The organism is Frondihabitans sucicola (assembly GCF_030296615.1).
GTDB lineage: Bacteria > Actinomycetota > Actinomycetes > Actinomycetales > Microbacteriaceae > Frondihabitans > Frondihabitans sucicola.
Map to the genome: position 1 here is coordinate 3400505 of NZ_AP027732.1, position 56753 is coordinate 3457257.

The following is a 56753-nucleotide window of genomic DNA, read 5'->3' on the forward strand; positions in this document are numbered from 1 at the left end:
TCGTCAGGATCGACGTGACGGCCTTCGACGAGTCGGTCAACTGCGACGACAGATTCGTGTACGACGGGAACGTGTGCGACACGATGCTGGTCGCCGCCGTTCCCGTGGCGTCCAGAGTCACCTTCTTGATCTCCTGGCGGTCGATGGAACGCTGGATCGCCTGTCGAACGGGCAACTGGGCGAGCAGCGGGTTCGTCACGTTCGGATAGAGCGTGTAGACGACTCCGGCGGAGGCCGCCGTGAACACGTTCGACGACGACGACACCTCGGAGATGTTGTTCGACGACGGGTAGGCGATCGCATCGACCTGGCCGCTCTGGAGGGCGCCGATTCGCGCGGCCGCCTCGGGGATCACGAGGAAGGTGATCTTCGTGAGATACGCCTCGCCCGTATTGCCGCGGACGGTCGATCCCCAGTCGTAACCGGCTCTGCGGACCAGGACGATCTTCTGATCCTGCACCACCTGCTTGATGACGAACGGACCGGTGCCGATGACGCCGTCGTTGCGCTGGGTCGCGGTCTCCTCGTGGTCGTCGGCGAGACGATGCCGAGCGGCGCTTCGGTCAGGGCCTGGAGGAAACCGGCCTTGGGCGTCGAGAAGGTGACGACGAGATGCGACGCGTCCACGACCCTGGTGCCGGTGTAACCCTGGAGGTACGCCGAGGACTGGAAGGCGTTGCCCTGCTTGCCGAGCTGGATGATCGAGTCGAAGTTCTCCTTGACGGCCGTGGCGTCGAACTTCTCGCCGTTGCTGAAGGTCACTCCCGTGCGGAGCGCGAAGCTGTACTGCTTGAGGTCTTTCGAGATCTTCCAGGAGGTCGCGAGCCACGGGACGACCTTGCCCGTCTTCGGATCCTGATCGACGAGGTTGTCAGTGACCTGCATGTTCGAGAAGGTGCAGCCGGAGGTCTGCTGCTTGTCGTAGGCCCCGCACCAGTCGTCGATGCCGACGGTGATGCTGCCGCCCTTCTGGACGGCGGTGGTCGCGGTGTCGCTGCCCGCCTTGGTCGAGCCGGCGGAACAGCCGGTCAGGACGAGGGCGACCGCTAGCGCGATGCCGACGCCGGCGATGAACTTCTTCACTGTGCGGTGCCTTTCGTGGTGGTGGTGGTGGTGGTGGTGGGGAGGAGGAGGGGACGCCGAAGGGTGGATCCGGTGCCCGGAATCGCCGCGAGGAGCTCGCGCGTGTAGTCGGTCTCCGGGGCTTCGAAGACGCGCTCGACGGCACCCTGCTCGACGAGGCGGCCGTGCTGCAGGACGCCGACGGTGTCGGCGACGAGACGAACGACGGCGAGATCGTGGGAGATGAACAGGTACGCCACGCCGAGGCGCTCCCGGAGTTCGGCGAGGAGGTCGAGCACCTCGCGTTGCACGACCACGTCGAGGGCCGACACGGCTTCGTCGAGGATGACGAGTTCCGGCTCGATCGCCAGGGCCCGCGCGATGGCCACTCGCTGGCGCTGGCCGCCGGACAGTTCGGCCGGACGGCGACGCGCAAGGTCGGCCGACAGGCCGACGGCCGCGAGCAGCTCGACGGCACGCTCCTTCCGATCGGAGGGGGTACCGACCCGGAAGGAGCGCAGCGGCTCCGCGACGATGTCCTCGACCCGGAAGGACGGGTCGAGAGAGGCGAACGGGTTCTGGTGGACGAACTGGACTCGCGACCGGAACGTCCGGCGACCAGCCGCGCCCAGGTCGGAGACGATCTCGCCGTCGACGGAGACGGTTCCCCACGTCGGCTTCTCGAACCCGGCGACGATCCTGGCCGTGGTCGACTTGCCCGACCCGGATTCCCCCACGAGGGCGAAGGTGCCGCCGGCCGGAATCCTGAAATCGACGCCGTCGACGGCGAGGAGCCGCTGCTTGGGGCCGAAGGCGCTGCTGAGCGTGAACTCCTTCCGCAGATCGCGGACGGCGATCAGCGGCGGGCGATCGTGAGCCTCCGCAGCGACGGAGTTCCGCGACGGCCGGTCCTCGACCCGGTCCGCGGCCGACCGCACCGCGAGGGAGGGAGCCGAGTCGAAGAGGCGTCTCGTCACGGCGTGCTGCGGATTGCGGACGACCTCCGGCGTTGCCCCCGCCTCGACGATGCGCCCGTGGTCCAGCACCAGGATCGCGTCGGAGCGATCCGCCGCTACGCCCAGGTCGTGGGTGATCAGGACCACGGCAGTCCCCTGCTCGGCCGCCAGCGTCTCCAGCTGGTCGAGGACACGCTTCTGAACCGTCACGTCGAGACCCGACGTCGCCTCGTCGGCGATGACGAGCTGAGGCTCGCAGGCGGTCGCGATGCCGATGAGGACCCTCTGCCGCTGCCCGCCGGAGAGCTCGTGCGGGTACTGCCCGAAACGGACGGCGGGCTGGTCGATCCCGACGCGCTCCAGGATCCGGACCGCCTCCGCCCTCGCGACGCGTCGATGCTGACGGCCGTGGACGATGAGCGCCTCGACGATCTGCCGTCCGACGGTCTGCACCGGGTCGAGGGACACGGTCGGATCCTGCGGGACGAGGCCGACGACGGAGCCTCGGATGCGCGCCAAGCGCCGCTCCGAGAGACGCAGCACCTCGTGACCAGCCACGGTGATCCGACCGCTCGTCACGACGGCGTTCTCGGGGAGGAGCCCCACGATCGCGTGCGCCGTCGACGACTTGCCGGAGCCGGACCCACCCACGACGGCCAGCGTCTGCCCCGCTTGCAGGCGGAACGAGACGTCGCTGACGGCCTCGGTGAGGCCGCGCTCGGTGCGATACGAGATCGAAAGTCCCTCGACCTCGACGACGGCGGTCACCGGCGTACCCCGATGGCGCGGCTGATGTGGTTGGTGGAGATGACGACGGCCACGATCACGAGGCCGGGGATGGTCGTGATCCACCACGCGGTCGCGAGGTAGTTGCGGCCGTCGGCGACGAGGCCGCCCCACTCCGGCGCCGGCGGCTGCGCGCCGTAACCCAGGAAGTTGAGCGACGCGATCGCCAGGATGGCGCTGCCGAACTCGAGCGCGACGAGGCCCAGGATCGGGGTCGCCGCGTGCGGTAGGACGTGGCGCAGCAGGACATCCCACCAGCGGGCACCGGCACCTTCCGCGGCCTCGACGTACTGCGCGGTTCTCACCCGAAGCACCTCGGAACGTAGGACGCGCGAGAAGGCGGCGACCGAGCCGACGCCCACGGCGATGGCGACGTTCGTGGTTCCGAAGCCGAGCGCCGTCACCAGCAGGAGCGAGACGAGCAGGCTGGGAACGGCCAGCAGCACGTCGACGATGCGCATCAGGACCTCGTCGAGCCAGCCGCCGACGAAACCCGCGACGAGGCCGATGACCGTGCTCGCGACGAACGCGACGGCGATCGCGATGACGGTCGCCTGCAACGACGCGCGGGTTCCGTAGACGACTCGCGAGAGCAGGTCGCGCCCGATCGCGTCGGTTCCGAACGGGTGCGCGAGGCTCGGAGCGGACTGAGCGACCGCACCGTCGCCGACGATCGGGTCGAACGGCGTGAACAGGTGCGGCACGATGGCCCAGGCCGCGACGATCGCGAGGACGGCGACCGCGAGGACGAGCCCGGGTCGGAGCGTGGTCTTCGAGCGGAGGCCGCGAAGCGGGCGGCGCTGGGCCAGGGATCCCGCGGTGAGGGGTGAGATTGTCTCGGTCATGGTGCTCCTAGTGGGCGGGCCGCGCTATGCGCGGATCGACGAGCGGGTAGACGAGGTCGACGACGAGGTTGACGATCGCGAAGGCGACGGCCGACACGAGCACCAGCATCTGGACGACGGGGATGTCCTGCGTGTTGACCGAGGCCTGCAGCAGACGCCCGAGGCCCTGCCGCGAGAACACCGTCTCCGTGACCACCGCCCCGGCGAAGATGCCGCCGACGGTGAGGCCCACGAGCGTCAGAGCGGGGATCGTGGCGTTCCGGAGCGCGTGGCCGAGGTGCACCCGCGCCCGCTGCGCGCCCTTCGCTCGGACGACGTCGATGAACGGCTCCCGGAGGGTCTTCTCGATGCCGCGACCGAGAACCTGCGCGTACGCCGCCGCCCCCGGGATCGCGAGCGCGAGCGCCGGCAGGACCACGGAGGCGAAGCCGCCGTTGCCCACGGCGGGGAACCAGCCGAGGCGGAACGAGAAGACCTGGAGCAGGACCAGCCCCACCCAGAAGGTCGGGAAGGAAGCGGTCAGGGGCGGGAGCGAGAAGAGCAGCCCGCGGAGGAACGCGTTGCGCGTGAAGTTGGCCCCGACGGCGATGGCCACGCCGATCACGAGCGCGAAGAGGAGCCCGAGGCTCGAGATCGCGAGGGTCGACGGCAACGCCTCCGCTATCAGCTGCGCGACCGGGACGTGCGACTGGACGGATTGTCCGAAGTCGCCGTGGAACGCGCGGACCAGCAGGACGAAGTACTGGACGACGGCCGGCTTGTCGAAGCCGTACTCGTGTGCCAGGTGGGCCTTCTGAGCGGCGGACGCGTTGGCGGCGACCTCGCCGCCTGCGCCGCCGAGCATGATCGAGACGGGGTCGCTCGGGAGCTGATAAAGCAGCAGGAACGTGACGGTGTAAGCCGCCCAGACGACGAAGACGGCGTAGACGACTCGACGCGAGATGTAGCGAAGCACGACGGTTCTCCTCGGTGAACGGCGCCCCGGTGGAGGCCGTGCGAGAGACCCTACGGAACCGACGGCGGTCGTTCTCGACCGGTGACGCGGGATTACCCGGTGGTCCGTTTGTGACGGAATGTGTGCACCTCGGGTCACGCCCCGGGGAGCTGCAAAGAGCCGAGGCGGAGCCGGTGGTTCAGGAGACGGACGCCGCGTGCTCCACGTCGAGTTCTACCCGGTCGGCGGCGAAGCGCGTCACGTTGTACAGCAGTGGGGTGCCGTCGGGCAGCGTGTTGAGAGCCTTCACGACGAGCAGCATCGAGCCGGTCGGCAGGGCGAGGTCTTCGGCCTCGTTCGTCGTGGCGGTCCGGCCCGAGACGGTCGTGGAGACGCGGACGTAGTCGTCGATGCCAGTGGCCCTCAGCGCCGCGGTGATCGAGCCGTCGCGGCCGAAGTGGTCGGCCAACCCCGGCACGCGCTCGTCGTCGAGCCACGCGGTGCCCCGAGCGATCGGAAGACCGTCGACGGAGCGGACGATCTCGAGCCGGAGGGCGGCCCGACCGGCGAGTTGGAGCCGTTCGGCGACCTCGCGCGGCGGATCCGCTTCGACGGCCGACTCGAGGAGGCGACCGGATGCGGCGCCGCCCCGCGGTCCGAGGCTGTCGGTCAGGCGTGTGCGCAGGCCGATGCGGTGGACGAGGACGGTGTGCTCGGCGACGAACGTCCCGCTGCCGCGCCTGGCGACGACCAGGTGGTCGGCGGCCAGGGATGCGACCGCCTGCCGGACCGTGTGCCGGTGCACGTCGAACCGGGCGGCGAGCTCGCTCTCCGACGGAAGCTTGGACCCGGGCGCCACGACGCCACCGACGATGTCGCCGCGGAGGGCGTCGGCGATCAGCCGCCAGGCCGAATACCCGCTCGGGGATCTGCTCTGTGTAGTCATGCTTTCGGCACTCTACTGTGCCTCGCTCCGGGCCCGTTCTCCGAAAGTTCACCCGGTGTGAGCCTCCGTGTCGCCGAGCGGGGATGTGCTGGGCTCGAATCTCCGGTACGGTCAAGTTATCTAGATCAATAGACAACTTGACGGAGGACACGGTGGCGCCAGACTCACCCTCGACCAGCACGGTCGCACCCCGGATCACCGAGAGGCAGGCGTGGATGCGAACTCTCGCCGGCGCGGAACGCGCCGATCTCGCGGCCGCGTGGGCCGGATGGCAGCCGAAGCCCGTCGTCCATGCGATCCGCGGTCCGGAGGCCGGCCTCGTCATGGTGCGAGGTCGGATCGACGCCGGGGGCGCGAAGTTCAACCTCGGCGAGGCCACCGTCACCCGAGCCACCGTCCGCCTGCAGGGCGCGACGCTCGCCGCCGACACTCTCGGCAGCTCGTACGTGCTCGGCGGCGACCTCGAGCACGCGCGGCTCGCCGCCGTCTTCGACGGCCTCCTCCTCGACGGCGGATTGCGCGAGCGCGTCCTCGACGAGGTCGTCGCTCCCCTGGCGCAGCGCCAGTCGGCTCGCGACGAGAATCGCTATGTCGAGGGCCGGAGCACACTGGTCGACTTCTTCACCGTCGCCAGGGAGCACCAGTGATCGGGCAGGCGAACGGAAGCACGGCGATCCCCGCGGCCGGATTCGCCGATCCGACCCGCGATGCGCAGCGCGCGTTCCGAGCCGTGCTCGACGCGCTCTCGCACCCGTCGCTCGCCTACCACGTGGGCGGCGCGCCGGAGGCTCCCGAGCTCCTCGGATCCGGCCTCGGCGCCGTCGCCCTGACCCTCCTCGACGAGGAGTCGAGCGTCTGGTTGGGCGGACCGGTGGGCGACGACGAAGCCGTGTCGTCCTGGCTGTCGTTCCACACGGGGGCTCGCCGGGTGGCGGAGATCGCAGCGGCCGACTTCGTGCTGACCCCGTTCTCCGACATGCCGGATCTCGCCACTCTGGCGCTCGGCACCGAAGAGGCGCCGCACCGGTCGGCGACCGTCCTGGTCGACGTCCGTGGCGCTTCCGGTCCCGCGCGCTTCCTCGCCGAGGGCCCCGGCATCGACGGTCGGGTCGAATTCGACGCCCCGTGGGCCGATGGCTCCTTCGCCGACCGGTGGAGCGAAAACAACCGCCTCTTCCCTCGCGGCGTCGACCTCGTGCTGGTCGACGCGACGACGGTCTCGGCGCTCCCCCGAACCACCCGCCTCAGCGTCATCGACACCACCCCAGGGAAGGCCTGACATGTACGTCGCAGTCAAAGGCGGCGAGCGCGCGATCGCCAACGCGCACGCGCTCCTCGCCAAGGAAGGCCGCGGTGACGCCGAGCTGCCCGAGCTGAGCACCGAGCAGGTGGCCGGACAGTTCGGCGTCCTCGTCTCGCGCGTCATGACCGAGGGATCGCTCTACGATCCCGAACTGGCGGCCAGAGCGCTGTCGCAGGCGCAGGGAGATGCCCTCGAAGCCGTCACCCTGCTGCGCTCCTACCGCACGACCCTGCCACGTTTCGGCTACTCCGAGGCGCTCGACACGACCGGTCTGCCGCCGCAGCGGCGCATCTCGGCCACCTTCAAAGACCTGCCCGGGGGCCAGCAGCTCGGTGCAACCTTCGACTACACGCACCGCCTGTTCGCCGAAGCCCCAACCGAGGGGCCCGAGCTCGCGGACCACACCGACGGCGACCGCGTCTCGATGCCTCGCGTCTCCGATCTCCTGGGGGCCAACGCGCTGATCGAGCCCGACGCGCACCCCGACCAGGACGCGACGGAACCCGGGGACCTCACGCGCGAACCCACCGTGTTCCCGATGACCCGCGCGGAGCGGCTCCAGGCGCTGGCGCGAGGCGACGAGGGTTTCCTGCTCGGGCTGGCGTACTCGAGCCAGCGCGGGTTCGGCAGCACGCACCCCTTCGCGGGAGAGATCCGCGTCGGCGAGGTGGAGGTCGAGTTCGATGCGCCGGAGCTCGGGTTCCCGGTGCCGCTCGGCCGGATCGAGATCACAGAGTGCCAGATGGTCAACCAGTTCACCGGGAGCGCTGACAGCCCGGCCATGTTCACGCGCGGCTACGGTCTCGCCTTCGGTCGGAGCGAGCGGAAGGCCATGTCGATGTCGATCGTCGACAGGGCACTTCGCGCCGACGAGTTCGACGAGCGAATCGAGTCGCCCGTCCAGGACGAGGAGTTCGTCATCAGCCACAGCGACAACGTGCAGGCGACCGGGTTCGTCGAGCACCTCAAGCTGCCCCACTACGTCGACTTCCAGGCCGAGCTCGTGCTCGTGCGCCGGCTGAACCGTGAATTCCACGAGCGGCAGGATCACGCCGAACCCGTCCCGTCCGACCTCGTGCCGACCGTGGAGGAGGTGCTCGCGTGAGCCAGGAGCTGATCGACTACAACATCGGCTACCTCGACGAGCAGACCAAACGGATGATCCGACGGGCCCTCCTGAAGGCCGTCGCGATCCCGGGCTTCCAGGTCCCCTTCGCCAGCCGCGAAGTGCCGATGCCCCGCGGGTGGGGAACGGGCGGCGTCCAGGTCACGGCCGCCATCATCGGCGAGGACGACGTGCTCAAGGTCATCGACCAGGGTGCCGACGACACGACCAACGCCGTCTCCATCCGGGGCTTCTTCGCCCGTGTCGCACACGTCGGCACCACGACCCGCACCGACGAGGCGACGATCATCCAGACCCGTCACCGGATTCCCGAGACGCCGCTCTCCGAAGGCCAGGTCATCGTCTACCAGGTGCCGCAGCCCGAGCCGCTCCGGCTTCTCGAGCCCCGCGAGACCGAGACCCGCCGCCTCCACGCGCTCGAGGAGTACGGCCTCATGTACGTCAAGCTCTACGAGGACATCGCCCGCTTCGGTCACGTGGCCAAGACCTACGATTACCCGGTACTCGTGGGCGAGCGATACCTGATGGCCCCGTCGCCGATCCCGAGCTTCGACAACCCCAAGATGGACGGCAATCCCGCGCTGCAGCTGTTCGGCGCCGGGCGCGAGAAGCGCATCTACGCGGTCCCTCCGTTCACGCGCGTCGAGAGCCTCGGCTTCGAGGACTTCCCCTTCGAGCCACAGCGGTTCGACGACCCGTGCGCCCTCTGCGGGTCGACCGGTGTCTACCTCGACGAGGTCATCATCGACGACGCGGGCGCTTCGATGTTCGTCTGCTCCGACACCGACCACTGCGAGCGCACGGTCGCCGAGAACGAAGAGGTCTTCGCATGACGCACGATCAGCCCCTGCTCGAGGTGCGAGGCGCCGGTCACCGCTACGGCGACCGATTCGGCTGCCGCGACGTCGACTTCGACCTCTGGCCGGGTGAGGTGCTCGCCGTCGTCGGTGAGTCGGGATCGGGCAAGTCCACCCTGCTCGGAACGCTGTCGCAGCGGCTCGCCCTGACTGAGGGATCGATCCGGTACCGCCTGTCCGACGGCCAGGTCGCCTCGCTGGCCGACCTGAGCGAGAGCGCCGTCCGACGCCTCTGGCGAAGCGAGTGGGGGTTCGTGCACCAGAACCCCGCCGACGGTCTGCGGATGCACGTCAGCGCGGGCGGCAACGTCGGGGAACCGTTGATGACCAACGGCTGGCGGCACTACGGGAAGGTCCGCGCCGCGGCCGCCGAGTGGCTCGAGCGGGTGGAGATCCCGGTGGATCGCATCGACGATCACCCGTCGACGTTCTCGGGTGGAATGCGGCAGCGACTGCAGATCGCGCGAAACCTGGTCGTGTCGCCGAGGCTGGTCTTCATGGACGAACCCACGAGCGGCCTCGACGTGTCGGTGCAGGCGCGCCTGCTCGACCTCCTCCGCGGTCTGGTGTCCGACCTCGGACTCGCGGTGGTCATCGTCACGCACGACCTCGCGGTCGCTCGCCTGATCTCGCACCGCACGCTCGTCATGAAAGACGGCCGGGTCATCGAGTCCGGCCTCACGGACCGCGTGCTGGACGACCCGCACGCCGCCTACACCCAACTCCTCGTCTCCTCGATCCTGCAAGGATGATCCGCCCATGAGCTCGACCCGCCCGACCGCGAACCGTCCGACGTCGACCCCCGCGACCGCGCCTCCCGCGCACGCACTGCCCGCGCACGCACTGCCCGCGCACGACAACGGTTCGAGGGGCCCGGTGCCGATCCTGACCGTCTCCGGGCTCGGCAAGACCTTCACCATGCATCTGCAGGGCGGCCAGCGGCTCGCCGTGCTCGACGCACTCCGGTTCGAGGTTCGACCCGGCGAGTGCGTCGTCCTCGGCGGAAGCTCGGGTGCTGGCAAGAGCACGATCCTGAAGCTCGTCTACGGCAACTACGGCACCGACGAGGGGCACATCGTGCTGCGGTCGGCGACCGGCGAGGTCGATCTCGCCACAGCGGACGCGCGAGCCGTGCTGGCCGCCCGCCGCGACACGATGGGCTACGTCAGCCAGTTCCTCCGCTGTGTTCCGCGCGTGGCAGCGCTGCAGGTCGTCGCGGAGCCGCTCGTCGAGCGGGGCGTGCCCCAGGGACAGGCGGAGGAGCGCGCCGCCGACATGCTGACGCGCCTGTCCATCCCCGAGCGACTGTGGTCGCTTCCGCCGGCGACGTTCTCGGGCGGCGAGCAACAGCGGGTCAACATCGCTCGAGGATTCCTTCCTCGCCTGCCGCTGCTCCTCCTCGACGAGCCGACGGCGTCGCTCGACACGCGCAACCGCGACGCCGTCGTCGAGCTGATTCGCGAGAAGCGCGCCGAGGGGGTCGGCATGCTCGGCATCTTCCACGACGTGGATGTCCGCGACCGGGTCGCCGACCGCACCGTCGACGTCGAGGCGTTCTCACCGCGTCCGGTGGTGGCGGCATGACCGGTCGGGTCGCGATCTACGCTGCGCCGGGAACGGCTTCCGAGGATCCTGCGGCCCTGTTGGTGAAGGAGCGCGCGGAGTCATGGCTCGGGCGAGCGGTCGACGGTAAGGCGCCCGACGCCGTCCTCCCCGACGGATGGAGCCGCGACGCCGTCGACGACATCACCGTCGACGCGCGTCGGTACGGGTTCCACGGAACGCTGAAGGCTCCCTTCCGGCTGGCGGCGGGTCGCACCCTCGCCGAGCTCGACTCCGCCGTCGCGCGCTTCGCCGACGAGACGGCGCCGGTCGTGATCCCCGACCTCGCGCTCGCCCGCATGGGCGGCTTCTTCGCGCTCGTGCCGGGCGACCACCCGGCTCGCCTGCACGAGCTCGCCGACGAGGTCCTCAGGCGCTTCGACGACTACCGCGCACCTGCCTCCGAGGCCGATGTCGCGCGACGCGATCCCGACGCCCTGTCCTCCCGCCAGCGCGAACTGCTCGAACGCTGGGGGTACCCGTTCGTGCTCGACGAGTTCCGATTCCACCTGACCGTGACCGACCGCATCCCGCAGGATCGCCAGCGGGTGGTCCGCGAGACGCTCACGGAGTGGTTCGCGGGCGGCCTCGGCCGCCCCGTGGCCGTCGATGCCCTCGCGCTCTTCACGGAGGCGGAACCCGGCGCCCCGTTCCGGCTGCACTCCGTCCACTCGCTCCGCTCCCCCGCACGCACCCGCCGCACCTCCGGCACGCTCGACCACGAAGGAACCCGATGAGTCGCGAAACCGTCCTCACCAACGCCCGCATCGTCCTCCACGACGAGATCCTGCACGGTTCCGTGCTCCTTCGGGACGGCAGGATCGCCGACATCTCGTCCGACCCCTCCGCTGCGGGAGACGATCTCGACGGCGATCTCCTGCTGCCGGGTCTCGTCGAGCTGCACACCGACCACCTCGAGTCGCACGCGCAGCCGCGTCCGGGCACGCACTGGGACGCGGTGCCGGCCGTCCTCGCCCACGACGCGCAGCTGAGCGGAGCCGGCGTCACCACCGTGTTCGACGCGATCCGCATCGGCACGCAGGAGGGACGCAACGACTCGACCGATCTCGCCCGCTCCCTGGCGGACGCCATCGAGCACGCCGACAAGGCCGGGATCACACGCGCTCAGCACTTCATCCACCTGCGCTGCGAGGTGGCGGCACCGGCGACGATCGCCGAGTTCCAGGCGTTCGACGACGTGGCTTCCCTGCGCCTCGCCTCGCTCATGGACCACACGCCCGGGCAGCGCCAGTACGCCGACGTCGAGGCCTTCCGCCGCTACATGGTCGGGAAGGGGCGCGTTTCAGCCGCGGGCATCGAACCGCTCATGCTCGAGTTGAAGGAGGTCGCCGAGCACTACTCGGTCCCGAATCGCAAGGCCATCGCCGCCCTGGCGTCCGCGCGCGGGGTCGCGCTCGCCGCTCACGACGACGCGACGGTCGAACACGTCGACGAGTCGGCGGCGTTCGGCGTGATGATCTCGGAGTTCCCCACCACCGAGATCGCGGCGCGCGCGGCCCGCGAGCACGGCCAGCTGATCGTCATGGGCGCGCCGAACATCGTGCGCGGCGGCAGCCAGTCGGGAAACGTCGCCGCAGCCGATCTGCTCTCCCTCGGCCTGCTCGACATCCTGTCGTCCGACTACGTGCCGGCCAGCCCGCTGCAAGCCATCGTGCAACTCGACGCCGACGGCGAATACCCGCTCGTCGACGGCGCGAAGCTCGTCAGCGGAAACCCGGCACAGGCCGTGGGCCTCGACGATCGAGGCTCGATCGAGATCGGCAGACGAGCCGACCTGATCCGAGTGCACCGGCACACGCTGGAGGCCACCGACCGCCACCCGCTGGGCCGCAGCGTCCCCGTCGTCCGGGCCGTCTTCCGTGAAGGCGCGAGGGTGTCGTGACGGGTCTCATCGGCCCCGGCGCCTTCATCGCGGTCTCCGGCGCCAGCGGGGTCGGCAAAGACACCCTGCTCGATCTGGCGCGGGATCGCTGTGGGGAGGGCGCGTTCTTCCCCCGTCGAGTCATCACCCGCCCCGGCGGTCCTGGCGAGGACCACCTCCCCGTGACCCGGCAGCAGTTCATTCGAGCGCGGCTCGGTGCCGCCTTCGCCGTGACCTGGCACGCGCACGGACTCGACTACGGCATTCCCGCCGCGGCGGACGGCGCCATCCGCGCCGGACAGGTCGTCGTGGCGAACGTGTCGCGCGGCGTGATCCCCGAGCTGCGCGGGCGCTACGAGCGCGTCGTCTCGGTGCGCGTCACCGTGTCCGACGAGGTCCGCGCCGCCCGCCTCCGCGCTCGGGGTCGGGAGTCGGTGGCGGACATCACGGAGCGCCTCTCCCGGATCGATCCCGCTACCGGTCACGATGTCGATCACGAGATCCGGAACGACGGGACGGCCCAGGACGCCGGCGACCACCTGATCGCCATCGTCGAGTCGGCGATGGCGCAGCGAACGGAGAGATCATGACCAGCACTCCTCTCGAGCGAGCCCGTCATCGGGTCGGACGTGAACATGACCGACACGGTGCTGGGGCGGTTCACGGAAGTCGGCGCCAGCACGCGCCTTCTCGGCGTCGAGCTCGGCGACTACAGCTACTGCGACCGGTACTGCGATTTCGCCAACACGACCGTGGGCAAGTTCTCGAACATCGCCAGTGCCGTCAGGATCGGAGCCACGGACCACCCGCTGGACCGTGCCAGCCTGCACCACTTCCTGTACCGGAGCGCCAAGTACTGGGACGACGCCGAGGACGACCACGCCTTCTTCGAGCGACGTCGAGCCCGCAGGACCACGATCGGTCACGACACCTGGATCGGACACGGCGCCCAGATCAAGCCCGGCGTCACCGTCGGGAACGGAGCCGTCGTCGCGTCGGGCGCCGTCGTGACGAAGGACGTTCCTCCGTACGCGATCGTGGCCGGAGTCCCCGCCCGCGTCATCCGCTTGCGCCAGACGCCGGAGATCGCCGCGCGACTCGAAGCACTCGCCTGGTGGGACTGGGACCACGAGACCCTCCGAGCCAGGCTGGACGACTTCCGCACCCTCGACGCAGAAGAGTTCCTCGCCAAAGTTGTCTAGATTTTTAGACCAATTCACCGCAGCGACACCCGCTGTCGGGATGCAGGGCAACTCGCCTTCCTAGGGTCGATCCGACACACGGTGGCAGATCACGTCCGTGTGCGTCTACCGAGAGGGAATCCCATGCGTTTTCTGAGCAACAAGCGCGCGATCGTCGCCGGTGCCGCTGCTCTCCTGGCTGTGGCGACGCTCGCCGGCTGCTCCGCGTCGAACGGGGCCGCCGGAGCGACCGCCGAGGCCGGCCAGGGCACCTACGCCAAGTCGAGTGACACGCTCGTCTTCGGAGCGGTGCCCGACCAGGCCGGATCGGACTCGAACTGGAAGCCCGTCGAGGACTACATCGCCAAGAAGACGGGCAAGAAGGTCGAGTTCTATCCCACCAGCGACTACACCGCACTCATCGCGGCCGCCGTCGCCGGGAAGGTCGACATCGCGTCGTTCTCGGGTCTGACCTACGTGCAGGCCGTCAACAAGGGGGCGAAACTCGGCGTCGCCTCGGCTGTCGTCTCGTCCCCCGGCCTGAAGGACCCGGGCTACTACTCGGAGGCGATCGTCCCGAAGGGCTCGCCGATCACCAAGCTCGCCGACTTCGCCGGCAAGAAGATCTGCTTCGTCGACCCCAACTCGACCTCCGGCTTCCTGTTCCCGCTCCTGGCGCTCAGCAAAGCCGGGCTCAGCGTGAAGTCATCCGGCACCGACGCGAGCGGCAACCCGAAGTTCTCCGACTTCACCGCGTCCTTCGCCGGGGCCCACGACAAGTCCGTGCAGTCCATCGCGACCAAGCAGTGCGACGCCGGATTCGCCGAGGACACCGAGGCCGACGCGGCCGCGAAGAAGGGCCAGGTCACCGTCATCGACAAGCAGTACGTTCCCGGCGGGCCTCTCGTCTACTCGAAGGCCCTGCCGTCGGCAGAGCAGACCAAGCTCACGTCGATCATGAAGAGCATCACCGTCGACGACATCACGGCGGCCGGTATCTCGACATCGGACGGCTTCACGTCGACCTTCTTCGGAGCGATCGCGGAGAAGGACTCGTACTACAAGTCGATCCGGGACATCTGCACGCAGGTTCCCGCCGCCGAGTGCGCCTCCTGACCGCCTCGAGCATCGACGAGAGAGCAGAGCACCGATGAACGGCACGGCGACCGCCCCCATCGTCACCATCTCGGGTCTGACCAAGAGGTTCGGCTCCAACAGGGCCCTCCACGACGTCGACCTGACGGTGGCGCGCGGGGAGGTCGTCGTGCTGCTCGGCCTGTCCGGCTCGGGAAAATCGACGCTCCTGCGGCACATCGACGGGCTCGAATCACCCAGCGAAGGCTCCCTCGACGTCCTCGGCGAGCGCGTCGAGACGCTGTCCCAGAAGTCGCTGCGCTCCCTCCGGAGCCGCGTCGCGATGATCTTCCAGCAGTTCGAGTTGGTCCCGTCTCTGACCGTCCTCGAGAACGTCCTGACCGGGGCGCTCTCGCGCCTGTCCGGCCCCCGCCTCGGAGTCTGGACCTACCCTCGGGCTCTTCGACGCCAGGCCCTCGGCCATCTGGATCGGGTGGGCCTTCTCGAGAAGGCCTACGAGCGGTCCGAACTCCTGTCCGGCGGTCAGCAGCAGCGGGTGGCCATCGCCAGGGCGTTGATGCAGGAGCCGCAGATCCTGCTCGCCGATGAGCCCGTCGCCTCGCTCGATCCGGAGTCCAGCGAGCAGGTGATGCGGCTCATCCGGGAGATCGCGGCCGACGACGGCCTCACCGTGATCTGCAGCCTCCATCAGGTCGATCTCGCACTGGGCTGGGGCGACCGCATCGTCGGTCTGCGGCACGGCGAGGTCGTCCTCGACACACCGACCGACGGCCTGACGAAATCCCAGGTGATGGAGGTCTACGGGCGCGTGACCCCGACGGCGGAACTCCGGGCCATCGAGACCGAGCTCGCGACCGAGAGCCTCCTTCTGACCCGGGGCGCCGAGGCGTGACGACACTCGAGGCGCCGCCAGCCACCGACCTGCCTCGCGCCGAGGCGCCGGCTCCGCCCCGCCTCATCCGTCCGTCCCGCCTCGCGGCGCTCCTCGTGCTCGTCGCGATGCTCGCCTTCTCGATCTACGCGCTCTCGACGCTCGACTTCACCTGGAGCAACGTCCTCGGGAGCGTTGCCAACGCCGTGAAGGTGTTCCAGGAGATGGATCCGATCAGCCTTCCCGGCCCGGCCGACCTCGCCTACCTCATCGGACTCACACTCGGCATCGTGATCCTCGGAACCGTCGTCGCCGCGCTCATCTCCGTGCCCGTCGCCTGGCTGGCCGCCGAGAACACGACGCCGGCCGCTGGACTCCGATGGCTGGGCCGCGCCGTCGGCGTCGTCACCCGGGCCGTGCCCGACGTCGTCCTCGCCCTCGCGTTCTCCCTCACCTTCGCTCTCGGGAGCCCCCTGCCCGGGATCTTCGCGATCGGAATCCACTCCGTCGGGATGATCTCCAAGCTCTTCGCCGATGCGATCGAGCACAGCGACGACGGTCCGCGACTCGCCATCCGAGCCGCCGGAGGCTCGCGGTCCCAGGAGTTCTGGGGCGGAGTCTTCCCGCAGGTGCTGCCATCGTGGATCGCGACGGCTCTGCACCGTTTCGACATCAACCTGCGGGGCTCGGCGATCCTGGGATACGCCGGCGTGGGGGCCTCGGGTACGCCATGCGCATCTCCTTCGAGCACTTCCCCGAGGGCTACGGCCGCGGCCTCGGGATCGCGGCCGTGATCTTCGTCCTCTGCGTCGTCCTCGAGATCGTCTCGTCGACCATCCGCCGGAGCCTGCTCGGAGTCGAACCCGTCGGGGAGACGCTCGGTGACCGGCTGGTTCGCGTGACACGGCGCCGGAGCCGCTCCGAGGCCGACGCGGCTGCCGCGGCCGACGCTTCGATGCCGTCGCGCTCGGGTGCGACCGTCGAGTCCATGCTGCGTCGCCCCTGGACCGCCACGCGCGTCCGGAACACCGTCTGGCTGGTCGTCGCCGTGGGTCTCGTCATCGCGAGCTACTGGCTGGCGCGGGTCGACTTCGACGACATCACCTGGAGCTACGTCGTCCCCACGCTGCAGAGCTTCTGGCCTCCGAATTTCGGCAGCCACACGCTCGCCGACTTCGGTCAGGCGCTCCTCGTCACGGTCGAGGTCGCGTTCGCAGCGGCCTTCCTCTCCCTTGTGATCTCCCTCGTGTTCGGCTCGCTCGCAGCCCGCACCGTCGCACCGAACGCGGGCGTCCGGAGCGTCTTCCGCGTGCTCCTAGTCGTCTTCCGCGGAGTCCCGGAGCTCGTCCTGGCGATCTTCCTCATCATGGTGACCGGGCTCGGCAACCAGGCCGGAGTCGTCGCCCTGGCGTTCGGCGGCATCGGCCTCCTCGGGAAGCTGATCGCCGACTCCTTCGAAGAGCTCCCACCCGGTCCGGACAGGGCCCTGACGGCTGTCGGCGCCACCCGCACCCAGCGGTACTTCGCCGCGACCTGGCCCCGCGGCCTCCGGTCGCTCATCGGCAATTCGTTCTACCTCGTCGACACGAACATCCGGTCAGCCACCCTCCTCGGCATCGTCGGCGGCAGCGGGGTCGGCTTCTACCTCACCAACGCCTCGTCCGTCCTGACGCTGCACGGCCAGGTCACCACGCTCGTCACCCTCGTCCTCGTCACGGTCCTCGCCGTCGAGGGCATCGCCGCCTGGATGCGGCACGTCTTCAAGTAGGGGCCCGTCGCTCACGGCTTCCCGCGCACCTGCCCTCGGCTTGGTCCATGCCGTTGCACTCCGGCACCCCTGCAGCGAATTGATCGCCGGCCCTCGGTCGCGGCGAGGTCGAACCACGGCCCCGACCGTTAGGGCGCTCGGTGCCACACGGCCAGCAGTGGGCCGGAGAACTCAGCGAAAATAGTTCGTGACAAGGGGGTAACTATATGGTTACATCACCAGTGGCGAGAGGACGACCGATCGTCCGGAAGTGTCGAGGGCTCTGTTTCTGACGAGTGTCGGCCGCTTCCGTCCGTGACTTTCAACGACGAAAGCAGGCACCATGAGTCTCGACATCCGTGTCTCGAAACCCTCCATCGGGGAGGTGATGGACAACCTCACCCTCGGCAGGGCGCACTTCTGGGCGATCCTCGCGACGATCTTCGGCTTCTTCTTCGACGCGTTCGACACGACGATCCTGTCGCTGGCGCTGCCGTCCATCGTCGCCGAGTGGCATCTCGACGGAGCCACCGCCGGTGTCATCGGCAGCGCGATCTTCTGGGGCATGATCGTCGGCGCCCTCGGGCTCGGGTTCTTGAGCGACCTGCTGGGGCGCCGCATGGTGATGGTCATCACCGTCATCGGCATGGCGCTCTTCACCTGCCTCGGCGGTCTGGCGCAGGACGTGCCGACGTTCATCGCTCTGCGGGTCCTCGTCGGCATCTTCGCCGGCGCCATGATCCCGGTCGACCTCGCCTACCTCGCCGAGATCGCTCCGGCGAAACGACGTGGATTCCTCATGGGGATGATCGGCGTGAGTTGGCCCCTCGGGGCACTTCTCGCCACGATCGTGGGCGGAGCCGTGCTCCCTGTAGGCGGCTGGCGCACGCTGTTCTTCCTCGCGATCATTCCCGCCGTCCTGGCGCTGGCGGTTCGATGGCTCGTCCCCGAATCTCCACGGTGGCTCGCCAAACGCGGCCGGTTCGCCGAGGCGATCGCGTCGGCCAATCGCCTGGGAGCGAGCCTCACCTCGGCAGACGATCTCGACACCGAGGCCGACTCGGTCGAAGAGGCTGCGGAGCGGAGCATCTGGGCAAACCTGCGGGAGCTGTTCCAGCGCCGCTATACGATCCGCACGATCGGGGCCTGTCTCATCTACCTGCTGACGATCGGCCCGAGCTACGGGTGGACGGTATTCGTGCCGACGATCATCATGTCGGTCTTCGGCTATCCCTTACAGAAGACGATCCTCGCTGTCGTCCTGCTGAATGCGGCCTCCATTCTCGGGCGTCTGACCATCGCGCTGACCGCCGACAGGATTCCGCGGGTGGCCGCGATGCTGGGATCCATGGCGCTGTATTTCGCCACCGCCCTCACGATGGCGTTCGTGATCGGCCTGGGTGCAGGATTCGCCGGGCTCATCCTGACGCTCATGGCCGTCTACCAGTACTCCGCTGACACAGCCAACCTCTTCCAGCAGTGGATACCCGAACTGTTCCCCAGCGAGATCCGCGCCTTCAGCGCCTCGTTCGCAAGTGCCTGGGGGCGGCTCGCAGCAGGCATCGTGCCGATCGTCTTCGGCGCGTTGCTCGGCGGCGGCAATACGCAGGCGGTGTTCTACCTCATTGCCGGCTTCGCGGTCGCCATCGCTCTGACCGTGATCATCTTCCTCCGGAAGTCGGAGACGTCTGGTCGCACGCTTTCCGCGACGAAGTCGGCGTAGGGAGAGACGATCATGGCACCTTTGTCAACACCGTCCTCGGCCCGGTCGACGCCGACTCGCTCGGGCATACGCTCATGCACGAGCACGTCTTCACCCTCAACGCCGAGATCCGCGACGAGTACCCCTGGGACGAGGACGCCGTCGTCGCTCAAGCCGTCGGCGAACTCGACGAGCTGAAGGCGAGCGGCATCGACACGATCCTCGACCTCACCGTCTTCGGCCTCGGCCGCAACATCCGCCGCATCAAGCGCATCGCCGAGAAGACGAGCCTGCGCATCATCGCGGCAACCGGCATCTACACATATCGAGATCTGCCGACCTTTTTCTCGTCAACGAAGCGCGCACACCGGGCTTCATCGAACGATTCCTCACCCGAGAGATCGAGGAGGGGATCGACGACACCGGCATCCGGCCGGCCGCCTTGAAGGTCGCGACCGACAGCTTCGGCGTCACTGACGACCTCGATCTCCTCCTGCGTGCCACCGCTCGCGTGCATCGGCGAACGGGAGTGCCGATCTCGACACACGCGGCGGCGCACAGCGAGCAGGGTCTCGCGCAGCAGAGGATCTTCCGTGAGGAAGGCGTCGATCTTTCGCGGGTGATCATCGGCCACGTCGGCGACCTCGTCGATCTGTCGTACGCCGAGCGACTGATCGAAGCCGGCTCCACCGTCGGTCTCGACCGCCTCGGCATCGGCGAGGCGGTCGGGGAGGAAGCATCACCCTCGGGCAGCGCATAGACGTGATCATCGAGCTCTGCAAGCGAGGGCACGCAGACCGAGTGGTGCTCGGCCACGACACCCACGTTCGGTCCGACAGCATCACGCGCGAGCAGCGTCAGGCCGATCCGAGTCGAGCCACCTGGCACTACACGTATCTCAGCGAAGAGGTGCTGCCGCGGCTTTACGACGCAGGAGTGCCGCAGAAGGACATCGATCAGATGCTCATCGACAACCCACGTCGTGTGTTCACGCAGCACGAGCCTTACTAGCGGGCCGGATCTCGACAGACCTGATCGCCGCAGACCGACGCCGAACGCTAGTCGCCAGGCCGTACAACCAACCAGGAAGGCCCTTGTGAGCCATACCGAACCGGCGGAGGACGCCGCCACCAAAAAACCCGTGTTCGACGGTCTTCGAGTCATCGAGATCGCCGACGTCACCGCTGAATACGTCGGCTTGCAGCTTGCCGGCCTCGGCGCCGAGGTCGTCAAGGTCGAGCCGCCCGAGGGCCAGGCGACCCGGCGCATGGCACCGCACGTCGCCGACGAGGAGGGCCCGGACTCGTCCTTGCACTTCTGGCACTACAACCGCGGCAAGAAGTCGGTGGTTCTCGACCTGACCACCCCCTCCGGGCGCGAGTCGCTCTACGGCCTGCTCGAATCGGCCGACGTGCTCCTCCAGTCCGTCTCGCGCGACAGCCCCGACGTGTTGGAATTGAGTCCGGAGGAAGTGCGGGCTAGGTGGCCCCGGCTCGTCCACGCCCGGGTGACGCCCTTCGGCGACGACGGTCCCTGGTCCGACCACCTGGGCTCCGATCTCGTCCACCTCGCCCTCGGCGGTGTCGCCATGTGCTGCGGCTACGACCCACAACCGGGTCTTCACTACGACCTGCCGCCGGTGGTGCCGCAACTCTTGCACGCGTACCACATCACCGGAGAGCAGCTTCTCTACGGAATCGAGGTCGCCCTCATCCACCGCCTTCGCAGTGGCGACGGCCAGACGATCTCGATCGCCATCCACGAAGCGGTGTCGAAGAGCACCGAGATCGACGTCATGGAATGGGCGATGAGACGAGTCGAGATCCACCGGCAGACCTGCAGGCACGCGGCGGCGGCGCCCGACTACCGCAAGACGATCGCTCAGACGAAAGACGGTCGCTGGGTCGCCACCTTTTCGGTGAACCCGAAGGACGCGGAGAAGACCATCGACTTCGCTCACAAGTACGGCATGGCCACAGCCCCGATCCCGGAGTCGCCCGACGAGGACATGTCGGCGACGGGACGTCCTATCCCCGGCGCCTTCGCGGCGAATCCGAAGGCGATCGCCGGTCAGGACGCCGCGCGCCGGATGGTCGAGGCGTTCACCTACGCCGACCTGCCCTGGCGCGAGGCGCAGGCCGAAGGGCTCATGTGGGTGCCGCTGCGTCGTCCGCACGAGAACGCCTACGACGAACACTGGCAGAAGCGCGGAACGTTCGACCGGGTCGAGCATCCCGAGCTCGGAAGACAACTTCTCTACCCCGTGAGCAAATGGCGCTCCAGCGAGAATCCGTGGCGAGCCGGATCCCGCGCCCCGCACCTCGGCCAGCACACCGAGCAGATCCTCTCGACGCCGCACACGCCGGCACCCTCGACTGTTCACACGAGGCCGAGACTGCTCGACTCGCCCCACGCCAAGCCCTTCGCGCTCAGCGACATCCGGATCCTGGACTTCGCCTGGTTCCTCGCCTCGGCCGGCGGAACCCGCATCCTCACCTCCTTCGGAGCGGAGACGCTGAAGGTCGAGTGGTACACGCACCCCGACACGCGGCTGGGTGCCATGTCCCCGGTCGGCGGTCGTGACGCACGCGATCGGGCGACAGGGCCCCTGCCGCCCGTGACCGACCCCGACAAGGGCGGCCAGTTCAACAACAAGAACCCGGGCAAGCTCGGCCTGTCGCTCAACGTGACTCACCCCGAGGGGCTCGAGATCGCGCGCGAGCTCGTGCGCCGAAGCGACGTCGTGACCGAGGGTTTCTCGCCCGGAGTCCTCGACAAATGGGGCCTCGGCTACGACCGCCTGCGCGAGCTGAACGACGACATCATCTACGTGCAGCAGTCGGGCATGGGCAGCTACGGCACGTACGGCCGATTCCGCACCGTCGGCCCGGTCGCTGCGGCGTTCGCCGGGATGTCGGAGATGAGCGGGCTCCCGGAGCCGTTCGCCCCGGCGGGCTGGGGCTATTCGTTCCTCGACTGGATCGGCGCCTACGGCTACGCTCAGGCCATCCTCGCCGCGCTGTACCACCGTGAAGTCACGGGGAAGGGGCAGCACATCGACGCCTCGCAGGTGGAGGCCGGTATCTCGCTCATCGGGCCGACCCTGCTGGACTGGCAGGTCAACGGCCGAGAGTTCCGTCGCCAAGGAAACGTCTCGCCCTTTGCATCGACGGCCGGCCCTCACGCCCTGTACCCGTGTCGCGGTGACGACCGCTGGATCGCGATCAGCGTCTTCACTCAGGAGGAGTGGGAGCGGTTGGCCCATGTCGCCGGGCACGGCGACTGGCTCGACGACGCACGGTTCACATCCCCCGAGACGCGCGCTGCGAATCGAGCGGCTCTCGACCAGCTCGTCGGGGAGTGGACGGCCGGATACGACGCCGCCGAGCTCATGGCGACCCTGCAGGCGTCCGACATCCGAGCCGGAGTGGCACAGAATGCCGAGGACCGGTACGACCACGACCCCCAGCTGAAGCACTTGGACTGGTTGACCGAGGTCACCGGCACCAAGATCGGCCGCTGGCCGGTCTACGAGTCCCCGGTGAAAATGAGCGCCACGCCACCGTATGCAGGCGGCCGCACGAACCGCGGGGCGCCAGGGTACGGCGAAGACAACGAGGCCATCCTCGGGGAATCCTCGGGCTCACGTCGACCGAGATCGCAAAACTGAAGAAAGAGGGAGTCATCTGATGACAGCACCAGGACGCCGTCTGGCAATCGTCGCCACGGGCCAGACGATGCAGGGCGAACACCCGGGCCGATCCGCCGCCAGTCTCGCTGTCGAGGCGCTGGGAAACGCGATCGACAGCATCGGCATCACCAAAGACCGCATCAACGGCCTGATCAGCTGCAAGCAGCTTCACGGCGACGGCATGGACAGCGAGGTGGCACCTCTGGCGGGGCTCCAGCTCGACTACTCGACCTCGTTGCACTACGGCACCTGCAACTTCTCGCTGCACCAGGCGCAGTTCGTGCTCGACGCCGGCCTCGCCGACGTCGTGGCTCTGACCTACGGCACGAACCAGCGCACCAATCGGTATCCGTTCGGCAACATGGCCCTCGGAGCCAGCGCCTTCACAACGCCCTACGGGTTCACCCACATCGCGGGAGAAGCGGGAATGGCCTTCCAGCGGTGGCGACACCTCTACGGGACCACCGAGGAGCAGCTGGCGCACATCGCCGTCTCACAGCGAGCCTGGGCTCAGAAGAATCCGATCTCGATCTTCACACAGCCGCTGACGCACGACGACTACATGGCGCAGCCCTACCTGGTCGAACCGCTACGACGAGCCGACATCACGATGATCTCCGACGGAGGAGTGGCCTACATCGTGACGACGGAGGAGAAGGCGTACGAGTTCACCGACAAGCCTGTCATTTTGGCGGGCATGGCCGAGAGCGGTGCCAGCCCGGACTACTACGGTGACAACTTCCTTCGCCCCTGGATCGCGCCTGTCGGGCAGCGCATCTGGGAGAACGCCGGCATCGATCGCTCGGAGGTCGACGCCGTCTACGTGCAGGATCCGACGGCCGTGTGGCCGTTGCAGATGCTGTCGTACTACGGCTTCGCCCATCCCGGTGACATCGGCGACTGGCTCGATGAAAAGCACACCTATCCTGGAGGCGATCTCCCCGTGAACACGAACGGCGGACAGCTGTCTGAGGCGTACATGTGGGGCTGGCTCCACATCGTCGAGGCCGTGCGGCAATTGCGCGGCGAGGCCGGCGAGCGGCAGATCGACAATGCCCGAGTCGCCCTCTACGCGTCGACTCAGGCTTTCGTGAAGGCGGCGTCGTCGATCCTGGTGCGTGCCTGATGGCCGTCGCGACGAACGCCCTGCCTGACGTCACCGATGCCCTGGCGGCACCCTACTGGGCGGCCGCGCGCGAGCATCGGCTGTCGATGCAGCAATGTGCCGACTGCGGGTTCATCAGGTGGGCTCCCGCCGAGCAGTGCCCCCGCTGCCTCTCGCTCGCATCGACGTGGGTCGATCTCTCGGGCGACGGAACCATCTACAGTTACGTCGTCTACCGCAGGTCGCTGAATCCGAACTTTCCCGACGTTCCGTTCACCGTCGTGCAGGTGGCTCTCGAGGAAGGTCCGATCATGATCACGCGCCTCGTCGACGAACCCGAAGCCGCGAGAGTCGGAGCAGCCGTGCACGTCGTCTTCACCTACGTGACCGAGGAGGTGACGCTGCCGAACTTCGCTCTCTCGTGACGCCTAGGACTCGGAGGGGGCTCTGCGACGTCGGGCGCCGGGCCTACCGCGCTCAAGAGTTCCTTCACGAACTCGAACCAGTCGACGACGTCCTGATGCGTCGCGGCCTCCTTGTCGAGCAGCGCCGCGAAAACCGAGGGAGTGGCGAACGGCAGGTGATCGGCCGCGATCACGAGCGCGACGAGAAGGTGCGCGGGAAATCTCGTCAGCGCCGCCTGAGCTCTCGGATCGGACCGCAGCTCTCGCGCCTGGATGGCGTAGTTCTCGCGAAGCATCGTGAGCAGTCCGGTGTCGCGAGTCGACGGAGCCAAGCCTTCCCACGTCAACAGTCTCGTCCACGTCGTCTGCGCCATGTTTTCATCGGGCTCCTCGCCCTCGGCCGGCACGAACCAGTCGGTGTAGGGCACACCGGCTTTGCTGGCGCGCGTGCCGAAATCGCGCAGTTGAGCGGTCAGGTGGCTGAAGACGGCGTCGTAAAGCTTCTCTTTGCTGCCGAAGTGGCGGTACACGAGCTGCTTGTTGGCTTCGGCGGCCTCCGCAATACGGTCGACACGGGCACCGGCGTAGCCGTACGTCTCGAATTCGCGGATGGCGGCGCGCAGGATCCGCTGCTTGCTGGCGCCCTCGGCCGGGCGTGGTGGGGTCTCGTCCTGCACCCGTTCAGCCTAACCACCGCCCTGGGCCGGCCGGCACGGTCTCGCTGAGAAGAATCACGGTTGCACCCTGGTGAAGGCCAGGCGGACCCATGCAGCTCCTGCAGGACGGTCCTCGCCGTTGTTCGGGCCTCTGGGCTCGCCGGCCGACCTAACCCGGTTATGCCTCACATCCTGGACGGGAGTCGAAGCGGGTGCGAGCAACCGTCGCCGTTCTGGACAGTGGGCCAAGCGGTGAGGTCGAGGGGATGCGTGGGTGGAAGGGTGATGTCCTCGGGGCGGATGTGGCGTTCTTTGGCAGGGCTCTCCTCGTTAGTTCTCGGGGGTCGGTGTGGCGATGTCGGTCGGGAACAGCCGGGGGTCGAGGGGGACGCTGGCGCCCGCGCCTGTGCCGACTTCGACTGAGGTGTGGCCGATGACCGTTTTCCCGTCGGACTCGTAGACGTCGAAGGTGGTCGTCTTCTCCGCCCCCATCGACTCCTGCCAGAACACGTACCCCTTCTTGCCGTTGTCCGCGGTGGCGGGCACGAGGTCGGGGTGACCGTGCTGGTTCTCTACGCCGTAGGTCTGCCCACTCGCGTTGACGCCCCAAGGGCTAGTTGCGGAGCTGGCGTACTGGGCTGTGACTTTCCACTTGGTCGTGGGCGATGACGCGATGCCGATCTCCGTGCTGCCGGCGGCGGGCAGTTGAGCGTCTCGAACCTTGATGGGACGGCCCCGGCCGCCTGCGCAGGCGACGCCCTCGCCACCGCCCGGCGTTGTGGTTGCGACGATGACTGTTCCGACGTCGTTGAGACAGGTAATGGTGACCATGACGGAGCCGGCCTGCTTAGGGACCGGCCCCAGGTCGACGAAGGCGGGGCCGGTTCCGGTGGCATTGGTGACTGTTCCGAGAGGCGCGGTCGTGGTGCTGCCGGGAAGGTTAATTGCGGCGATCGCAGCTCCAGTCGTCGCGCCAGCGATCACGACGAGGCCGGCCAGCGCGACGACCGCGCGGCCCCTGCGCTGACGGCGCTGAAGGTAGCTGCCTTTGGTGCCGATGGCGGACAGCTCAGCACGGATGGCATCGGCGGCCGAGGGGTTCATGTCGGAGTTCTGCATCAGAGTGCCCCTTCAGTGGTAGCGCGAATCGTGGGGTTGAGGTCGTGGAGGTCGTCGCGGAGGCGTACTCGAGCGCGGTGCAACCGAACGCGGGCGGTCGCGGGTTTCAGGCCGACCGTTTCGGCGGCCTGCCAGATCGGGACGTCCTCGAGAGCGGTGAGGACGAACAGGGCGCCGTCGACGACGGAGAGTCGTTGCAGTGACGCGGCCAGGCGTTGCCTGGTTTCGAGGTCTTCGACGTCAGTGCCGAGGCTTGCTTGTTCGTCGCGTGGCAACGATCCGAGGAAGCGCCTGTAGCGGGCGGCGGAACGGTTGATGTTCCGGCAAGAATTGATCGTGGTGACGAGGAGCCACGGAAGAACCGAGCCAGCGACGAGGTTGACGTTCCGACGTTTTCGCCACAGCTCGAAAAATGCCGACGCGGTCGCGTCTTCGGCGTCGTGCGTGTTTCCGACGAGGCCGTAGGCCCGTCGGTAAACGCGGCCGTGGTGCAAGTCGAACAACAGGCTAAACGCGTTGCCGTCGTTGGCCTTCGCTCGGCCCCACAGGGCTGTTTCGTCGTCTTCACTTTGCTTCACACTTGAGAATGTCCGCTGGACCTCCAGGCGTTACGTCCGACAGGCAAGTCACCCGAGATCTCCCGTCGTCCGCTCCTGTGCCGGAATCGGCGTTCGTTCGGGCTCGTGCGAAGGCCCGTGAAGGCGGGCTGCGAGAGCGACAGGGTGAATTCCTCGACCTCGTCTAGGAGAGGGACGCGACGGAATCCCTGCGCACGAGCTCGGGCTGGAACATCTCGGTCTCGGGGAGACTCGATGGATCGGCCGTGATGGCCATCTCGGCGGCGCGTTTGCCCAGCTCGTATGGCAGTTGCCGAACGGTGGTCAGCGCGGGAGACAGCAGTGAGGAGAAGCTGCTGTCGTCGAAGCCGACGATCGAGAGGTCGGCCGGAACATGGACGCCCCGGTTGGTGAGCTCCTTGAGGACACCCAGCGCTACGACGTCGTTGACGCAGAAGATCGCGGAGGGCCGCGCGGAGAGCGCGAGAAGCTGCTCGACGGCCGGCTCGGCGTCCTGTGCCGTCATGGTGTCGATGGTGAGCTCGGTGAGGACAGCGGCAGGGTCCAGCCCCGCTTCGGTCAAGCCTTCGATGAAACCCTCCGAGCGCGCGAGGCACCACGGCACGGAATGCGGACCGTTGATGAAAGCAAAACTACGGTGGCCCTGCTCGACCAGGTGGGTCGCGACCATGTGTGCTCCGCGAAGGTGGTCGAACGCGACACCGGAGTAGGTCGAGTTCGGCCCGTTCTGGTCGAGAAGGACGATCTTCGTGCCGCGCTCGACGAGCGCGCTGATGGCCTCCGACCCGGCATCGACACTCGAGACGAGGATTCCCTCCACCCGGTGCTCTTCGAAGAGCTGAAGAAGCTCGCGCTCTTTCTCGCGTCGCTCGCCCGAGGCTCCGATGAGGACGGAATAGTGGTGCTCGCTCGCCGCCGCCTCGATGCCCTTGGTGACCTCTCCCCAGAACGGGTTGGACAGGTCCAGGACGATGACGCCCAGCGTCTTCGCCCGGCCCATTCGGAGCCCGCGCGCGAACGAGTTGACGACGAAACCGGTCTTCCGCATCACCGCCTCGATGCGCTCCAACGTTGCAGGAGCGACGAGGTCCGGACGGTTGAGGGCGTTCGAAACAGTGGCCTGTGAGACGCCCGCTGCTGCCGCGATGTCGCGCGTGGTGACGTGACTCTTGTCGGGGACGACAACGGCGCCCGCCTCGGGGACCGAGTCGTCGTTCTTCACGGACGCCCCTCTCCCTGCGCGTGGTCTTCCGGACGCGATCTTATCCTCGGCGATCGTAGCCGGGCGGCGCCCGTCGGAGTCGGCAAGCGCTCGCTCCCGATCAGGCGCGTTCGAGCGTTCCATGGCTCACCGTGCCCGGCCGTGGCGCGTCCGGATTGATGTCCGGGCCGAAGAACTTGATGATCGTGAGGTCGGTCTCTCCCGTGTTGGCATAGGTGATCGGTTCGACAGCCCGGTCGTGAACCACGAGGAGTTCGTCGTGATCCGGTCGACCTCCCGTCACGGGCATGCCTCCCACGGTTCCCGTTCCACGCCAGGCGAGCAGGCTGAAGACGCCGCGTTCCGCAGTCGTCACGCTGCCGCCGGGCCGCACGACGAGTCTCTTGCCGCTGAATTTCGGCGACCCGTAGAGGATCCAGGCCTCCTCGAACTCGTCCGATTCCGCAAAGACGACCGGCGAGATGTGATGCCTGCTGTAGAAGTAAGGATCGAGGTTGGCCTCCCAATCGACCCACTCCAGAATCGCCTTCGGCCCGTGCGCATCGCGATCCGCGTCGCTGACGTCCTTGTACAGAAGTCGTTTGTCGACGAGCCGGCCGTCGTTCACGCCCTGGAGCATCGCCATGGTGTCGGAGTCCTCCTGGATCTCGATGGTCAGTGCCGTGCCGGGGGCATGGAGGAGACCCGAAGGGACGTAGAAGCCGTCCTCGGGCTGATTGAGGAAGGCCTGGGATTGCGCCAGGATCCGGTCGGAGTCCCACGACTCCAGTTCGTCGGTCAGCTCTGCCATGACCTCGGTGCGGCTCGAGCCGGGATGCAGGCCGAGGAAACTCTCGGGATGCGGACCGAGCGGAACCCCCGAGGGGAAGTAGCACGCTTCATCCTTCGAGTTCCGCCCCACGCGCTGCGCGATCTCGAGCGGCGGATGGATGTGGAACGGAATTCGAGAGTCGAAATCGTAGATCTTGGCGAGACGGCCGAGACCCGAGTGTGTGCGGGCGTAGTCGGTGCCGAGGAGACGGTCGGGAGCCGCTTCGACTGCTTCCGCGAGACTGATCCTGTGGCCGGAGCCGGTTCGGATCGAACTGATGCCTTCGTCAGCGGGACCGGTGGCGTTGTCGGCGTGCGTCGTCGACGCCAACCAGCGTTCCGAGATCATGCCACGCTCCCCGACGTCGTACTGCTCGTCTGGCAGCCCCAGGCGCTTGCCGCCTGCGATCCAATCGCGGGCGACCAGGGCGGCGTCGAGCGCGAGGATCCCACCGGCCTCGTCGACCGCCGCCGAGAGAGCGGCTCGTGTTTCGTTGTTCATGGTTTCTCCCGTTCGCGGCGGGACGCGTTCGTGATCTCGCATCCGCCAGCACCGTTGCTTCGTGTCGGACACCGTCCGACGTCGAGGTCATTGACGGGAGCCTAGGGGAAAAACGGCAGATTTGGTACGTATAAAAAAATGTCTTGATACGTATCGATCTCGGTGCTAGCTTGACCACTCATGGGTCCCGTGGCCCATGAGCGACAGCGAAGTTGCATCAAGCGAAGAGGATGAAAACTCATGCAAAGACGCAAGAGGTACCTGGCACTGGCCCTCGCAGCCGTGCTCCCGATAGCTTTGCTCAGCGCCTGTTCGAGTTCATCGAATCAGGCCGGCGGCAAGGTCCAGATCTCGATGGTCGGCGACTCCGGCCCCGCCAACCAGATCACGCAGAAGAAGATCATCGCGCTCTTCGAGAAGGCACACCCGAACATCACTGTGAAGTTCGAGCCGGCCACCGGCGACAATGCCGAGCAGGGATCGATCCTGCGACTCGGCCAGGGTGACCCTTCGCTCGACGTCGTCACCACCGAGGTCGGGTACGAGTACCAGTGGTACAAGCAGGGCTGGATCAGTTCCCTGAGCCCGTACTTCTCGAAGTCCGACCTGGCCAAGGTCGATCCGCACCTCGTCGCCAACGAGACGACGTCGGACGGCCAGTTCCTGGCGATCCCGATGGACAACTCGACCATGTACCTCGCCGTCAATCTCGACCTCCTCAAGAAAGCGGGTGTCACGCCACCGCCCACGCTCAAAGCAGACGGGCTGTCGGCGACGACGAGCGGCGTCTGGACCTGGGAGGACGTTCTCGCAGCGGCGAAGAAAGTCCACGCGACGACCGGCGAGACGGGCCTGCTCTTCCCGGCCGACGAGGCTTGGCCGGACGTGCCGATGGCTCAGCAACTCGGAGGCAAGGCGAGCAGCCCGGACGGCCTCAAGGTCAAGGGGTACCTCGACCAGAAGCCGTGGGTCGACCTGATGACGAAGTGGAAGGCGTTCTTCGCCGACGACGTGTCGCAGATCACGAATCCGACCTGGACGAACGACCAGTTCCAGGCCGGGAAATCGGCCTTCGCGCTGACCCACATCGGTGGCTACAACGTCTGCGCGCAGGTGAAGTTCAGCTGCGACGCTGCTGCCGAGCCGTCCTTCGCGGGAGGCAAGAAGGTCGTCCAGTCGACAGGAATCGCGTGGGCCCTCAACGCCAAGTCACAGCACAAGAAGGAGGCGGCCGAGTTCCTCAAGTTCGCGCTGACGAATCCAACCGCGCAGGACACGCTGATCAACGGCGACTACTTCGCCGCGATCCCGATCCTCAAGACCCAGCTCGCTGCCATGTCGACGTCGCCGAAGTACAAGACGTTCCCCGAGTCGGTGAAAGTGCTCGGCGCCTGGCAGGAGCAGCACTGGCCGCAGAAGCCCATGATCAGCCCGTCGAACGCGACCGAGTTCACGGCTATATCCGATGCGCTCAAGAACGTTCGCGTCGGAGCGGAGACGCCGCAGCAGGCCGTGACCTCGATGACGTCGACCGTGGACCGCGACCTCAAGCAGTTCCAGTAGCGACCGAGGTGGTCCGCGCCTGATCCGCGGACCACCCCGGCAGCCCCCGCGCGCAACGAAGGAGATTCCCATGACCACGACCGTGACACGGCGGGCTGACCCGCCCGCTCCACCGCAGGCCGCGCCTGCGACCAAGCACAGCCGGATCCACCTGTCCGAGAACGGGCCTGCCCTCCGCCACGGGAGCGTGCCGTACTGGCTGATCCTGCCCGTGGGTCTCTTCCTCGCCGTGTTCTCCCTTCTCCCGTTCGTCTGGGCGGTCCTGATCAGTCTTCAGCCACCGCTGCTCGCGTCGAGCGGTCAGATCACGTCGTTCTCCCTCCGGAACTTCGAGAACGTCCTGACTGATCCGGCCACGCTGAAGTCGCTGGTCGTGACCATCTGGTACGCGTTCCTGTCCACGGTGCTGATCATCGCGGTCAGCGTCGCCACGGCCCTGGCCCTCAAAGCGGTGCGTCACGGTGCGGGCGCCTATCAGCTGGTCCTGATCATCCCGCTGACGCTTGCTCCCCCGGTGGTGGTCATCCTCTGGCAGGCGTTGTTCGACCCGTCGAGCGGAGCCGTCGACGGCATCTTCAAGCAGATCGGTCTCCCCAACCAGGGGTTCTATGAGAGCACGCACCAGGCCCTCTACGTCCTCGTTGCCATGGCGGTCTGGTCCAACGCGGGTTTTGGACCCTCGTCTTCCTGTCTTCCCTCCGTTCTTTCAGCACCGAGGTGTTCGAGGCGGCCGCCATCGACGGCGCCGGGCCGTTCCGCACCTTCTGGTCGATCACCATGCCCCTCATGAAGAGGACCCTGCTTCTCGCAAGCGTGGTGCTCTCGACTGCCGGTCTCGTCGTCTTCGTGCCGGCGCAGCTGCTCACCCAGGGCGGACCCGGCAGCGCCACCAACTTCCTGATGTACCAGGCGGCGCAGGATGTCCTGCGCTACGGCCAGCCGGGGAACGCGAACGCCATCGTCGTCATCCTCCTCGCGCTCATCGCCGTCGTGGCCGCCGTTCAGTTCCGACTCATGAGGAGTGACAATGCGTAGACGCAGCACCCAGATCGCCGCACACACGTGGTTGGTCCTGCTGGTCCTCGTGTACGTGATCCCCATCTGGCTGATGATCGTCACCTCGTTCCGAAGCCCGACAGGCGGTGGGGTGTTCCGCGACTGGAGTCCCTTCGCTCTCAAGGCGTTCATCCCCTACAACCCCGACTGGAGCGGCTACAAGACGCTTTTCGCGGCCGGCTCGTACTTTCCGCAAGCCCTGATCAACACCCTCATCGTGTGCGCGGTCACGCTCGTTGTGGGCACGATCATCAACCTGCTGGCCGGATTCACGTTCGCGTACTTCGACTTCCCGGGTTCGAACGTCATCTTCACGCTGACGCTGATCACCTTCATGGTGCCGTTCGAGGCGATCGTCATCCCGATCCTCTCCATCGTCCAGAAGCTGAATCTCGTCGACACCCTAGCGGCCGTCATCCTGCCCACCGTCGCGAACGGATTCATCGTCTTCATGTTCCGGCAGTTCTATCGAGGCATTCCGAAGGACCTCCGTGAAGCGGCGATGCTCGACGGGGCCGGGCTCGGCACGATCCTGCTTCGGATCTACCTGCCCCTGTCCCGTCCGCTCATGGTCACTTCCGCGATCGTGCTCTTCATCTCGCAGTGGCAGTCGCTCTTCCTGCCTCTTGCCGTCCTGCGGAGTCCATCGAACTGGGTCCTGCAGCTCTCCCTCTCCTCCCTGCAGGGGACGGTGCAGCTGCCCAGCTGGGGCCCTGTGCTCGCTGCCGGTGTCATCACCCTCGTGATCCCCGTCGTCCTCGTCGCGCCCTTCATGCGCTACTTCAAACTCTCGCTCCTCGATGGCGCGACCCGCGGCTGAGCTGCGAGCGAGACCTTCTCACCACTTCTCTCAGAACGGAAAACATCGATGACGATGGAACGCGGCGTCTACGCACAGGGCTGGTTCTCGCGCGGGCACAACTACCACCCGAGCCTCCCGCCACGACGCCTGAAAATGGTCGAGGACTTCGCTGAATATCGGGCGACGCTCATCACGTGGCCGTCGCTCGGCGGCGGCCCGATCTCTCTCGCATATCTCGAGGACGAAGCCTCGGCGCCGATCCCGGCCCGCTACCGCCAGTACGGATTCCTCAAGGACTCGGAGTTCCTCGACGAGTGCCGCAAGCGCGGAGTCAAAGCATTCAGTGTGATTTTCTCCACGCAGGGATGGGAATTCCCCGTCGAACTGAACGACGCCGAGGACGAGATCCTCGCCATGAACGAGCTTCGCGGAGTGGGCAAGCCGGGGTGGCTCGGCCTGCGAGAGTTCACGCAGAACCGCTACCCGAAACTTTGGGCTCCCTTCGAGAAGTACTTCCCGGAGGGCCTGACGAACAGTCGCGGCGAGAGGGTCACCGACCTCTGGGAGGAGTGCGCATCACGCGACATCCACGGGAACGCACAACACGCGACCTGGCTCGAAGTGCCCGAACTCGAGCAGCAGTGCCACTACATGGACATCGGCAATCCGGTCTGGCGCGAGTACCTGAAGGCGATCGTCCGGATCCATGTCGACGCGGGAGTCGACGGCATCCAATTCGACGAGCCGGACAGCCCGCTGGCAGCCCTCGCCTACGGCGGGTCCTTCAGCTACGACAACGTCACCGGATTCACCGCGTATCTCGCAGCCCTCGACCCCTCCTCCGTTCCAGCCTCCGTCGGCGACCTCGGATCGTTCCACTACGGCGAGTGGCTCCTCGCGCGCGGTGTCGACTGGGTCAACCTCAAAGCCGAGGGCGACGAAGGAGTGGTCGCGCGCCTCTACATGCGATTCATGCAGAAGCAGCAGGCGTCGAACTTCAAGGAGCTCTCCGACTACGTCCGCGACTACGCCGCGAGCAAGGGCCGCACGGTTCTCGTCTCGTCGAACCTCTACGACGGTGCGACCTGGCACGATCCGCTGGCCGAGATGGTCGACATCCTGGTTCCGGAGCAGCGCCACACGTTGTATTCGCAACCCGCCTGGATGCGGTACATCGCGGCGTTCGGCGGCGACAAGCCGGTCGCCATCAGCACAAATCCCTACGACGGCGTCATGCCCGAGCTTCTTCCCCGGATGAACCGAGGCAAAGACTTCGACCGGTTCCGCGTCATGCTCTACGAGGCTGCCGCTCTGGGGGTGAACATGTCGGTGCCCTACGGGGCGTGGATGGGCAGCGTCATCAAGGATGCCGTTTGGGCACCCCACGAGGAGACGGTCGAGATCCAGAACTTCCTGGCCGACCACGAGGACCTCTTTGCCCGTCGCACTGCCAACACGACCCTGATCGTCTACTCGACCGACAGCAATTTCATCGAGAACGTGTGGCAGGTCCAGGGCGCCCCCACGGCAGTAAGGACAACTACCCGGAAGTCGGTGAGACAGGTCCCCAGGCGCTCCCCTTTCAGCGAGTCGCCAGTGCCATCGCACTGTCCCAGCGCCCGTTCGACGTGGCCGTCTTCCACGACGGCGTCCTTCGCGAAGACGACGTCTCGGCGGCCCGTCTCGCGCGGTACTCCGAGATCGTCCTCCCCGGCTGCAGTTCGCTGACGGCCGTGCAGGTGAAGGCACTGGTGGACTACGCCGACGACGGCGGGCGACTCGTCGTGGTCGGCGAGATCGGCGGACCGGGCGCGGACGACATCACGAACCACGAGAACACTGTCTCCGTAAAGAATCTGGAGCGGGGCGCATCGATCGATGAGCTCCGGTTGGCACCGCCGCAGGTGACGCTGACGACGCTTCCCCACGGAGCGGTCAATCTTCAGCATCCCGCGGACGACGTCGTGACGCTGCACATCGTCAACTACGACTACGACGTCGAAGCGGGCATCACGCCATCGGCCCTCGACGTGAGGGTCGAGGTCGCGCTCCCTTCTGCTCCGACTCGGGCGGCACTCTACGCCCCGGGCCAGGCGACGCCGCTCGAGCTGGAGATCACTGCCTCGGAGTCTGGGGAGACATCCGTCGTCATCCCGTCGATCGGCACCTACGTCATCGTCGAGTTCCGGCGGTAGATCTCACCCATCAGCGACGGGGCCGCCCTTGTCGGCGACGACGGCAAGCACAAAATCGACACGCGCCATGAGGATGCCCGCAGGCGGACGTCTGCCGGCCGTGATTCCATCACCAGGTTGTCGCCCGAACCGACCCGTGGAGGTGGGCTGCCCCGAGCCCCTCCGTCTCGAGGCGTTCTCTTCGCAGGTCCGCGGGCTGCCCCTCACGGAACGGCGCGCGAACCGGCAGCTGAGCTCGGCGTCCGCGAACGCCGACTCGAAGCAGGTCTTCACCTGTTCCTGCCGGGCGAGAAAAATCAGACGGTCGCGAAGACAGCGGCAACGGCGTCGAGTGCTCCGGGGACGAGGGCGTAGTAGGCCCAAACACCTCGCTTGTCGCGGCTCAGGAGCCCCGCGTCGACGAGGATTTTGAGGTGATGTGAGACCGTCGGCTGGCTGAGGCCGAGTGGTTCGATGAGATCGCAGACGCAGGCTTCGTGCCCGTCATGCGCGGCGACCATCGAGATCAGGCGTAGCCGGGCGGGATCGGCGAGAGCCTTCAGGGTCTTCGCGAGCGCTTCGGCGTCGGCGGCACCGAGCGGCTCTCTGGTGAGGGGCGCACAGCAGGCCGTGACATCGGTGAGAGGAAGCAGTTCGGTGACCGGCATGACACCAGTCTCCCCAGACATTGACAGTTGTCGATGTCTTGATCCACACTCAAGGCATCGATGTTCGTCAATGCCTGGAGTGGTGATGACCAAGAAGCCGACAGTGCTTTTCGTGTGTGTTCATAACGCCGGCCGGTCCCAGATGGCCGCCGGATTCATGAAAGGACTTTCCGGGGGCCGAGTCGACGTGATGTCCGGCGGGTCCGAGCCCGGCAGCGCGATCAATCCCGTCGCGGTCGCCGTCATGGCCGAGGAAGGGATCGACATCACCGGCAACGTGCCCCAGCTGTTGACGACAGACCAGGTCCGTGAGTCCGACGTGGTGATCACGATGGGCTGCGGCGACGCGTGTCCCGTCTTCCCCGGGACGAGATACGAGGACTGGGAACTGGTCGACCCGGCCGGTAAGACCCTCGACGAGGTGCGGCCGATCCGCGACGACATCCGAGGCCGCGTCCAGGCGCTCCTGGCAGAACTTCTTCCGGCCGAGGCCGACGAGGTGCTGTCGTGACGATGACACTGACGGTGCCTGCACGGCACGATGCATCCCGCCTGGTCGGCCTCCCGGTCGCCGTGATCGGTGCCGGACCCGTCGGCCTTGCCGCGGCGGCACATCTCCTCGAGAGGGGTCTGGACGTCCTGGTCCTGGAATCCGGCGAAACCGCCGGCAGCGGGGTGTCGTCGTGGGGCCACGTGCGCCTGTTCTCGCCCTGGGCCGAAGTCGTCGACCCGGCCGCGGGTCGACTCCTTGATGCGGTCGGCTGGGACGCTCCCGGGGCCACGATCCTGCCGTTGGGTTCTGACGTCGTCACGGAGTACCTGCTCCCCCTCGCCCAGACCCCGGCTCTCTCGGCTGTGATCCGCTATTCGTCGAAGGTCGACGCGGTGTCCCGGCAGGGAATGGACAAAACCCGCTCCCAGGGCCGCGCCGACGTCCCGTTCCTCCTCCGAGTCTCGACGCCGACCGGCCCCGAGTCCCTTCTCGCCCGTGCCGTCATCGACACCTCCGGAACCCTCTCGGAAGCGAACGGGCTCCTCTCCTCCGGCTGGAACGCGGACGCGGATGACGCGAGCTGGCTGGCGAATGCGATGCCAGATGTTCTCGGTGCCGAGCGCGACCGATTCGCAGGCCACCGCGTCATCGTCGTCGGCGCCGGTCACTCGGCCGCGAACACGCTCCTCGCCCTGGCGAAGGTGAAAGACACGGAGCCGGCGACGGAGATCGTCTGGGTGGTTCGCAACGCCAACCCGGTCCGGGTCTTCGGCGACGGTGCCGATGGTCTGGAGGCGCGCGGACGACTGGGCACTACCACTCAGGACCTCGTTCGCCACGGCGTCGTGGAGCTGGTCGACTCCTTCGAGATCGACGATGCACGGCCCGACGGCGACGGTGCCCTGCTGACGGGCCGTCGCGACGGGGAGCCGTTCGAGCTGCGCGGCGACGTCGTCGTGGCCGCGACGGGCTTCCGCCCCGACCTCTCGATCCTGCGGGAGATCCGCCTGTCGCTGGATGACATCGTGGAAGCGCCTCGAGCGTTGGCGCCGCTGATCGACCCGAACGTTCACTCCTGCGGAACCGTGCCTCCCCATGGCGTCGCGGAGTTGACGCAACCGGAACCGAACTTCTTCATCGCCGGGATGAAGTCCTATGGCCGAGCCCCGACGTTCCTCATGCTCACCGGCTATGAGCAGGTGCGCTCCCTTGCTGACGAACTCGCCGGCAACCACGACTCCGCCCGCATCGTGCAGCTCACCCTCCCCGAAACCGGCGTCTGCTCCTCCGGAAGCGGATCTTCCTGCTGCTCGTGAGAGAAACCATCCACACCAGGGCCATGACCGCGGCCGACTGGCCGGCCGTCGAAGGCATCTATGCCGAGGGGATCGCAACCGGCAACGCGACCTTCCAGGACAGGGCCCCCTCCTGGGCCGAGTTCGACAGCGGCAAGATCCCCGACCTCCGCCTCGTCGCCACCGATGCAAAAGGCGAGCTCATCGGGTGGGTCGCGGCCCCGCAGACGTCGTCTCGACCGGTGTATCGGGGTGTCATCGAGCACTCCGTCTATGTCGCCGAGGCCGCCCGCGGTTCCGGAGTGGGGCACCTGCTCCTGGCGGACTTCGTCACCGCATCGGAAGCGGCCGGAGTATGGATGATCCAATCCGCGATCTTCCCTGAGAACCTCGCGAGCCTCGCTCTTCATGCCGCTCACGGGTTCCGAGAAGTCGGCATCCGGGAACGCATCGGCCGGATGAGCTTCGGCCCGTGGGCGGGGCAGTGGCGGGACAACATCTTCGTCGAGCGACGCAGCGACGTTGCTGGAACCACGTAGGGGCCCAGCCGCTCCAGCACGGCAGCCATCGGGGCCTCAGAATCGATCCGCGGGGTTTCCCCTGGCCGAGAATCACGGCCGCGAGACGACGAAGGCCCGATCCGCACGGGATCGGGCCTTGCTGTGCACCCCTCGGACTTGAACCGAGAACCCACTGATTAAGAGTCAGTTGCTCTGCCAATTGAGCTAGAGGTGCGTGGCCTGTGGAAACTCGAGTTCCGCAACCGAGGAACAACATTAGCATGAGATCTGACGCCTCTTGAACGCGTCCCGGCACCGAAGGAGAACCATGTCCGATCGCCTCGAGAAGGGTGCTTCCGCACCCGACTTCACCCTGCCCGACGAGACCGGCAAGGCGGTGTCGCTGAGTGATTACCGCGGCGAGAAGGTCATCGTGTACTTCTATCCGGCGGCGTCGACTCCGGGCTGCACCACCGAGGCGTGCGACTTCCGCGACAACATCAACTCGCTGAAATCGGCTGGTTACCAGGTGCTGGGCGTCTCCAAAGACGAGGCCCCCGCGCTGCAGAAGTTCCGCGACGAACAGGGTCTGAATTTCCCGCTGCTGAGCGACCCCGACCTGACGGTTCACACCGAGTACGCGGCGTACGGCGAGAAGTCGCTCTACGGCAAGACGGTCACCGGCGTGATCCGCTCGACGATCGTCGTCGGCGAAGACGGCACGGTCGAGCTCCCGCTCTACAACGTGAAGGCCACGGGCCACGTCAAATCGCTCCGCAAGAAGCTGGGCCTCGACGCCTGAGGGCGGCTCGAGAGTCTCGGGTCAGTCGCGGTTCGTCGTGGCGGTCACGACGGGCGGCGACACGAGCAGTACGACGATCAGCACGGCCGGCACCACCAGTGCCCAGCCCACGGCGGGGGTCGCGGTGAGGCCCTGGAAGCAGCCGATTCCGACAGCGAACATGAGCACCTGCCAGACGATCGAGGCTCCGCGCATCCAGGCCTTGCCGTTCCAGGCTGCGACCACGATGAAGCCGAGCCAGACCGTGGCGACGAGAGCGAGCACCAGGATCGCCAGCCCCGCGGCGAGAGAATCGGCGTGCGCCGTGAAGACCTGAGCGATCAAGGCGATCGAGACGACGACCATGAGCAAGAACTCGCCCGTCAGCAGCACAATCAGGAGCCAGAGCAGGCCTGGGCGTCGCCGCGACACCTGTCGCCCCGCTGCGTCGTCCGCTCGACCGCCCGTTGACTCCGACACGCTCACAGTCCTCCCTTAACCCTTGATTTGGTCACACCAGTATGCGACCATATTCGAGGTCGAAGTGACGCGCACATTGCCGTGCGTGCCTCCCGAATTCTTTTCTTTCCCCCACCGGAACCCTGGCACTTTGCTGTGCGGTTCAGCATTTAAGGAGTACCCATAGATGGATTGGCGTGACAAGGCCGCCTGCCTGACTGCAGACCCGGAGCTCTTCTTCCCTGTCGGGAACACCGGGCCGGCCGTCGATCAGATCGACAAGGCGAAGGCGGTTTGTGCACGCTGCACCGTCACCGAGACGTGCCTTCAGTACGCTCTCGAGACGTCGCAAGACTCCGGCGTCTGGGGTGGCCTCAGCGAAGACGAGCGCCGCGCCCTCAAGCGCCGCGCCGCTCGGGCCCGCCGCGCCAGCTAGCTTCGGCTCCGGCAGACAGCTCCGCTCGACAACTTCATACGATCACAGCGGCCCCTCGGGGCTTGCAGCGCCGGGGGCGCGTTCCGGCACGGGCGACCGTGCGGGGCGCGCCCTTCGTGTGTGCTGTGGACGTACCGGGGTGTCGGAGTGCGCCGTCGCCGGTCAGCGTGCGCATGGCGTCGAGGCGCCTGTCGCCGGCCCCGGTCTGTGGCCCCGTGCGCCGTCGAGCCGCTGAGCTCTGCCCGCAGCGCGATGCCGACGCGAACGCCGAGTGGGCCGAAATGCACGCGGCTGCCACCTGAGGCGGACAACTCGGCCCACTCGCCAAAACGCTGAAGGCCTGAAGCCGGAGGCCGACGGGCGAGTCCCCTAGGCCGGCTGCTTCGCCCAGCGGAGCGGCACGTCGATCGTCACCTCGGTGCCCGACCCGACCAGCGTGTGCCAATCGATGGTGCCCGAGAGCTCGCCCTGGATGAGGGTGCGCACGATCTGCGTCCCGAGCCCGGAGCCGACTTTGCCCTCGGGCAGGCCGATCCCGTTGTCGCGCACCTTGACCGTGAGCTGCTCGTCGGTGCGCTCGGCGATGATGTCGACATCCCCGTCGCGGCCGTCGAGGCCGTGCTCGACCGCGTTCGTGACGAGTTCTGTCAGAGCGAGCGCGAGCGGCGTCGCGTACTCGCTGGGCAGCGTGCCGAAACTGCCGGTGAACTTCGGCCGCACCGTGGTGTTGTGCGACGACGCGACCTCCGCGATGAGCAGCAGGACCCGCTCGAAGACGGTGTCGAAGTCGACGTTCTGATTGAGGCCCTCCGACAGCGTGTCGTGCACCACGGCGATCGACGCGACACGGCGCATGGCCTGGTTGAGGGCGTCGCGCGCCACGTCGGTCTGCGTGCGACGGGCCTGGATGCGCAGCAGGGACGCCACGGTCTGCAGGTTGTTCTTGACGCGGTGGTGGATCTCGCGGATCGTCGCGTCTTTCGTGATGAGCTCGCGCTCCTGGTGCCGGAGCTCGGTGACGTCGCGGCACAGCACGATGGCGCCGACCCGCTCGCCTCGGTCGCGCAGCGGATCGCACGCAGTGACACGGTGACGCCCTTGGCCTCGACGTCGGTGCGCCACGGAGCACGGCCCGTCACGACCAGCGGCAGCGACTCGTCGACGACCAGTTTGCCCGACAGGAGGTTCGTGGTGACCTCCGCGAGCGACTCCCCTCGAGCTCACCGAGGAACCCCATGCGGTTGAAGGCCGAGAGACCGTTGGGGCTGGCGAAGACGACCGTGCCGTCGACGTCGAGTCGCAGGAGGCCGTCGGAGGCGCGGGGAGCACCGCGCCGCGGCCCGGTCGGGGCACCGAGGTCGGGGAAGTCGCCGGCCGCGATCATCGCGAACAAGTCGTTGGCGCACTGGTTGAAGGTCAGCTCCTGCCGGCTCGGAGTCCGCGCCTCGCTGAGGTTGGTGTGCCGCGTGATGACGGCGATCGGGTGCTCGCTGATGTCGGGTCGACTGGCACCGAGTCGGCGAAGAACCGGGACGGCCCGGACGCGCGTGGGTGTCTCCTCGTACCAGTCGGGAGCCGCCGAGTCGACGATCTGGGCGGTGTCGAACGCCTGCCCGATCTGCGCACGCCACTCGGGACGCACCTCGTGCCCGACGAAGTCGCGGTAGAAAAGGGTGGCCGAGCTCGACGGGCGGGCGTGAGCCACGGCCACGAAACTGCCGGAGTCGGTGGGCACCCAGAGCACCATGTCGGCGAACGCGAGGTCGGCCAAGAGCTGCCAGTCGCCGACGAGGAGGTGCAGCCACTCGACATCGGCCTCACTGGAGCGGCCTTGGGCGAGAACGAGATCACTGAGCGTCGACACGTCGTTCAGCCTAACCGCCGCGCCCGGGGACTCGCGTCGCCGATACGGGACACCGCGCCGCGCCCGGGCCGATAATCGACGTATGTCCCCCGCTCCCAGTGCGCCCCCGCCTCGACGGTTCCTGGTCGTCGCCGAGGTCGCCGCGATGCTGAGCCTCACCATCGAGGACGTCGAGTCGATGGTCGGCAGCGGCGAGCTCCCGGCCATCCGCGTCGGCCCCTACGACGAGTGGCGCGTCGAGCAGAGCGTGCTCGACGGGTTCCTCGAAGCGAAGTACGAGGAGTCCCGCCGCTCAGCCCTCTGGAACGGCTTCGACTTCGGCAGCATCACCGAGATCGATCCTCAAGGGCGCAGGATCCCACCTCCCGCTAACCAGCCGGACGTGGATTAGGGGCACTTGTCCACAGATCCGTCCGTATCCCGTGTGTCGCTGCTTCAGAATGTCATATGTTGATGCTAAGCCCCTTTGACATCGGCGCCTCGGGTGCCCGTCAGAACGGGACGCTCCTTCCGTACACGAGCGAGAGCAGTCGACATGACCCCGTCCTCCGCTGCGCCCAGGCGCATCGACACCTCCGTCCCTCCCCCGCGCGCAGAGTCGCCGCTACGAGCCGTGCCGCCGCCGGGCAGCACGACCGGGGTCGCCGCCGATCCCGGTCAGGCGCCCCGGGCAGATGCCGGGCGGGAGCTGCCGGATCCTGCGCCCCTCGCCACGAATCTCGCGCGCTGCGTCTTCGAGATCCTGGCCGGGGCCCGCGAGATCGAGCAGATCGCCCGCTGGGTCACCGACGACGTCTACCGCCACCTGCTCAAGCGAGTGGTTCTGGCGACTCGAGCGCGGAGCGCGCGGGGTGAGTCGCCGCAGCGCCCGTCGTTCACCGTCGGCACCGTACGGATCACCGAGCCCGACACGGGCGTCGCCGAGGCCGTCGTCGTGATCCACGGGCGCGCGCGCAGCCGCGCGGTCGCCCTGCGCCTCGAGTCGTTCGGCAGCCGCTGGCGCGCGACCGCGGTCCACGTGCTCTGAGCCGCCGCTGCCGCGCGCGGTCTGTGGTGATCGGCCCGGGCGACACTCCCCACCCGGCGCCGCTCCCGTGCCGACACGGTCCGGTGTGCCGGGCTCGGCCGAACGGGGCGGCGCGCACGCGCCGGCACGCCGTCCGGGCACGCACGCGCCGGCACGCCGTCCGGGCCCGAGGTCGCAGGTCGGCCTCCGCCTGGCCTCAGAGGCCGGCCGACCTGCGATCTCGGCGAACACGCGCCCGGCCCACGGCCCACGCAAAGGCCCCGCCGCACACGAGGTGCGACGGGGCCTTTGCGTGCTGCGGGGAAACTACTTGCGCTTACCCTGCGAGCGACGCTCGGCACGGTTCACCGGCGGAGCCGCGGCGGTGGTCGTCTGGCCGAAGGCTCCGCGCTTGGCGGGCTGGCCGTCGCCACCCGAGGCCTCGGTCGAGCCGGAGGTGGCTCGGGCTGCCGCGATCTCGGGGTCGGCGTTCTCCTCGACGAGTTGCTGCTGGCGCTGAGCGCGAGCTGTCTCCGCCTTCTCGAGGTGGCCGCTCTGGTCGCGGACCTCGACCTCGCCCTCCGTGTTGGGAGCGGAGAAGTTGAGGACGGCGTCGGCGTTCTCGCCCTCGCCGAGGCCCTTGGCGGCGATGATCGGGCCGTGGTCGTGGCCTTCGTGGCCGACCTGGCTCTGCACTTCGACTTCGAGGTTGAAGAGGAAGCCGATGCTCTCTTCGCGGATGGCGCCCATCATGTTCTGGAACAGGGCGAAGCCCTCGCGCTGGTACTCGACGAGAGGGTCGCGCTGAGCCATGGCTCGCAGGCCGATGCCGTCTTTCAGGTAGTCCATCTCGTAGAGGTGATCACGCCAGCGGCGGTCGATGACCGAGAGGACGACCTTGCGCTCCAGTTCACGCATGGCCGAGTCGCCGAGCGATTCCTCGCGAGCTTCGTAGGCCACCCGGGCGTCGGAGAGGATCTCTTTCGAGAGGAACTCGCGGGTCGCCTTGCCCTTGGAACCGGCCTCGGTGATGACCTCGTCGATCGTGATGGAGATCGGGAACAGGGTGCCCAACTCGGTCCACATCGCGTCGAGGTCCCACTCGTCGGGGTTGCCTTCGCCCGTGTGGGAATCGATGACCTCGTTGATGACGTCGTCGAGGAAGGCCTCGGTGCGGTCTTTGAGGTCGTCGCCCTCGAGGATGTGGCGGCGGTCGGAGTAGATGGCCTCGCGCTGGCGGTTCAGGACGTCGTCGTACTTGAGGACGTTCTTGCGGATCTCGGCGTTGCGACCCTCGACCTGCGACTGCGCCGACCGGATGGCCCGACCGACGATCTTGTTCTCGATCGCGAGGTCGTCGGGGACGCTGCCGCGACCCATGAGGTTCTCGGCCGCACCGGAGTTGAACAGGCGCATGAGGTCGTCGGTGAGCGACAGGTAGAAGCGGCTCTCGCCCGGGTCGCCCTGACGGCCGCTGCGGCCTCGCAGCTGGTTGTCGATGCGGCGCGACTCGTGGCGCTCCGTGCCGAGGACGTAGAGCCCGCCCGCCTCGATGACCTTGTCGGCCTCCTCGGCGACGGCGGCCTTCTGGTCGGCGAAGACGTCGTCCCAGGCCGCTTCGTACTCGTCGGGAGTCTCGACCGGGCTCAGGCCGCGGCTGTTCATCTCGGCGACGGCGAGGAACTCGGCGTTGCCCCCGAGCATGATGTCGGTGCCTCGACCGGCCATGTTCGTGGCGACGGTGACGGAACCGAGACGGCCGGCCTGAGCGACGATGGCTGCTTCGCGAGCGTGGTTCTTCGCGTTCAGGACCTCGTGCTTGATGCCCTTCTTGGCGAGCAGCTTGGAGAGGTACTCGCTCTTCTCGACGCTCGTCGTGCCGACGAGGACGGGCTGGCCCTTCTCGTTCCGCTCGGCGATGTCTTCGGCGACCTGCTCGAACTTCGCCGTCTCGTTCTTGTAGACGAGGTCGGTCTGGTCTTTGCGCTGCATCGGCTTGTTGGTCGGGATCGCGACGACGCCGAGCTTGTAGGTGCTCATGAACTCGGCGGCCTCGGTCTCGGCCGTACCGGTCATGCCCGAGATCTTCTTGTAGAGACGGAAGTAGTTCTGCAGCGTGACCGTGGCGAGGGTCTGGTTCTCGGCCTTGACCTCGACGCCTTCCTTGGCCTCGATGGCCTGGTGGATGCCCTCGTTGTAGCGACGCCCTGAAAGGATGCGGCCGGTGTGCTCGTCGACGATCAGCACCTCGCCGTTGATGACGACGTAGTCTTTGTCGCGCTTGAACAGAGCGTCGGCCTTGATCGCGTTGTTGAGGAACGAGATCAGAGGAGTGTTGGCCGACTCGTAGAGGTTGTCGATGCCGAGGTAGTCTTCGACCTTCTCGATGCCGGGCTCGAGGACGCCGACCGTGCGCTTCTTCTCGTCGACCTCGTAGTCGATCTCGGGCTGGAGCCGACGCGCCAGGGTGGCGAACTCGGCGAACCACCGGTTGGCCTCGCCGGATGACGGACCGGAGATGATGAGCGGCGTGCGAGCCTCGTCGATGAGGATCGAGTCGACCTCGTCGACGATGGCGAAGAAGTGGCCGCGCTGCACCATGTCGCTGGCCTGCCAGGCCATGTTGTCGCGGAGATAGTCGAAGCCGAACTCGTTGTTGGTGCCGTACGTGATGTCGGCGGCGTACATCTCGCGACGCTCGGCGGGCGACTGGCCGGCGAGGATGCAGCCGGTGGTCATGCCGAGGGCGCGGAACACGCGGCCCATGAGCTCGGACTGGTAGCTCGCGAGGAAGTCGTTGACCGTGATGACGTGGACGCCGCGCGAGGCGATGGCGTTGAGGTACGCGGCCGTGGTCGCGACGAGCGTCTTGCCCTCACCGGTCTTCATCTCGGCGATGTTGCCGAGGTGGAGCGCCGCGCCGCCCATGAGCTGGACGTCGAAGTGACGCATCCCGAGCGTGCGGGTCGCGGCTTCGCGGACCGCGGCGAACGCTTCGGGGAGGAGGTCGTCGAGCGACTCCCCACCGGCGTAGCGCTCGCGCAGGTCTGCCGTCTCGGAGTGCAGCTCTTCGTCGGTGAGCGACTTGAAGTCTTCTTCGAGGTCGCCGACCGCCTTGGCGTACGCCTTCAGCTTGCGAAGAGTGCGGCCTTCGCCGACGCGAAGGACTTTCTCGAGAACGTTGGCCACCGGAACTCCCACTGTGTTTGGAACTGGTACTGGTGTTGCTGTTACCAGCCCGTGATTTTAGCAAGCCTACTGGCCGACGCCCTGAGAGGCGGCCAAGCGAATGCCCGACTGCCTCCCAGGGCGTCTTCTCCGACTCAGCTGACGAGGCCGCCCCGGATCGCCATCTCGGTCTCCTGGTGCACGGGGGCGGTGTCGTCCAGACCGATGACGCCGTAGTCCCAGCCCTTTCGCCGGTAGACGACGCTCGGGCGACCCGTCTCGGAGTCGGTGAACAGGTAGAAGTCGTGACCGACGAGCTCCATGTAATAGAGGGCGTCGTCGACGGTCATCGGGGTCGATGCGAAGACCTTCTTGCGGATGACCACCGGGCAGTAGGCGTCTTCGGCCTGCTCGCCGTCGGCCGTGACGACGCCGACGGCGCCGGTGCGCACCTGCTCGAGCGTCTCGGCGTCGGCGGGGACGATGCCGGTGCCGCGGAAGTCGTCGGCCGAGGCCTCGTGCAGCGACGTCGGCCGGTGCTGGCCGCGGTGCACCTTCGATCGATCTTTCGCTCGACGGACTCGCTCGACGAGTCGCCCGATCGCCAGGTCGAAGGCGACGTACTTGTCGGATCCGCTCGACTCTGCGCGGACCAGCGGGCCGGGGCCGATCAGCGTAAGTTCGACCCGGTCGTCGCCGGATCCGCCCGCTGATTTCTCGTTGTGGCGCGAGACCTTGATCTCGAGCGCCAGAGCCCTGGTGGCGAGTGCGGCCACCTTGTCGGCTTTCTCGGTGGCATATTCGCGGAACCGATCGGTGATACCGACGTTTCGACCCGTTACGGAAATTTCCATGACGTTCTCCCAGCCACTCCGGCGTGCCGCCATTCTGGTAGGCGGTATTGCTTTCACGCCCTGTGAGGCCACCGTAGCCACGTAGCGGAGGTCGTGTCACGTGATGTTCACCGATTGGACGCCTGCGCACCGGGCTCCCACCCGGCACCGTGCGGGCTCGCATGCGAATCATGGCACTTTCGCAGACACGAGCGGCGTGGCTGCCAGACAGCACGCGGCGACGACGTCGGCACCGGCGGCACGTGCGGCGCGCACGGCCTCCCCCAGCGTCGCGCCCGAGGTGGCCACGTCGTCGACGACGACCACCCGCCGGCCTGCCCAGTACGCGGGACAGCGCATCGACCCGACACGTGCGGAGAACCGGGCGCTCCGGGTCCTCGACTTCTGCGATCCCGAACCCCGAAGAGCCGCAGAGCGCAGGATCGAGAGCCCCGGCCGCGCAGGGACGGCCCCCGCCGCCCGGACGAGGAGGTCGACGGGGTCGTAGCCGCGTCGCCTGCGGCCGGCGCGCGACGAGGGCACCGCCAGCACGGCGATCGGCGACGGCCCGGGCGCATCGCCGACGCAGCCGGCGCTCGCCCCGGCGACGGCTCCCGCACCCGCGGCTCCGGCGACCGCGCGCACCTCCCCCAGCGCCGCCCCGAGGGCTGGCCCGAGCTCGCGGGCAAGCCGGTACCGCCCGGCCTGCTTGAAGGCGAGGACGACCTCGCGCACCGCGCCGTCGTACACCAGCGCCGACACGAGCGGTGTGCCGTCCGGGAGAGCGGTCACGACCGGCTCGCCCCGCAGCCGCTCGCGACAGACGCCGCAGAGTTCGAGGTCGGGCGCGCCGCAGCCGGCACAGTCGCACGGCGCGACCAGCGCGAGGGCGGAGCGCAGCGCGGAGAGGACGGCGGGTGGGAGACGCGAAGCCGACGCGCGGGAGGCCTGTGGAGTCGAGCGGGACATGCCCTCGATCGTGACGCGGGATGATCCTGCGTGGCCCTGGGAATCCGACATCTGTGGAGAACGAGACGTTCTCCACAGGTCTCACCGCTGTGTCGCGAGGAGGTCGGCCGAGACGCCGGTGTCCTCCCAGCCGTTTCCTCGGGGTTCGAGCAGGCTGCCGGTGGCGGTCAGAACGCGCACGCGGTCGGCCCCGTTGCCGCCGACGATGTCGACCCCGGTGCCGGTCGGCCGACCGAGGTCGGTGGTCTCACCGCCGACGTCCTGTTCGGCCACGAGCGAGTCGCCGGCGTCGTTGGTGGAGAGGGTCGCGACCGTCAGCTCGTCGACCCACGTCACCGCGACGGGGTTGCCGCTCGGCGGAGTGAGCTCGAGGGGGTCGCCGAGTTTGACCGGCACGTGTTTGCTGTCGCGGATGACGGCGGCGACGAGCAGCTTGGTGGTGCCGTCGGCGTTGAGGAGGAGCACCACCCGCGTGCCGTCTCGCGACACCTTGAACGCCACGAGACTCTCGTCGGCGGGAAGCGACGTAGTGAGGGGGTGGGCGACTCCGTCGAGGGTGAAAGCCGTGAGAGAGCGCGGCTGGTCGACCTTGGCGCTCCAGACGTAGCCGAGGTCGTCGAGCGACGGGGCGGCCAGATCGGAGCGGGAGTCGACCTTGCGCGCGATGCCGTCGTCTTTGACCGCGTAGACGCCGGCGGCCGTGCCGACGGCGGCGACGTTCTGCTTGGTGGAGAGCTCGACCGACGTGGGCTTGAGCGAGGTGACCGACTTGGTGAGGCCCGGGATCGGCGACACGGTCGTGGGGCTCGCGAAGCCGAACTGACCCTTCGCGATGACGAGCGGCCTCGCGTCGACCGTCGGATTGACGCTCGGCTGCGAGCCGGAGGGAATCGAGAGGGCGTTCCCCTCGACGTTGATGTCGACGGCGTTCACCGTCGCGACCGTGGAGAGGCTCGCCAGGAGTTGCGCGTGCATGCGGATCCGCGCGGTCGAGTCGGCCGACAGCGCGTCACCGCTCAGGTCGACCTTGGCCGTGCCGGACGCGACCGTCACCGAGTCGAGAGAGAGCTGCGTGCCCTCGGGGAACGCGGACACGACGGCACCGCGCAGCCAGGTGGAGGGGCCGGCCAGAAGAGCGGAGACGATCCTGGTCGTCGTCGACGTCCGCGCGAGGAACCAGCGTTGGTCGGGAACCAGGTAGGAGTAGGTCGGGTCGAAGAAGTACACGGCGTGCGGCCGGAAGACGAGATCGAAGTTCGCCGTCGAGAGCTGAATGCCGTCCGGCGCATAGCTGAGTCGCCACTGGCCCGACTCCTTCACGAACTTGAAGCTCAGGTTCGTCGACGTCGAAGGCTGCGACTCGGTGTAGTGCCCCTCGGCGTCGACCGTCGCCGCGCTCTGCACCGTGAACGTCGCCTGGCTGTCGGACACCGACCGGAAGGTTCCCGACCCCTGCCGGACGATCACGCCGGCCCGGGGATTCCACTTCTTGGAGAACGACTTCGACAGGTACTCGCGCGCCACGGCGTAGTCGCTCTGGGAGCCGGTGCCGGCGGCGACGAAGCCGCGCAGGATCCGCTCCTGGTCGCTCCCGGCCACCGGTCCGGACGGAAGGTACTCGATGTCGCTCTGCACCTTGCTGGTGATCGGGTCACCGGTCTGGACGCCTCCGGTCGACGGGATGCTCGCGCACCCGACGAGCGCCACCGCGACCGCGGCGACGACGGCGACGGCCCGTACTCGCCGTAAAGGCAGGCGTCGAGAGCGGAGGCGCTCGGAGAGGGCACTCTCATTCGTCGCCTCCTTCACGCTGGTCGACGGGGATGGGTGACGACGTGATGGTAGCTCCCCGGCGTCGGGGAAGGGTGACCACGAAGCGGGTGCCCACGCCCGGCGACGACCACACCTCGAGGTGTCCGCCGTGCAGCGCGGCGTCTTCGCGGCTGATCGAGAGCCCGAGCCCCGTTCCCCCGATGGTCCGTTTGCGTGACGGGTCGGCGCGCCAGAATCGGTCGAACACGCGCTCGGCGTCCTGAGCCGTCATGCCCGCACCCTCGTCGTCGACGGCGATCGCCACCGCGGACGCGTTGCTGTCGATCACCACCCCGATCGGACGCCCCTCGCCGTGCTCGATCGCGTTGCCGAGAAGGTTCCGCAGGATCCTGCGCACCCGCCGAGGGTCGATGTCGGCCTCGAAGTACCCGCCTCGGGCGTCGACGGTGATCCTGCTGCCCGCTCCTCGGCGAGGGGATAGAACTCGTCGACGCTCTGCTCGACGAGCCGCACGATCGGGACCGGCTCGGTCTCGAGCTCGACGGCGCCGGCGTCGAAACGGGAGATCTCGAGGAGATCGGCCAGCAGGAGCTCGAAGCGGTCGACCTGGGTGTGCAGCAGCTCGGCGGTGCGGGCGGCAGGTGCGTCGAAGGTCTCGCGGTTGTCGTAGAGCATGTCGCCGGCCAGCCGGATGGTCGTGAGCGGCGTCCGGAGCTCGTGCGAGACGTCCGAGACGAAGCGCTGCTGCATGCGCGACAGGTCGGCCAGCTGTTCGATCTGACGCTGCATGGCGTCGGCCATCCCGTTGAACGAGCGGCCGAGGGTCGCGATGACGTCGGCGCCCGCCTCGGGGATGCGCTCTTCGAGGTGGCCGGCGGCGATCTTCTGGCTCGTCTCCGCCGCAATCCGGATCGGACCGACGACGAGCCTGACCACGACGTAGGTGATCACCGCGATGAGCAGGACGAGGGCTATGGAACCGATGGCGAGGGTCTGCTGCATGAAGTCGAGGGTCTTCTGCGCGTCGCTCAGGTCGTAGACGAGGTAGAGCTCGTACTGCCCGGCCGTCGGCACCTGCAGCGTCGACCCGACGGCGATCCCCGGCGAGCGCCCGCTGCTCGTCGTCAACGAGACCGCCTGCAGGTGCAGTTTCTCGGTCTCGGAGCCGACCGACGACCGCATCTCCTTCGAGATGACGGAGTTGGGGAAATCGGGGCTGGCGATGTTCTGGATGGTCTGCGCGGTGGTCTGGCCGGGGGTTCGCAGGATCGCGATGCTCGTTCCGCCCGGGCTCGACGTCGAGGAGAGGATCGCCGACTGCGCCTGGTTCTGGAGGGAGTCGAGCTCGACCTGGTTGTTGTCCTCGGTGGCGGTCGCGGAGTCGAAGATGTTCTGCGCCAACTGGGTGGCCCGCTGCGACTCCGATTCGATCTGCTGCCGACGCTGCTCGTACACGTTGTTGCCGATGCTGATCGAGATCGACGCGCCGATGACCGTCACGGCGATCGACGACAGGATCACCGTGATGGCGATCGTGCGGAACTCCAGCGACGAACGCCACAGGCCGAGGAGGCGCCTCAGCCAGATTCGCCACGGGATCGGGCGCACGGGAAGCTAGACGCTCGCGCCGGCTCGGTAGCCGACTCCGCGCACGGTGCTGACGATGCGCGGGTTGTCCGGATCGTGCTCCACCTTGGCGCGCAGACGCTGCACGTGCACGTTGACCAGGCGGGTGTCTGCCTTGTAGTGGTAGCCCCAGACCTGCTCGAGAAGCATCTCGCGCGTGAAGACCTGCTGCGGTTTCGACGCGAGGGCGAGCAGGAGCTCGAACTCGAGCGGGGTCAGGTTGATGACGTCGTCACCTCGCCGGACCTCGTGGGCGGCCACGTCGAGGGTGAGGTCGCCGACGGTGAGCGCGTCGCTCGTCGACTCGGACGACGGGCGGAGGCGGGTGCGGATCCTGGCCACGAGCTCTTTGGGGTTGAACGGCTTGACGACGTAGTCGTCGGCGCCCGACTCGAGGCCTCGCACCACGTCGGTGGTGTCGCTCTTGGCGGTCAGCATGATGATGGGCACACCGCTCTCGGCGCGCACGAGACGGCAGACCTCGATGCCGTCGAGGCCCGGGAGCATGAGGTCGAGCAGGACGAGATCGGGTTGGGTTTCGTGGAAGGCGTCGAGTGCCGCGGCTCCGTCGCCACAGAAGGACGGCTCGAAGCCGTCGGCGCGAAGCACGATGCCGATCATCTCGGCAAGGGCAGGATCGTCGTCTACCACCAGGATGCGCGGGGTCATGGTCTCCACAGGTAAGCACCCGCACCGGGCGGCGCGGGTCTCCTCACACTAGCGAACACGCCTCCGAAATCCGCGCCCCGCTTTCGCGGGTGGCCTGGCGCGGGGCTCATGTGGAACACTGAAATGTCCTGTTCGGGACGCACGCGACGATGAACGCCGGGGGAAGCATGACCGACAGGCCATCGAACGACCGGCCCTCGAACGACCGACCCTCGGGTGGCGGCGGCTCGACCGGCGCCGGCGCAGGATGGGCTGCTCCGGGCGGAGCCGTTCCCGGCAGCGAGCCATCGGGGCCACACGCGTCTCCCCCGCGCTCCGCACAGACACCGCCGCCCGTCGCGCCGCCGTTCGGCGGTCCTCTTTGCAGGACGGCGCCCCGCAGCAGCCGTGGGGCGCGGGCGCTCCCGGCTGGGCTCCGCCGCCGAAACCCGGGCTGGTCCCGCTGCGGCCACTCACGCTCGGCGACATCCTCGGGGCCGCCTTCCGCGTCTTCCGCCGCAACCCCCGCACCACCCTCGGCACGTCGCTGCTGTTCAACCTCGCCTCCTTCCTCGTCACGGCCGGCATCACCGCCGGTGCCGCCTTCTTCGCCTACAGCCGAATCTCCGGGGCCCTTCCGCAGGATCGCGACGCGATCGTTCCCGGGACGATCGCGGGCGCCGGAGCCCTCCTGATCGTTCCGCTGTTCCTGTCCATCGCGGTCCAGGCGATCCTGCAGGGCGTCTTCGTCCTCGAGACGTCGCACCAGGTCGTGGGCGAGAAGATGCGCCTGCGCGGTCTCCTGCGTCAGGCACGCGGCCGGATCTGGGCCTTGATCGGCTGGGTGCTGCTGCTTCTGGCCGCTGGGATCGTGGGTGTCGGCGTGCTCGGCGGTGTGATCACGCTCCTGGTCGTCCTCGGCGGGCGAGCGGGCACGGTCATCGGCGTCCTGATCGGCGTCGTCGGATTCTTCGGCATCATCGTCGTCGCCGTGTGGATCGGCACCAAGACGGCCCTCGTGCCGAGCATCCTCCTTCTCGAGCGGTCGACCGTGCGGCGGGCCATCGCGCGATCCTGGCATCTCACGACGTTCAGTTTCTGGCGTGTCTTCGGCATCATCGCCCTGGTCGCCGTGATCGTGTCGACCGCGTCGAACGTGGCCAGCGCCCCCGTGTCGTTCATCGCCCAGATCGGCGGCGGACTCCTGCAGCCGAACGGGTCGGTGTCGGACACCGGCCAGATCGTGACGTTCGTGGTCGTCACCCTGATCGGCAACCTGATCACCGTCCTCATCTCGGCCATCGGCGCGGTGATCCAGTCGTCGACGGTCGCGCTGCTCTACATCGACCTGCGGATCCGGCGCGAAGGGCTCGACCTCGAACTGCTCCGCTACGTGGAGCTGCGTTCGGCCGGGGTCACGCCGCTGCCCGACCCGTACCGCACTCCCGAGCCGTTCGTGGCGGGCCCCGGCGGGGGCCCGGCCCGTCGCAGCCCGGCGGTGGCCCCGGTCCCGGATATCCGCCTCCCGGCTTCCCCCGGGCCCCGGCTATCCGCCTCCCGGCCACCGGACGCCGCCGCCCACCGACGGATCACCGCGCCCGTGAGCGCCCCCTTCACCCGTCCGCGGACCAGGCCAGGCGCTGGCTCGTCGACGAGCTCGCCAAGGGCGAGTACCAGTCGTCCAAGCCCGGCTTCTTCGACCGTCTCGCCCAGGGCTTCTGGGACTGGGTCTCCTCGCTGACGTTCGGAAACGTGTCCGGCACTCCGGCCATCGCCCTCATCGTCCTGCTGGTCGTCGTGGTCGCCGTGATCGTCGTCGTCTTCGTCGTCTACGGCGTCCCGCGCCTGAACCGGCGCGGTGCCGCCGAGACCGCCCTGTTCGGCGACGACGACTCGCGACCGGCCCGAGACCTCCGAGCTTCGGCGGCGCGCGCCGCGGCCGGAGGCGACTACGCCACGGCCATCGTCGAGACGTATCGGGCGCTGGCTCGCTCGCTCTCCGAGCGCGGACTCGTCCAGACGGCGCCCGGCACCACAGCGCACGCGTTCGCCGTGCGGGCCGCAGCGGTCTTCGATCGGCAGGGGGCGCGGATCCTGCTCGCCTCCGAGGCCTTCGATGCGGTCCGGTACCTCGAGCGCCCCGGCAGCGGGGCCGAGTTCGAGCGCGTGCGCGACCTCGACCGCGAGCTCGAGGGCACCGCCGCGAATTCGTCCGAGAGCCTCGTGTCGGGTGCGTCCGCATGACGGTCGACACGCGCGAGCGTCCGGCGAAGACCGGGCCCACGGCAGCCGAGCGCCTGGCGCGCTCGCTCGCCAGCGGCCGCTTCTGGATCGTCATCGGGGTGATAGCGGTCGTCGTCCTGGTGGCCGGGCTGGCTCTCGCCGGGCTCGCGGGGCGTGGCGGCAGCGCCCTCGGGCCGACGAGCACGGCGCAGAGCGGGGCGAAGGCCGTGGTGACCGTGCTCCGACAGCACGGCATTCGCGTCGTCACCACGACGACGCTGGCCGAGACACGGCGGGCGGCCGCTGCGAATCCTGCCGGCACAACCGTCGTCGCCTACGACGCCGGGCCGTATCTCACCGGCGGTCAGTGGAAGCGGTTGGCTGCGGCGTCGACGCACACCGTCGTCGTCCAGCCCGACCAAACGGCTCTCGATGCCCTGGCCCCCGGCGTCACTCTCGGCTCGGCCGGGCTCGACGGCTCGCTCGCGCCGCGCTGCGACCTCCCGCTCTCGCGCAGTCGAGCAGGATCACGGGTGACGGATCCCGCTACACCACGACCTCCCCGCGCGCCGTGCGCTGTCTGCCTGCCACGTCGGGCGGCGGCTTCGGCCTGGTGCAGATCGCGCCGGACGACGGCGACCACACGACGACCGTCGTCGGAACCTCGACGGCCCTGACCAACGGCGGCATCGCCGACGACGACAACGCCGCCTTCGCGCTCGCCCTGCTCGGCGACCACCCGACGCTGGTCTGGTATCTCCCGTCGATCGACGACCTCCCCAAGGGCTCCGGGACTTTGGCCTCCCTGACGCCCGGCTGGGTGACTCCGTCGATCGCGCTCCTCGCGGCGGCGGCCGTGGCGGCAGCCGTCTGGCGAGGACGTCGCCTCGGCCCTCTCGTCGTCGAGAACCTCCCGGTCGTCGTGCGCTCCACCGAGACGATGGAAGGGCGCGCCCGCCTCTACGAACGCGGGGCCAGCAGGATGCACGCCCTCGACCAGGTGCGGATCGGCACGCTCGGCCGACTGGCCGGAGCACTCGGGTTGAGTCGCGGAGCCGGAGTCGACGAGGTCGTGTTCCGCACCGCCGACCTGCTCGGGGTCGATCCGCGCGAGCTCCGGCACGTGCTGGTCGACGCCGATCCGCAGGATGACCGCCACCTGCTCGCGCTGAGCGACAGCCTCCGCGACCTTGAGGCAGCCGTCGGTCGAGCGTCGAAGCCCCGATGACCACCCCCTACAACGGAGAACCATCCATGACAACAGATCTTCAGCTGTCGTTCTCGCGAGTCCGCGACGAGGTCGGCAAGGCCGTCGTCGGGCAGGACAGCGCCGTGTCCGGCCTGATCGTCACCCTCCTGGCCGGCGGACACGCGCTCCTCGAGGGCGTGCCGGGTGTGGCGAAGACCCTTCTCGTGCGCGCCCTGAGCCACGCTCTCAGCCTCGAGACGACCCGCGTTCAGTTCACGCCCGATCTGATGCCGGGCGACATCACGGGCTCGCTCGTCTACGACTCGAAGGCGGGCGAGTTCGAGTTCCGCGAGGGGCCGGTGTTCACGAACATCCTGCTGGCCGACGAGATCAACCGGACTCCCCGAAGACGCAGTCGGCGCTCCTCGAAGCCATGGAGGAGCGCCAGGTCTCGGTCGACGGAGTCTCCAGGCGCCTTCCGGTGCCGTTCCTCGTGGCAGCCACCATGAACCCGGTCGAATACGAGGGCACCTACACGCTTCCCGAGGCCCAGCTCGACCGTTTCCTGATGAAGCTGACCCTCGAGCTGCCCGAACGCGCCGCCGAGATCGAGGTCCTCCGTCGGCACGCTGCCGGATTCTCGCCCCGCGACCTCACGGCGGCCGGCGTGACGCCCGTGCTCGGCGCTGCCGAGCTCGCCGAGGCGCAGGCCGCCGTCCAGCGGGTCGGAGTCGGGCCGGACGTCCTGGCGTACCTCGTCGACCTGTCCCGCGCCACGCGCGAGAGCCCCTCCGTCAAGATCGGGGTCAGCCCCCGCGGATCCACCGCTCTCCTCGCGGCCTCGAAGGCGTGGGCGTGGCTCACCGGACAGGACCACATCACTCCCGACCACGTTCAGGCGATGGCGCTTCCCGTGCTGCGGCACCGCCTGCAGCTCCGCCCGGAGGCCGAGCTCGAAGGGGTCGACGCCGACGGGATCCTGCGCTCGGTCCTGCAGCAGGTCAGAGTGCCGATCTGACGATGGTCGTCACCGGATGGTTCGTGCTGCTCGTCGCCGTCGGCGTCGTGCCGATCGTCGCGACCTCGAACCCGCTCGTTCTGGCCGGCTGGCTCCTGCTCTGCCTGCTCCTCCTCGTCACCGACGCCCTCCTCGCCGCGTCGCCGCGGGCCGTGCGCCTCTCGCGTGAGCTGCCGGCCGCGATCCGACTCGGCGAGTCCGCCGAGGCACGCCTCACGCTGGCCAACACCGGAAGGCGCAGGATGCACGGGGTCGCTCGCGACGCCTGGCAGCCGTCGGCCGGAGCCTCGCCCCGGCGGTTCCGCGTGTCCGTCGCGCCAGGTCGCCAGTCGGTCACCTCCACCACCCTCACCCCGTTCCGTCGCGGTGAGCGAACCGCGTCCGCCGTCACCGTCCGCGCCTACGGCCCGCTGCGACTCGGCGGCCGGCAGGCGACGCATCCACTGCCCGGCGCCGTGCGGGTGCTGCCCCGGTTCTCGTCGCGTAAGCACCTCCCGTCGCGACTCGCTCGTCTGCGCGAGCTGGACGGGCGCACGAGCGTCATGATCCGCGGTCAGGGCACCGAGTTCGACAGTCTGCGCGAGTACGTCCGCGGCGACGACGTCCGGTCCATCGACTGGCGGGCGACGGCTCGCCGCCAAGACCTCGTCGTCCGGACCTGGCGCCCCGAACGCGACCGGCGGGTCGTCGTCGTCATCGACTCCGGGCGGACCTCCGCCGCGAGGATCGGCGACGAACCCCGCCTCGACACCGCCTTCGAATCGGCCCTGCTCCTGGGGGCGCTGGCGTCTCGGGCGGGCGACCGGGTCGACCTGGCCATCGTCGACCGGCGCGTGCGCGGGAGGGTGCAGGGCGCGAGCGGGGCGGCCCTGCTGTCGTCGATGGTGACCACGATGGCGCCGATCGACCCCGACCTGGTCGAGACGGACTGGACCGCCGTGCCCGCCCTGGTGAGGGCGATCACCACGCAGCGCTCCCTGATCGTCCTGGCCACCACTCTCGACGCACCCGGCGCGGCCCGCAACCTGCTCGCTGCCGTGCCCCAGCTGACGGCTCGCCACCTCGTCGTGGTCGCGAGCGTCGTCGATCCTGCCCTCTCCGAAGCGGCCCACGAGCGGTCGTCACGCGAGCAGGTCTATCGGGCCGCCTCGGCGGAACGCGCGTTGCTCGACATCGCGCGCGTGTCGGCGGCTCTGCGGCAGCTCGGCGCCGACGTCGTGACGGGCT

At 68.1% G+C, this 56753-nt stretch carries 55 protein-coding genes, 1 tRNA gene and 6 pseudogenes (2 of these 62 running past the window's edge); 40 read left to right on the forward strand and 22 right to left on the reverse strand.

The features are described 5' to 3' along the window. From QUE79_RS17530 to phnF, 6 genes and pseudogenes are all read right to left on the reverse strand, one after another. Positions 1 to 493 carry the beginning of an ABC transporter substrate-binding protein gene (locus QUE79_RS17530; RefSeq protein ID WP_350271723.1) on the reverse strand. The gene continues 515 nt to the left of window position 1, outside the view, so only the first 493 of its 1008 coding nucleotides appear in the window; it begins with the start codon at positions 491 to 493; its stop codon lies off the left edge, out of view. A 59-nt stretch (positions 494 to 552) separates the two neighbouring features. Next, a pseudogene (locus QUE79_RS25795) lies at positions 553 to 885 on the reverse strand (ABC transporter substrate-binding protein); the annotation flags it as partial. Positions 886 to 1079: 194 nt separating this feature from the next. Next, the gene (locus QUE79_RS17535) at positions 1080 to 2786 is read right to left on the reverse strand and encodes a dipeptide ABC transporter ATP-binding protein (protein ID WP_286344187.1); all 1707 of its coding nucleotides are present in this window, start codon (positions 2784 to 2786) and stop codon (positions 1080 to 1082) included. Then, positions 2783 to 3649, reverse strand: a complete 867-nt coding sequence (locus QUE79_RS17540; RefSeq protein ID WP_286344188.1) for an ABC transporter permease — start codon at positions 3647 to 3649, stop codon at positions 2783 to 2785. Before QUE79_RS17540 ends, QUE79_RS17535 begins: the two co-directional genes overlap by 4 nt. Positions 3650 to 3656: 7 nt before the next feature. Further along, positions 3657 to 4604 (reverse strand): ABC transporter permease, encoded by a 948-nt coding sequence (locus QUE79_RS17545; RefSeq protein ID WP_286344189.1) that lies wholly within the window; start codon positions 4602 to 4604, stop codon positions 3657 to 3659. Between the two features lie 178 nt (positions 4605 to 4782). Then, the gene (gene phnF, locus QUE79_RS17550) at positions 4783 to 5529 is read right to left on the reverse strand and encodes a phosphonate metabolism transcriptional regulator PhnF (RefSeq protein ID WP_286344190.1); all 747 of its coding nucleotides are present in this window, start codon (positions 5527 to 5529) and stop codon (positions 4783 to 4785) included. 152 nt (positions 5530 to 5681) lie between these two features. Here phnF and phnG point away from each other — a divergent pair, with 152 nt between their 5' ends. The 21 genes and pseudogenes from phnG (at position 5682) to QUE79_RS17655 (ending at position 24116) form a co-directional block, all read left to right on the forward strand. Further along, entirely contained in the window at positions 5682 to 6176 is a 495-nt protein-coding gene (gene phnG, locus QUE79_RS17555) for a phosphonate C-P lyase system protein PhnG (RefSeq protein ID WP_286344191.1), read from the forward strand. Further along, a complete protein-coding gene (phnH, locus tag QUE79_RS17560) occupies positions 6173 to 6808 on the forward strand; it encodes a phosphonate C-P lyase system protein PhnH (RefSeq protein ID WP_286344192.1) in 636 nt (211 codons plus the stop codon). The genes phnG and phnH overlap by 4 nt, the downstream gene beginning before the upstream one ends. A gap of 1 nt (position 6809) precedes the next feature. Then, positions 6810 to 7937 carry a carbon-phosphorus lyase complex subunit gene (locus tag QUE79_RS17565; RefSeq protein ID WP_286344193.1) on the forward strand — a complete coding sequence of 376 codons (1128 nt, stop codon included), beginning with the start codon at positions 6810 to 6812 and terminating at the stop codon, positions 7935 to 7937. Next, positions 7934 to 8791, forward strand: coding sequence for an alpha-D-ribose 1-methylphosphonate 5-phosphate C-P-lyase PhnJ (locus QUE79_RS17570; protein ID WP_286344194.1), 858 nt, complete (start codon positions 7934 to 7936; stop codon positions 8789 to 8791). Before QUE79_RS17565 ends, QUE79_RS17570 begins: the two co-directional genes overlap by 4 nt. After that, positions 8788 to 9567, forward strand: a complete 780-nt coding sequence (phnK, locus tag QUE79_RS17575) for a phosphonate C-P lyase system protein PhnK (RefSeq protein WP_286344195.1) — start codon at positions 8788 to 8790, stop codon at positions 9565 to 9567. The genes QUE79_RS17570 and phnK overlap by 4 nt, the downstream gene beginning before the upstream one ends. Before the next feature lie 7 nt (positions 9568 to 9574). After that, positions 9575 to 10399 (forward strand): phosphonate C-P lyase system protein PhnL, encoded by an 825-nt coding sequence (gene phnL / locus QUE79_RS17580; protein ID WP_286344196.1) that lies wholly within the window; start codon positions 9575 to 9577, stop codon positions 10397 to 10399. Beyond that, positions 10396 to 11154 (forward strand): DUF1045 domain-containing protein, encoded by a 759-nt coding sequence (locus QUE79_RS17585; protein WP_286344197.1) that lies wholly within the window; start codon positions 10396 to 10398, stop codon positions 11152 to 11154. The genes phnL and QUE79_RS17585 overlap by 4 nt, the downstream gene beginning before the upstream one ends. Continuing rightward, positions 11151 to 12320 carry an alpha-D-ribose 1-methylphosphonate 5-triphosphate diphosphatase gene (locus QUE79_RS17590; RefSeq protein WP_286344198.1) on the forward strand — a complete coding sequence of 390 codons (1170 nt, stop codon included), beginning with the start codon at positions 11151 to 11153 and terminating at the stop codon, positions 12318 to 12320. The genes QUE79_RS17585 and QUE79_RS17590 overlap by 4 nt, the downstream gene beginning before the upstream one ends. Next, the gene (gene phnN, locus QUE79_RS17595) at positions 12317 to 12889 is read left to right on the forward strand and encodes a phosphonate metabolism protein/1,5-bisphosphokinase (PRPP-forming) PhnN (RefSeq protein ID WP_286344199.1); all 573 of its coding nucleotides are present in this window, start codon (positions 12317 to 12319) and stop codon (positions 12887 to 12889) included. The genes QUE79_RS17590 and phnN overlap by 4 nt, the downstream gene beginning before the upstream one ends. A gap of 18 nt (positions 12890 to 12907) precedes the next feature. Beyond that, positions 12908 to 13501 (forward strand): annotated as a pseudogene (locus QUE79_RS17600) (DapH/DapD/GlmU-related protein); the annotation flags it as partial. 123 nt (positions 13502 to 13624) lie between these two features. Then, positions 13625 to 14596 (forward strand): phosphate/phosphite/phosphonate ABC transporter substrate-binding protein, encoded by a 972-nt coding sequence (locus QUE79_RS17605; protein WP_286344200.1) that lies wholly within the window; start codon positions 13625 to 13627, stop codon positions 14594 to 14596. Between the two features lie 34 nt (positions 14597 to 14630). Then, positions 14631 to 15467, forward strand: coding sequence for a phosphonate ABC transporter ATP-binding protein (phnC, locus tag QUE79_RS17610; protein ID WP_286344201.1), 837 nt, complete (start codon positions 14631 to 14633; stop codon positions 15465 to 15467). Beyond that, positions 15464 to 16240, forward strand: coding sequence for a PhnE/PtxC family ABC transporter permease (locus QUE79_RS17615; RefSeq protein WP_286344202.1), 777 nt, complete (start codon positions 15464 to 15466; stop codon positions 16238 to 16240). Before phnC ends, QUE79_RS17615 begins: the two co-directional genes overlap by 4 nt. After that, the gene (locus QUE79_RS17620; protein ID WP_286344203.1) at positions 16177 to 17214 is read left to right on the forward strand and encodes a PhnE/PtxC family ABC transporter permease; all 1038 of its coding nucleotides are present in this window, start codon (positions 16177 to 16179) and stop codon (positions 17212 to 17214) included. Before QUE79_RS17615 ends, QUE79_RS17620 begins: the two co-directional genes overlap by 64 nt. A gap of 322 nt (positions 17215 to 17536) precedes the next feature. Then, positions 17537 to 18916, forward strand: a complete 1380-nt coding sequence (locus QUE79_RS17625) for an MFS transporter (RefSeq protein WP_286344204.1) — start codon at positions 17537 to 17539, stop codon at positions 18914 to 18916. A gap of 35 nt (positions 18917 to 18951) precedes the next feature. Continuing rightward, positions 18952 to 19341, forward strand: a pseudogene (locus tag QUE79_RS17630) (phosphotriesterase family protein); the annotation flags it as partial. Next, positions 19323 to 19655, forward strand: a complete 333-nt coding sequence (locus QUE79_RS17635) for a phosphotriesterase family protein (protein WP_286346765.1) — start codon at positions 19323 to 19325, stop codon at positions 19653 to 19655. The pseudogene QUE79_RS17630 and the gene QUE79_RS17635, both read left to right, overlap by 19 nt. Before the next feature lie 2 nt (positions 19656 to 19657). Further along, positions 19658 to 19906 carry a phosphotriesterase family protein gene (locus tag QUE79_RS17640; protein ID WP_286344205.1) on the forward strand — a complete coding sequence of 83 codons (249 nt, stop codon included), beginning with the start codon at positions 19658 to 19660 and terminating at the stop codon, positions 19904 to 19906. Positions 19907 to 19991: 85 nt separating this feature from the next. Then, on the forward strand, positions 19992 to 22565 hold the full coding sequence (locus QUE79_RS17645) for a CaiB/BaiF CoA transferase family protein (protein ID WP_286344206.1): 2574 nt from the start codon (positions 19992 to 19994) through the stop codon (positions 22563 to 22565). A 19-nt stretch (positions 22566 to 22584) separates the two neighbouring features. Further along, complete coding sequence (locus tag QUE79_RS17650; protein WP_286344207.1) at positions 22585 to 23712, forward strand: thiolase family protein; 1128 nt, start codon at positions 22585 to 22587, stop codon at positions 23710 to 23712. Further along, a complete protein-coding gene (locus QUE79_RS17655) occupies positions 23712 to 24116 on the forward strand; it encodes a Zn-ribbon domain-containing OB-fold protein (RefSeq protein ID WP_286344208.1) in 405 nt (134 codons plus the stop codon). Before QUE79_RS17650 ends, QUE79_RS17655 begins: the two co-directional genes overlap by 1 nt. Here the strand turns inward: QUE79_RS17655 and QUE79_RS17660 are convergent. From QUE79_RS17660 to QUE79_RS17680, 5 genes are all read right to left on the reverse strand, one after another. Then, positions 24071 to 24772, reverse strand: coding sequence for a TetR/AcrR family transcriptional regulator (locus QUE79_RS17660; RefSeq protein WP_286344209.1), 702 nt, complete (start codon positions 24770 to 24772; stop codon positions 24071 to 24073). The genes QUE79_RS17655 and QUE79_RS17660 overlap by 46 nt on opposite strands. A 309-nt stretch (positions 24773 to 25081) precedes the next feature. Beyond that, the gene (locus tag QUE79_RS17665; RefSeq protein WP_286344210.1) at positions 25082 to 25870 is read right to left on the reverse strand and encodes a hypothetical protein; all 789 of its coding nucleotides are present in this window, start codon (positions 25868 to 25870) and stop codon (positions 25082 to 25084) included. Further along, the gene (locus QUE79_RS17670; RefSeq protein WP_286344211.1) at positions 25870 to 26448 is read right to left on the reverse strand and encodes an RNA polymerase sigma factor; all 579 of its coding nucleotides are present in this window, start codon (positions 26446 to 26448) and stop codon (positions 25870 to 25872) included. Before QUE79_RS17670 ends, QUE79_RS17665 begins: the two co-directional genes overlap by 1 nt. 163 nt (positions 26449 to 26611) lie before the next feature. Continuing rightward, positions 26612 to 27670 (reverse strand): LacI family DNA-binding transcriptional regulator, encoded by a 1059-nt coding sequence (locus QUE79_RS17675; protein WP_286344212.1) that lies wholly within the window; start codon positions 27668 to 27670, stop codon positions 26612 to 26614. 100 nt (positions 27671 to 27770) lie between these two features. Next, positions 27771 to 28982, reverse strand: a complete 1212-nt coding sequence (locus QUE79_RS17680; RefSeq protein ID WP_286344213.1) for a cupin domain-containing protein — start codon at positions 28980 to 28982, stop codon at positions 27771 to 27773. Between the two features lie 240 nt (positions 28983 to 29222). On the opposite strand from QUE79_RS17680, the gene QUE79_RS17685 reads away from it, so the two are divergent. The 6 genes from QUE79_RS17685 (at position 29223) to QUE79_RS17710 (ending at position 34598) form a co-directional block, all read left to right on the forward strand. Next, the gene (locus QUE79_RS17685; protein WP_286344214.1) at positions 29223 to 30545 is read left to right on the forward strand and encodes an ABC transporter substrate-binding protein; all 1323 of its coding nucleotides are present in this window, start codon (positions 29223 to 29225) and stop codon (positions 30543 to 30545) included. Between the two features lie 70 nt (positions 30546 to 30615). After that, positions 30616 to 31335: a carbohydrate ABC transporter permease gene (locus tag QUE79_RS17690; RefSeq protein WP_286344215.1), complete on the forward strand. Its 720-nt coding sequence runs from the start codon at positions 30616 to 30618 to the stop codon at positions 31333 to 31335. Continuing rightward, positions 31263 to 31580, forward strand: a complete 318-nt coding sequence (locus QUE79_RS17695) for a carbohydrate ABC transporter permease (protein WP_286344216.1) — start codon at positions 31263 to 31265, stop codon at positions 31578 to 31580. The genes QUE79_RS17690 and QUE79_RS17695 overlap by 73 nt, the downstream gene beginning before the upstream one ends. Next, positions 31573 to 32421 carry a carbohydrate ABC transporter permease gene (locus QUE79_RS17700; RefSeq protein ID WP_286344217.1) on the forward strand — a complete coding sequence of 283 codons (849 nt, stop codon included), beginning with the start codon at positions 31573 to 31575 and terminating at the stop codon, positions 32419 to 32421. The genes QUE79_RS17695 and QUE79_RS17700 overlap by 8 nt, the downstream gene beginning before the upstream one ends. Before the next feature lie 48 nt (positions 32422 to 32469). Further along, entirely contained in the window at positions 32470 to 34131 is a 1662-nt protein-coding gene (locus tag QUE79_RS17705) for a hypothetical protein (RefSeq protein ID WP_286344218.1), read from the forward strand. 23 nt (positions 34132 to 34154) lie between these two features. Continuing rightward, positions 34155 to 34598 (forward strand): hypothetical protein, encoded by a 444-nt coding sequence (locus tag QUE79_RS17710; protein WP_286344219.1) that lies wholly within the window; start codon positions 34155 to 34157, stop codon positions 34596 to 34598. 296 nt (positions 34599 to 34894) lie between these two features. Here QUE79_RS17710 and QUE79_RS17715 read toward each other — a convergent pair whose 3' ends face one another. Beyond that, on the reverse strand, positions 34895 to 35245 hold the full coding sequence (locus tag QUE79_RS17715; protein WP_286344220.1) for an ArsR/SmtB family transcription factor: 351 nt from the start codon (positions 35243 to 35245) through the stop codon (positions 34895 to 34897). An 85-nt stretch (positions 35246 to 35330) separates the two neighbouring features. Here QUE79_RS17715 and QUE79_RS17720 point away from each other — a divergent pair, with 85 nt between their 5' ends. From QUE79_RS17720 to QUE79_RS17730, 3 genes are read left to right on the forward strand one after another with little or no spacing between them, the layout of a single operon-like run. After that, positions 35331 to 35756 (forward strand): arsenate reductase ArsC, encoded by a 426-nt coding sequence (locus tag QUE79_RS17720; protein ID WP_286344221.1) that lies wholly within the window; start codon positions 35331 to 35333, stop codon positions 35754 to 35756. 2 nt (positions 35757 to 35758) lie between these two features. After that, positions 35759 to 37054 carry an FAD-dependent oxidoreductase gene (locus tag QUE79_RS17725; RefSeq protein WP_286346766.1) on the forward strand — a complete coding sequence of 432 codons (1296 nt, stop codon included), beginning with the start codon at positions 35759 to 35761 and terminating at the stop codon, positions 37052 to 37054. Positions 37055 to 37077: 23 nt separating this feature from the next. Further along, the gene (locus tag QUE79_RS17730; protein WP_286344222.1) at positions 37078 to 37572 is read left to right on the forward strand and encodes a GNAT family N-acetyltransferase; all 495 of its coding nucleotides are present in this window, start codon (positions 37078 to 37080) and stop codon (positions 37570 to 37572) included. 124 nt (positions 37573 to 37696) lie between these two features. On the opposite strand, the gene QUE79_RS17735 is transcribed toward QUE79_RS17730, so the two are convergent. Further along, positions 37697 to 37768 (reverse strand) — tRNA-Lys (locus QUE79_RS17735). A 93-nt stretch (positions 37769 to 37861) separates the two neighbouring features. On the opposite strand from QUE79_RS17735, the gene bcp reads away from it, so the two are divergent. Further along, on the forward strand, positions 37862 to 38335 hold the full coding sequence (gene bcp, locus QUE79_RS17740) for a thioredoxin-dependent thiol peroxidase (RefSeq protein WP_286344223.1): 474 nt from the start codon (positions 37862 to 37864) through the stop codon (positions 38333 to 38335). Positions 38336 to 38356: 21 nt separating this feature from the next. Here bcp and QUE79_RS17745 read toward each other — a convergent pair whose 3' ends face one another. Next, positions 38357 to 38794, reverse strand: a complete 438-nt coding sequence (locus QUE79_RS17745; RefSeq protein ID WP_286344224.1) for a hypothetical protein — start codon at positions 38792 to 38794, stop codon at positions 38357 to 38359. Between the two features lie 166 nt (positions 38795 to 38960). On the opposite strand from QUE79_RS17745, the gene QUE79_RS17750 reads away from it, so the two are divergent. Further along, on the forward strand, positions 38961 to 39209 hold the full coding sequence (locus QUE79_RS17750) for a WhiB family transcriptional regulator (RefSeq protein ID WP_286344225.1): 249 nt from the start codon (positions 38961 to 38963) through the stop codon (positions 39207 to 39209). Positions 39210 to 39578: 369 nt separating this feature from the next. Here the strand turns inward: QUE79_RS17750 and QUE79_RS17755 are convergent. After that, positions 39579 to 41073 (reverse strand): annotated as a pseudogene (locus tag QUE79_RS17755) (sensor histidine kinase). An 82-nt stretch (positions 41074 to 41155) separates the two neighbouring features. On the opposite strand from QUE79_RS17755, the gene QUE79_RS17760 reads away from it, so the two are divergent. Then, complete coding sequence (locus QUE79_RS17760; protein ID WP_286344226.1) at positions 41156 to 41464, forward strand: helix-turn-helix domain-containing protein; 309 nt, start codon at positions 41156 to 41158, stop codon at positions 41462 to 41464. A 144-nt stretch (positions 41465 to 41608) separates the two neighbouring features. After that, on the forward strand, positions 41609 to 42100 hold the full coding sequence (locus tag QUE79_RS17765) for an Rv3235 family protein (protein ID WP_286344227.1): 492 nt from the start codon (positions 41609 to 41611) through the stop codon (positions 42098 to 42100). Positions 42101 to 42406: 306 nt separating this feature from the next. Here QUE79_RS17765 and secA read toward each other — a convergent pair whose 3' ends face one another. The 7 genes from secA to mtrA form a co-directional block, all read right to left on the reverse strand. Further along, on the reverse strand, positions 42407 to 45268 hold the full coding sequence (gene secA / locus QUE79_RS17770) for a preprotein translocase subunit SecA (protein WP_286344228.1): 2862 nt from the start codon (positions 45266 to 45268) through the stop codon (positions 42407 to 42409). A 134-nt stretch (positions 45269 to 45402) separates the two neighbouring features. Next, positions 45403 to 46101 carry a ribosome hibernation-promoting factor, HPF/YfiA family gene (gene hpf, locus QUE79_RS17775; protein ID WP_286344229.1) on the reverse strand — a complete coding sequence of 233 codons (699 nt, stop codon included), beginning with the start codon at positions 46099 to 46101 and terminating at the stop codon, positions 45403 to 45405. A gap of 168 nt (positions 46102 to 46269) precedes the next feature. After that, entirely contained in the window at positions 46270 to 47100 is an 831-nt protein-coding gene (locus QUE79_RS17780; protein ID WP_286344230.1) for a ComF family protein, read from the reverse strand. 30 nt (positions 47101 to 47130) lie between these two features. Then, positions 47131 to 48858 carry an LpqB family beta-propeller domain-containing protein gene (locus QUE79_RS17785; protein ID WP_286344231.1) on the reverse strand — a complete coding sequence of 576 codons (1728 nt, stop codon included), beginning with the start codon at positions 48856 to 48858 and terminating at the stop codon, positions 47131 to 47133. Further along, the gene (locus QUE79_RS17790) at positions 48839 to 49219 is read right to left on the reverse strand and encodes an ATP-binding protein (protein WP_286344232.1); all 381 of its coding nucleotides are present in this window, start codon (positions 49217 to 49219) and stop codon (positions 48839 to 48841) included. The genes QUE79_RS17785 and QUE79_RS17790 overlap by 20 nt, the downstream gene beginning before the upstream one ends. Then, entirely contained in the window at positions 49147 to 50430 is a 1284-nt protein-coding gene (locus QUE79_RS17795; RefSeq protein WP_286344233.1) for a sensor histidine kinase, read from the reverse strand. The genes QUE79_RS17790 and QUE79_RS17795 overlap by 73 nt, the downstream gene beginning before the upstream one ends. Before the next feature lie 6 nt (positions 50431 to 50436). Then, positions 50437 to 51117, reverse strand: a complete 681-nt coding sequence (gene mtrA / locus QUE79_RS17800; RefSeq protein WP_286344234.1) for an MtrAB system response regulator MtrA — start codon at positions 51115 to 51117, stop codon at positions 50437 to 50439. A 361-nt stretch (positions 51118 to 51478) separates the two neighbouring features. On the opposite strand from mtrA, the gene QUE79_RS17805 reads away from it, so the two are divergent. The 6 genes and pseudogenes from QUE79_RS17805 to QUE79_RS17830 all read left to right on the forward strand — a co-directional run. Next, a complete protein-coding gene (locus QUE79_RS17805; RefSeq protein ID WP_286344235.1) occupies positions 51479 to 52837 on the forward strand; it encodes a hypothetical protein in 1359 nt (452 codons plus the stop codon). Between the two features lie 11 nt (positions 52838 to 52848). Continuing rightward, positions 52849 to 53340 carry a DUF4129 domain-containing protein gene (locus tag QUE79_RS17810; RefSeq protein ID WP_286344236.1) on the forward strand — a complete coding sequence of 164 codons (492 nt, stop codon included), beginning with the start codon at positions 52849 to 52851 and terminating at the stop codon, positions 53338 to 53340. Beyond that, positions 53337 to 53996 (forward strand): DUF4350 domain-containing protein, encoded by a 660-nt coding sequence (locus tag QUE79_RS17815; protein WP_286344237.1) that lies wholly within the window; start codon positions 53337 to 53339, stop codon positions 53994 to 53996. Before QUE79_RS17810 ends, QUE79_RS17815 begins: the two co-directional genes overlap by 4 nt. After that, complete coding sequence (locus QUE79_RS17820; RefSeq protein WP_286344238.1) at positions 53933 to 54547, forward strand: hypothetical protein; 615 nt, start codon at positions 53933 to 53935, stop codon at positions 54545 to 54547. Before QUE79_RS17815 ends, QUE79_RS17820 begins: the two co-directional genes overlap by 64 nt. Before the next feature lie 26 nt (positions 54548 to 54573). Further along, positions 54574 to 55526: pseudogene (locus QUE79_RS17825) on the forward strand (AAA family ATPase). Positions 55527 to 55528: 2 nt separating this feature from the next. Continuing rightward, positions 55529 to 56753 (forward strand): annotated as a pseudogene (locus QUE79_RS17830) (DUF58 domain-containing protein); it runs 67 nt beyond the window's last position.

Excerpts from the sequence above, each read along its gene's own strand:
- QUE79_RS17540 (WP_286344188.1), bottom strand. The coding sequence starts at position 3,649 with ATGACCGAGACAATCTCACCCCTCACCGCGGGATCCCTGGCCCAGCGC.
- phnF (WP_286344190.1), bottom strand. The coding sequence starts at position 5,529 with ATGACTACACAGAGCAGATCCCCGAGCGGGTATTCGGCCTGGCGGCTG.
- QUE79_RS17565 (WP_286344193.1), top strand. The coding sequence starts at position 6,810 with ATGTACGTCGCAGTCAAAGGCGGCGAGCGCGCGATCGCCAACGCGCAC.
- phnK (WP_286344195.1), top strand. The coding sequence starts at position 8,788 with ATGACGCACGATCAGCCCCTGCTCGAGGTGCGAGGCGCCGGTCACCGC.
- phnL (WP_286344196.1), top strand. The coding sequence starts at position 9,575 with ATGAGCTCGACCCGCCCGACCGCGAACCGTCCGACGTCGACCCCCGCG.
- QUE79_RS17585 (WP_286344197.1), top strand. The coding sequence starts at position 10,396 with ATGACCGGTCGGGTCGCGATCTACGCTGCGCCGGGAACGGCTTCCGAG.
- QUE79_RS17590 (WP_286344198.1), top strand. The coding sequence starts at position 11,151 with ATGAGTCGCGAAACCGTCCTCACCAACGCCCGCATCGTCCTCCACGAC.
- QUE79_RS17605 (WP_286344200.1), top strand. The coding sequence starts at position 13,625 with ATGCGTTTTCTGAGCAACAAGCGCGCGATCGTCGCCGGTGCCGCTGCT.
- phnC (WP_286344201.1), top strand. The coding sequence starts at position 14,631 with ATGAACGGCACGGCGACCGCCCCCATCGTCACCATCTCGGGTCTGACC.
- QUE79_RS17620 (WP_286344203.1), top strand. The coding sequence starts at position 16,177 with ATGCGCATCTCCTTCGAGCACTTCCCCGAGGGCTACGGCCGCGGCCTC.
- QUE79_RS17625 (WP_286344204.1), top strand. The coding sequence starts at position 17,537 with ATGAGTCTCGACATCCGTGTCTCGAAACCCTCCATCGGGGAGGTGATG.
- QUE79_RS17650 (WP_286344207.1), top strand. The coding sequence starts at position 22,585 with ATGACAGCACCAGGACGCCGTCTGGCAATCGTCGCCACGGGCCAGACG.
- QUE79_RS17655 (WP_286344208.1), top strand. The coding sequence starts at position 23,712 with ATGGCCGTCGCGACGAACGCCCTGCCTGACGTCACCGATGCCCTGGCG.
- QUE79_RS17665 (WP_286344210.1), bottom strand. The coding sequence starts at position 25,870 with ATGCAGAACTCCGACATGAACCCCTCGGCCGCCGATGCCATCCGTGCT.
- QUE79_RS17680 (WP_286344213.1), bottom strand. The coding sequence starts at position 28,982 with ATGAACAACGAAACACGAGCCGCTCTCTCGGCGGCGGTCGACGAGGCC.
- QUE79_RS17685 (WP_286344214.1), top strand. The coding sequence starts at position 29,223 with ATGCAAAGACGCAAGAGGTACCTGGCACTGGCCCTCGCAGCCGTGCTC.
- QUE79_RS17690 (WP_286344215.1), top strand. The coding sequence starts at position 30,616 with ATGACCACGACCGTGACACGGCGGGCTGACCCGCCCGCTCCACCGCAG.
- QUE79_RS17700 (WP_286344217.1), top strand. The coding sequence starts at position 31,573 with ATGCGTAGACGCAGCACCCAGATCGCCGCACACACGTGGTTGGTCCTG.
- QUE79_RS17705 (WP_286344218.1), top strand. The coding sequence starts at position 32,470 with ATGACGATGGAACGCGGCGTCTACGCACAGGGCTGGTTCTCGCGCGGG.
- QUE79_RS17715 (WP_286344220.1), bottom strand. The coding sequence starts at position 35,245 with ATGCCGGTCACCGAACTGCTTCCTCTCACCGATGTCACGGCCTGCTGT.
- QUE79_RS17720 (WP_286344221.1), top strand. The coding sequence starts at position 35,331 with ATGACCAAGAAGCCGACAGTGCTTTTCGTGTGTGTTCATAACGCCGGC.
- QUE79_RS17725 (WP_286346766.1), top strand. The coding sequence starts at position 35,759 with ATGACACTGACGGTGCCTGCACGGCACGATGCATCCCGCCTGGTCGGC.
- QUE79_RS17730 (WP_286344222.1), top strand. The coding sequence starts at position 37,078 with ATGACCGCGGCCGACTGGCCGGCCGTCGAAGGCATCTATGCCGAGGGG.
- bcp (WP_286344223.1), top strand. The coding sequence starts at position 37,862 with ATGTCCGATCGCCTCGAGAAGGGTGCTTCCGCACCCGACTTCACCCTG.
- QUE79_RS17750 (WP_286344225.1), top strand. The coding sequence starts at position 38,961 with ATGGATTGGCGTGACAAGGCCGCCTGCCTGACTGCAGACCCGGAGCTC.
- QUE79_RS17760 (WP_286344226.1), top strand. The coding sequence starts at position 41,156 with ATGTCCCCCGCTCCCAGTGCGCCCCCGCCTCGACGGTTCCTGGTCGTC.
- QUE79_RS17765 (WP_286344227.1), top strand. The coding sequence starts at position 41,609 with ATGACCCCGTCCTCCGCTGCGCCCAGGCGCATCGACACCTCCGTCCCT.
- hpf (WP_286344229.1), bottom strand. The coding sequence starts at position 46,101 with ATGGAAATTTCCGTAACGGGTCGAAACGTCGGTATCACCGATCGGTTC.
- QUE79_RS17780 (WP_286344230.1), bottom strand. The coding sequence starts at position 47,100 with ATGTCGGATTCCCAGGGCCACGCAGGATCATCCCGCGTCACGATCGAG.
- mtrA (WP_286344234.1), bottom strand. The coding sequence starts at position 51,117 with ATGACCCCGCGCATCCTGGTGGTAGACGACGATCCTGCCCTTGCCGAG.
- QUE79_RS17815 (WP_286344237.1), top strand. The coding sequence starts at position 53,337 with ATGACGGTCGACACGCGCGAGCGTCCGGCGAAGACCGGGCCCACGGCA.